Annotated in this window: 58 protein-coding genes (2 of these 58 only partly in view); 27 read left to right on the top strand and 31 right to left on the bottom strand. The window is 68.5% G+C overall.

Features of this window, described 5'->3' with window-relative positions; genetic code table 11:
* The 7 genes in view from L6Q67_RS13525 to napF are tightly spaced (at most 51 nt apart) and all read right to left on the bottom strand, a layout consistent with a single transcriptional unit that may run on beyond the window.
* A protein-coding gene (locus tag L6Q67_RS13525) for a NapC/NirT family cytochrome c (protein ID WP_296570157.1) crosses the window boundary here: on the bottom strand, window positions 1-43 show its beginning. The gene continues 617 nt to the left of window position 1, outside the view; the window shows 43 of its 660 coding nt (coding positions 1-43); its start codon is at window positions 41-43; its stop codon lies beyond the left edge, outside the window.
* A gap of 26 nt (window positions 44-69) precedes the next feature.
* Window positions 70-561 (bottom strand): nitrate reductase cytochrome c-type subunit, encoded by a 492-nt coding sequence (locus tag L6Q67_RS13530; protein ID WP_296570159.1) that lies wholly within the window; start codon window positions 559-561, stop codon window positions 70-72.
* Complete coding sequence (gene napH, locus L6Q67_RS13535; RefSeq protein ID WP_296570161.1) at window positions 561-1,433, bottom strand: quinol dehydrogenase ferredoxin subunit NapH; 873 nt, start codon at window positions 1,431-1,433, stop codon at window positions 561-563. The genes L6Q67_RS13530 and napH overlap by 1 nt, the downstream gene beginning before the upstream one ends.
* 2 nt (window positions 1,434-1,435) lie before the next feature.
* Entirely contained in the window at window positions 1,436-2,362 is a 927-nt protein-coding gene (napG, locus tag L6Q67_RS13540; protein WP_296570162.1) for a ferredoxin-type protein NapG, read from the bottom strand.
* A 51-nt stretch (window positions 2,363-2,413) separates the two neighbouring features.
* Complete coding sequence (napA, locus tag L6Q67_RS13545) at window positions 2,414-4,969, bottom strand: nitrate reductase catalytic subunit NapA (protein ID WP_296570164.1); 2,556 nt, start codon at window positions 4,967-4,969, stop codon at window positions 2,414-2,416.
* Window positions 4,966-5,268 (bottom strand): chaperone NapD, encoded by a 303-nt coding sequence (locus tag L6Q67_RS13550; RefSeq protein WP_296570166.1) that lies wholly within the window; start codon window positions 5,266-5,268, stop codon window positions 4,966-4,968. Before L6Q67_RS13550 ends, napA begins: the two co-directional genes overlap by 4 nt.
* Window positions 5,265-5,765, bottom strand: a complete 501-nt coding sequence (gene napF, locus L6Q67_RS13555) for a ferredoxin-type protein NapF (RefSeq protein WP_296570167.1) — start codon at window positions 5,763-5,765, stop codon at window positions 5,265-5,267. Before napF ends, L6Q67_RS13550 begins: the two co-directional genes overlap by 4 nt.
* A gap of 203 nt (window positions 5,766-5,968) precedes the next feature.
* On the opposite strand from napF, the gene L6Q67_RS13560 reads away from it, so the two are divergent.
* Genes L6Q67_RS13560 through L6Q67_RS13570 form a run of 3 tightly spaced genes read left to right on the top strand, consistent with a single transcriptional unit; the run spans window position 5,969 to window position 8,265 of the window.
* On the top strand, window positions 5,969-6,607 hold the full coding sequence (locus L6Q67_RS13560) for a TetR/AcrR family transcriptional regulator (RefSeq protein WP_296570169.1): 639 nt from the start codon (window positions 5,969-5,971) through the stop codon (window positions 6,605-6,607).
* Window positions 6,608-6,650: 43 nt separating this feature from the next.
* Window positions 6,651-7,634, top strand: a complete 984-nt coding sequence (locus L6Q67_RS13565) for an MDR family oxidoreductase (RefSeq protein WP_296570171.1) — start codon at window positions 6,651-6,653, stop codon at window positions 7,632-7,634.
* Between the two features lie 52 nt (window positions 7,635-7,686).
* Entirely contained in the window at window positions 7,687-8,265 is a 579-nt protein-coding gene (locus L6Q67_RS13570; protein ID WP_296570172.1) for a peroxidase-related enzyme, read from the top strand.
* Here the strand turns inward: L6Q67_RS13570 and L6Q67_RS13575 are convergent.
* On the bottom strand, window positions 8,262-10,562 hold the full coding sequence (locus L6Q67_RS13575) for an ATP-binding protein (RefSeq protein ID WP_296570174.1): 2,301 nt from the start codon (window positions 10,560-10,562) through the stop codon (window positions 8,262-8,264). The two genes, L6Q67_RS13570 and L6Q67_RS13575, sit on opposite strands and share 4 nt — an antisense overlap.
* A gap of 390 nt (window positions 10,563-10,952) precedes the next feature.
* Between L6Q67_RS13575 and L6Q67_RS13580 the strand changes: the two genes are divergently transcribed.
* From L6Q67_RS13580 to L6Q67_RS13615, 8 genes are all read left to right on the top strand, one after another.
* A complete protein-coding gene (locus L6Q67_RS13580; protein WP_296570178.1) occupies window positions 10,953-12,563 on the top strand; it encodes an ABC transporter substrate-binding protein in 1,611 nt (536 codons plus the stop codon).
* Window positions 12,564-12,627: 64 nt separating this feature from the next.
* Entirely contained in the window at window positions 12,628-13,581 is a 954-nt protein-coding gene (locus L6Q67_RS13585) for an ABC transporter permease (protein ID WP_296570180.1), read from the top strand.
* A 13-nt stretch (window positions 13,582-13,594) separates the two neighbouring features.
* Window positions 13,595-14,494 carry an ABC transporter permease gene (locus L6Q67_RS13590; RefSeq protein WP_296570182.1) on the top strand — a complete coding sequence of 300 codons (900 nt, stop codon included), beginning with the start codon at window positions 13,595-13,597 and terminating at the stop codon, window positions 14,492-14,494.
* Complete coding sequence (locus L6Q67_RS13595; RefSeq protein ID WP_296570183.1) at window positions 14,491-15,555, top strand: ABC transporter ATP-binding protein; 1,065 nt, start codon at window positions 14,491-14,493, stop codon at window positions 15,553-15,555. Before L6Q67_RS13590 ends, L6Q67_RS13595 begins: the two co-directional genes overlap by 4 nt.
* Complete coding sequence (locus tag L6Q67_RS13600) at window positions 15,552-16,532, top strand: ABC transporter ATP-binding protein (RefSeq protein WP_296570185.1); 981 nt, start codon at window positions 15,552-15,554, stop codon at window positions 16,530-16,532. Before L6Q67_RS13595 ends, L6Q67_RS13600 begins: the two co-directional genes overlap by 4 nt.
* Window positions 16,532-17,248 carry a GntR family transcriptional regulator gene (locus tag L6Q67_RS13605; protein WP_296570186.1) on the top strand — a complete coding sequence of 239 codons (717 nt, stop codon included), beginning with the start codon at window positions 16,532-16,534 and terminating at the stop codon, window positions 17,246-17,248. The genes L6Q67_RS13600 and L6Q67_RS13605 overlap by 1 nt, the downstream gene beginning before the upstream one ends.
* A complete protein-coding gene (locus L6Q67_RS13610) occupies window positions 17,245-18,834 on the top strand; it encodes a gamma-glutamyltransferase family protein (RefSeq protein ID WP_296570188.1) in 1,590 nt (529 codons plus the stop codon). Before L6Q67_RS13605 ends, L6Q67_RS13610 begins: the two co-directional genes overlap by 4 nt.
* A gap of 30 nt (window positions 18,835-18,864) precedes the next feature.
* Window positions 18,865-19,830, top strand: a complete 966-nt coding sequence (locus L6Q67_RS13615; protein WP_296570190.1) for a bile acid:sodium symporter family protein — start codon at window positions 18,865-18,867, stop codon at window positions 19,828-19,830.
* An 18-nt stretch (window positions 19,831-19,848) separates the two neighbouring features.
* Here the strand turns inward: L6Q67_RS13615 and L6Q67_RS13620 are convergent, their stop codons facing one another.
* Complete coding sequence (locus L6Q67_RS13620; protein ID WP_296570192.1) at window positions 19,849-20,352, bottom strand: MarR family winged helix-turn-helix transcriptional regulator; 504 nt, start codon at window positions 20,350-20,352, stop codon at window positions 19,849-19,851.
* Window positions 20,353-20,538: 186 nt separating this feature from the next.
* Here L6Q67_RS13620 and L6Q67_RS13625 point away from each other — a divergent pair, with 186 nt between their 5' ends.
* The gene (locus L6Q67_RS13625) at window positions 20,539-21,168 is read left to right on the top strand and encodes a cyclopropane-fatty-acyl-phospholipid synthase family protein (RefSeq protein ID WP_296570193.1); all 630 of its coding nucleotides are present in this window, start codon (window positions 20,539-20,541) and stop codon (window positions 21,166-21,168) included.
* A gap of 9 nt (window positions 21,169-21,177) precedes the next feature.
* Here the strand turns inward: L6Q67_RS13625 and L6Q67_RS13630 are convergent, their stop codons facing one another.
* Window positions 21,178-22,521 carry a sigma-54-dependent Fis family transcriptional regulator gene (locus tag L6Q67_RS13630; RefSeq protein ID WP_296570195.1) on the bottom strand — a complete coding sequence of 448 codons (1,344 nt, stop codon included), beginning with the start codon at window positions 22,519-22,521 and terminating at the stop codon, window positions 21,178-21,180.
* A gap of 269 nt (window positions 22,522-22,790) precedes the next feature.
* On the opposite strand from L6Q67_RS13630, the gene cydP reads away from it, so the two are divergent.
* The 7 genes from cydP to L6Q67_RS13665 all read left to right on the top strand — a co-directional run bounded on the left by cydP (window position 22,791) and on the right by L6Q67_RS13665 (window position 27,688).
* Window positions 22,791-22,973 carry a cytochrome oxidase putative small subunit CydP gene (gene cydP, locus L6Q67_RS13635; protein WP_296570197.1) on the top strand — a complete coding sequence of 61 codons (183 nt, stop codon included), beginning with the start codon at window positions 22,791-22,793 and terminating at the stop codon, window positions 22,971-22,973.
* A complete protein-coding gene (locus L6Q67_RS13640; RefSeq protein ID WP_296570199.1) occupies window positions 22,963-24,519 on the top strand; it encodes a cytochrome ubiquinol oxidase subunit I in 1,557 nt (518 codons plus the stop codon). Before cydP ends, L6Q67_RS13640 begins: the two co-directional genes overlap by 11 nt.
* A gap of 24 nt (window positions 24,520-24,543) precedes the next feature.
* Complete coding sequence (gene cydB / locus L6Q67_RS13645; protein WP_296570200.1) at window positions 24,544-25,683, top strand: cytochrome d ubiquinol oxidase subunit II; 1,140 nt, start codon at window positions 24,544-24,546, stop codon at window positions 25,681-25,683.
* Window positions 25,684-25,697: 14 nt separating this feature from the next.
* Window positions 25,698-25,820 (top strand): cytochrome bd-I oxidase subunit CydX, encoded by a 123-nt coding sequence (gene cydX, locus L6Q67_RS13650; protein WP_296570203.1) that lies wholly within the window; start codon window positions 25,698-25,700, stop codon window positions 25,818-25,820.
* 278 nt (window positions 25,821-26,098) lie between these two features.
* Window positions 26,099-26,716, top strand: coding sequence for a ubiquinol-cytochrome c reductase iron-sulfur subunit (gene petA, locus L6Q67_RS13655; protein ID WP_296570205.1), 618 nt, complete (start codon window positions 26,099-26,101; stop codon window positions 26,714-26,716).
* Window positions 26,717-26,728: 12 nt separating this feature from the next.
* Complete coding sequence (locus L6Q67_RS13660; RefSeq protein ID WP_296570207.1) at window positions 26,729-27,040, top strand: cyd operon YbgE family protein; 312 nt, start codon at window positions 26,729-26,731, stop codon at window positions 27,038-27,040.
* A 9-nt stretch (window positions 27,041-27,049) separates the two neighbouring features.
* Entirely contained in the window at window positions 27,050-27,688 is a 639-nt protein-coding gene (locus L6Q67_RS13665; RefSeq protein ID WP_296570209.1) for an MBL fold metallo-hydrolase, read from the top strand.
* Here L6Q67_RS13665 and L6Q67_RS13670 read toward each other — a convergent pair.
* The 11 genes from L6Q67_RS13670 to L6Q67_RS13720 all read right to left on the bottom strand — a co-directional run bounded on the left by L6Q67_RS13670 (window position 27,664) and on the right by L6Q67_RS13720 (window position 39,015).
* Window positions 27,664-28,566 (bottom strand): LysR family transcriptional regulator, encoded by a 903-nt coding sequence (locus L6Q67_RS13670; RefSeq protein WP_296570211.1) that lies wholly within the window; start codon window positions 28,564-28,566, stop codon window positions 27,664-27,666. The genes L6Q67_RS13665 and L6Q67_RS13670 overlap by 25 nt on opposite strands.
* Window positions 28,567-28,601: 35 nt before the next feature.
* Window positions 28,602-30,023 carry a pyruvate kinase gene (gene pyk, locus L6Q67_RS13675; protein WP_296570343.1) on the bottom strand — a complete coding sequence of 474 codons (1,422 nt, stop codon included), beginning with the start codon at window positions 30,021-30,023 and terminating at the stop codon, window positions 28,602-28,604.
* Window positions 30,023-30,445 carry a heme-binding protein gene (locus L6Q67_RS13680; protein WP_296570213.1) on the bottom strand — a complete coding sequence of 141 codons (423 nt, stop codon included), beginning with the start codon at window positions 30,443-30,445 and terminating at the stop codon, window positions 30,023-30,025. Before L6Q67_RS13680 ends, pyk begins: the two co-directional genes overlap by 1 nt.
* 35 nt (window positions 30,446-30,480) lie before the next feature.
* Window positions 30,481-31,746 (bottom strand): glycerate kinase, encoded by a 1,266-nt coding sequence (locus tag L6Q67_RS13685; RefSeq protein ID WP_296570215.1) that lies wholly within the window; start codon window positions 31,744-31,746, stop codon window positions 30,481-30,483.
* A gap of 63 nt (window positions 31,747-31,809) precedes the next feature.
* Window positions 31,810-32,232, bottom strand: coding sequence for a DUF3830 family protein (locus tag L6Q67_RS13690; RefSeq protein ID WP_296570218.1), 423 nt, complete (start codon window positions 32,230-32,232; stop codon window positions 31,810-31,812).
* An 11-nt stretch (window positions 32,233-32,243) separates the two neighbouring features.
* Entirely contained in the window at window positions 32,244-33,137 is an 894-nt protein-coding gene (locus L6Q67_RS13695; protein WP_296570220.1) for a 2-hydroxy-3-oxopropionate reductase, read from the bottom strand.
* Between the two features lie 52 nt (window positions 33,138-33,189).
* Window positions 33,190-33,963 (bottom strand): hydroxypyruvate isomerase, encoded by a 774-nt coding sequence (gene hyi / locus L6Q67_RS13700; protein ID WP_296570222.1) that lies wholly within the window; start codon window positions 33,961-33,963, stop codon window positions 33,190-33,192.
* 50 nt (window positions 33,964-34,013) lie between these two features.
* Complete coding sequence (gcl, locus tag L6Q67_RS13705) at window positions 34,014-35,789, bottom strand: glyoxylate carboligase (RefSeq protein ID WP_296570224.1); 1,776 nt, start codon at window positions 35,787-35,789, stop codon at window positions 34,014-34,016.
* A 207-nt stretch (window positions 35,790-35,996) separates the two neighbouring features.
* The gene (locus L6Q67_RS13710) at window positions 35,997-36,509 is read right to left on the bottom strand and encodes an AmiS/UreI family transporter (RefSeq protein ID WP_296570226.1); all 513 of its coding nucleotides are present in this window, start codon (window positions 36,507-36,509) and stop codon (window positions 35,997-35,999) included.
* A gap of 4 nt (window positions 36,510-36,513) precedes the next feature.
* A complete protein-coding gene (locus L6Q67_RS13715; protein ID WP_296570229.1) occupies window positions 36,514-37,380 on the bottom strand; it encodes a hypothetical protein in 867 nt (288 codons plus the stop codon).
* 111 nt (window positions 37,381-37,491) lie between these two features.
* A complete protein-coding gene (locus L6Q67_RS13720) occupies window positions 37,492-39,015 on the bottom strand; it encodes a nucleobase:cation symporter-2 family protein (RefSeq protein WP_296570230.1) in 1,524 nt (507 codons plus the stop codon).
* A gap of 385 nt (window positions 39,016-39,400) precedes the next feature.
* Between L6Q67_RS13720 and L6Q67_RS13725 the strand changes: the two genes are divergently transcribed.
* Window positions 39,401-40,333, top strand: coding sequence for an EamA family transporter (locus L6Q67_RS13725; protein WP_296570232.1), 933 nt, complete (start codon window positions 39,401-39,403; stop codon window positions 40,331-40,333).
* Window positions 40,330-41,022: a LuxR C-terminal-related transcriptional regulator gene (locus tag L6Q67_RS13730; RefSeq protein WP_296570234.1), complete on the top strand. Its 693-nt coding sequence runs from the start codon at window positions 40,330-40,332 to the stop codon at window positions 41,020-41,022. Before L6Q67_RS13725 ends, L6Q67_RS13730 begins: the two co-directional genes overlap by 4 nt.
* Window positions 41,023-41,251: 229 nt before the next feature.
* On the opposite strand, the gene L6Q67_RS13735 is transcribed toward L6Q67_RS13730, so the two are convergent.
* From L6Q67_RS13735 to uraH, 6 genes are read right to left on the bottom strand one after another with little or no spacing between them, the layout of a single operon-like run.
* The gene (locus tag L6Q67_RS13735; protein ID WP_296570236.1) at window positions 41,252-41,749 is read right to left on the bottom strand and encodes an ureidoglycolate lyase; all 498 of its coding nucleotides are present in this window, start codon (window positions 41,747-41,749) and stop codon (window positions 41,252-41,254) included.
* Window positions 41,749-42,801, bottom strand: coding sequence for an allantoicase (gene alc, locus L6Q67_RS13740; RefSeq protein WP_296570238.1), 1,053 nt, complete (start codon window positions 42,799-42,801; stop codon window positions 41,749-41,751). The genes L6Q67_RS13735 and alc overlap by 1 nt, the downstream gene beginning before the upstream one ends.
* Before the next feature lie 47 nt (window positions 42,802-42,848).
* On the bottom strand, window positions 42,849-43,787 hold the full coding sequence (puuE, locus tag L6Q67_RS13745; RefSeq protein ID WP_296570240.1) for an allantoinase PuuE: 939 nt from the start codon (window positions 43,785-43,787) through the stop codon (window positions 42,849-42,851).
* A gap of 18 nt (window positions 43,788-43,805) precedes the next feature.
* On the bottom strand, window positions 43,806-44,336 hold the full coding sequence (gene uraD, locus L6Q67_RS13750) for a 2-oxo-4-hydroxy-4-carboxy-5-ureidoimidazoline decarboxylase (RefSeq protein ID WP_296570242.1): 531 nt from the start codon (window positions 44,334-44,336) through the stop codon (window positions 43,806-43,808).
* A gap of 23 nt (window positions 44,337-44,359) precedes the next feature.
* The gene (locus L6Q67_RS13755) at window positions 44,360-45,553 is read right to left on the bottom strand and encodes a urate hydroxylase PuuD (protein ID WP_296570243.1); all 1,194 of its coding nucleotides are present in this window, start codon (window positions 45,551-45,553) and stop codon (window positions 44,360-44,362) included.
* Between the two features lie 36 nt (window positions 45,554-45,589).
* A complete protein-coding gene (gene uraH / locus L6Q67_RS13760) occupies window positions 45,590-45,940 on the bottom strand; it encodes a hydroxyisourate hydrolase (RefSeq protein WP_296570245.1) in 351 nt (116 codons plus the stop codon).
* Window positions 45,941-46,061: 121 nt separating this feature from the next.
* On the opposite strand from uraH, the gene L6Q67_RS13765 reads away from it, so the two are divergent.
* From L6Q67_RS13765 to L6Q67_RS13785, 5 genes are all read left to right on the top strand, one after another.
* Window positions 46,062-46,994, top strand: coding sequence for a LysR family transcriptional regulator (locus tag L6Q67_RS13765; protein WP_296570246.1), 933 nt, complete (start codon window positions 46,062-46,064; stop codon window positions 46,992-46,994).
* Window positions 46,995-47,093: 99 nt separating this feature from the next.
* Window positions 47,094-47,639, top strand: coding sequence for an NADPH-dependent FMN reductase (locus L6Q67_RS13770; RefSeq protein WP_296570247.1), 546 nt, complete (start codon window positions 47,094-47,096; stop codon window positions 47,637-47,639).
* 14 nt (window positions 47,640-47,653) lie between these two features.
* The gene (locus tag L6Q67_RS13775) at window positions 47,654-48,580 is read left to right on the top strand and encodes a VTT domain-containing protein (protein WP_296570249.1); all 927 of its coding nucleotides are present in this window, start codon (window positions 47,654-47,656) and stop codon (window positions 48,578-48,580) included.
* Between the two features lie 114 nt (window positions 48,581-48,694).
* Window positions 48,695-49,468, top strand: a complete 774-nt coding sequence (locus tag L6Q67_RS13780) for an SDR family oxidoreductase (RefSeq protein WP_296570251.1) — start codon at window positions 48,695-48,697, stop codon at window positions 49,466-49,468.
* A 71-nt stretch (window positions 49,469-49,539) separates the two neighbouring features.
* Window positions 49,540-50,448: a LysR family transcriptional regulator gene (locus L6Q67_RS13785; RefSeq protein WP_296570253.1), complete on the top strand. Its 909-nt coding sequence runs from the start codon at window positions 49,540-49,542 to the stop codon at window positions 50,446-50,448.
* Window positions 50,449-50,472: 24 nt separating this feature from the next.
* Here the strand turns inward: L6Q67_RS13785 and L6Q67_RS13790 are convergent, their stop codons facing one another.
* From L6Q67_RS13790 to L6Q67_RS13805, 4 genes are all read right to left on the bottom strand, one after another.
* Window positions 50,473-50,940 carry a PaaI family thioesterase gene (locus tag L6Q67_RS13790; RefSeq protein WP_296570255.1) on the bottom strand — a complete coding sequence of 156 codons (468 nt, stop codon included), beginning with the start codon at window positions 50,938-50,940 and terminating at the stop codon, window positions 50,473-50,475.
* Window positions 50,937-51,566, bottom strand: coding sequence for a 2-hydroxychromene-2-carboxylate isomerase (locus L6Q67_RS13795; protein ID WP_296570257.1), 630 nt, complete (start codon window positions 51,564-51,566; stop codon window positions 50,937-50,939). Before L6Q67_RS13795 ends, L6Q67_RS13790 begins: the two co-directional genes overlap by 4 nt.
* 11 nt (window positions 51,567-51,577) lie before the next feature.
* Window positions 51,578-52,486, bottom strand: a complete 909-nt coding sequence (locus L6Q67_RS13800) for a CmcJ/NvfI family oxidoreductase (RefSeq protein WP_296570259.1) — start codon at window positions 52,484-52,486, stop codon at window positions 51,578-51,580.
* Window positions 52,487-52,665: 179 nt separating this feature from the next.
* Window positions 52,666-53,574 carry a LysR substrate-binding domain-containing protein gene (locus L6Q67_RS13805; RefSeq protein WP_296570261.1) on the bottom strand — a complete coding sequence of 303 codons (909 nt, stop codon included), beginning with the start codon at window positions 53,572-53,574 and terminating at the stop codon, window positions 52,666-52,668.
* Window positions 53,575-53,744: 170 nt separating this feature from the next.
* Between L6Q67_RS13805 and L6Q67_RS13810 the strand changes: the two genes are divergently transcribed.
* Window positions 53,745-53,848: the 5' portion of an oxaloacetate decarboxylase gene (locus L6Q67_RS13810; protein ID WP_296570263.1), read on the top strand. Its footprint extends 730 nt past the window's final position; 104 of the gene's 834 nt are visible here — the first part of the coding sequence; its start codon is at window positions 53,745-53,747; its stop codon lies off the right edge, out of view.

A 53,848-nucleotide genomic window follows, 5' to 3' on the forward strand; every position in this document is an offset into this window, starting at 1 on the left:
GTGATCGGATGCGGCCGATGAGGCCCTTGTTGTTGGTTTCCATTTATCCGAACTCCCGTGGTCTGTCGGTCAGCGCATGCCGGTGCCGGGCTTGAAGGTGTTGCCCACCAGCGGCTTGGCGTCGCTCTGGGGCACGTGGCACTGGTTGCAGAAATAGCGGCGGGGCGACACGCTGGACAGCTCCTCGCCTTCCCGGGTCTTGAAGTGGGTCACCGAGATCTTGGTGGCACCGCTCTCCTTGGCGCGAGCCCAGGCGTGGCAGTCCAGACACTTGTTGAAGTTCTTGGTGACGGTGTAGCCCTTGATGGTATGGGGGATCAGCGGCGGTTGCTGCACGAAATCCCGGGGCAGGGGCGCCTGGTCGCGGCCATAGCGGGTGCCGTCGCCTTCCGGATCGGAGGCATCGATCTCGGCCCCGCGCAGGCTCTGCAGCTTGACGGGGGCTTCGGTGACGGCCACGGCGGCAGCGGGGGCGAGGAAGGTCTGCGCCAGGCCCATGGAGAGGGTCAAGGCCAGGGCGGCAGCGCGCAGGCGGGTGGTATTGAAGGTCGGCTTGTTCATCACTCGCTCCTTTGGTCGAACCTATGAGTCATCTTGAAAACCTGTTTGTCGCACACATCGATACAGCGGCCGCAGGTGGTGCAGTCCGGGGCCAGAATGAGGGGGTGGGTCTGCCCCACCTGCTTGAGGGCGGGACGGATCACTTGGGGTTCGGGACAGACTGCAAAGCAATCCATGCAGTCGTCGCAGGCCTTGCGGTTGGGGGCGGCCACGCGCACCAGCGCCGTCTTGCCAAGCAGCCCGTAGAAGGCGCCCATGGGGCACAGGTGGCCGCACCAGCCGCGGCTGGCCACCAGCACGTCGTAGATGAAGATGCCGGCGATGACGAAGAGGCCCCCGCCCATGCCGAAGATCAGCCCCCGGTGCAGCAGGGACACGGGATTGACCCACTCCCAGGCCAGGCTGCCGGTGAGGGCGGCGGCCACCAGCAGGCCGCCGAGCAGCCAGTAACGGGTGGCGGCGTCGGGCACCCGGCCGGTCTTGATGCCCAGGCGGCGGCGCGTCCAGGCGGCGGCGTCGGTGACCACATTGACCGGGCAGGCCCAGCTGCAGAACACCCGCCCGCCCACCAGCAGGTAGAAGCCGAGGACGATGGCGGCGCCGATCAGGGCCGAGGAATAAGGCAGGTGGCCGGTAACGAGGGTCTGCAGCACCAGCAGGGGGTCGGTCAGGGGCAGCACGCCCAGGGTCAGCGACGAGGACAGGTTGCCCTTGGCGATCCACAGGCCGAACCACGGCCCGGTGAGGAAGGCCAGCAGGATCAGCAGCTGGCTGCTGCGCCGCAGGATCAGCCAGCGCTGGTGCTGCCACAGGCTGCGGGCCGGGGCGCAGGCAGCCGGCGCGGGCTTGGAGGGGAGGGTGCTGGTCGCCATGCTCACGGCTTCCATTTGGAGTTGAGGCCGCTGACGCCCTTGGGCGGTGGCACTGGAGGTGCGGCAGGCGCAGCGGGGGCCGGCGGAAGCCCGGCACCGGATGCGCCAGGCGCCACCACGGTCTCGGTGGCCTGGCGGCCGGCGGTGGGGCCGTCGAAGCCACGCACCGGCATCTCGACCTGTTCTCCGATCAGCGAACCACCGTGGCGGGCCTTTTCTTCCCAGCCCTTGCGGTAGTGGGCCGGCAGGGCCCCCTGGGCGAGCTCCCGGGGGAAGACCTTGATGGCCGCCACCGGCAGCACACAGGATTTTTCGCACTTGCCACAGCCCGTGCACGCGTCCGAATGGACGGTGGGCAGCAGCATGGCATGACGGTCGGAGCGGGGGTTGTGCTGGGTCTCGAGGGTGATGGCCTTGTCGATCACCGGGCAGACCCGGTAGCACACGTCACAGCGCAGGCCGAGGAAATTGAGGCAGCTCTCGTGGTCCACGAGGGCCGCAAGCCCCATGCGGGCCTGGTTGATGTCGGTCAGCTCCCGGTCCAGGGCCCCGGTGGGGCAGGCCTTGACGCAGGGGATGTCCTCGCACATCTCGCAGGGCACGCTGCGGGCATGGAAATACGGGGTGCCGGTGGGCACCGGGTCACCCAGATCGGACAGCTTCAGGGTGTCATAGGGGCAGTCGCGCACGCACAGACCACAGCGCACGCAGGCCGCCAGAAAGTCGGATTCGGGCAGGGCACCGGGCGGGCGGATGGCCTGGGCCGGCAGCGCCGCGGCGCTGCGCGAATACAGACCCGCCCCCAGGGCCAGCAGGCAGCCGCCACCGGCAGCGGCAGCCACGCTGTTGATGAACTTCCGCCGGCCCACCGACGCCGGGGTGGTGGCGGCAGGAGCCTTGCTGGCGGGTTTCGTCTGACCGGTGTCCATGATCTTTCTCGTTCAGGGCGCCCCGTCCGGCGGACGGAGCGCCGCCAACGCTCAGGCGCGCACCACCTTGACGGCGCACTTCTTGTAGTCGGTCTCCTTGGAGATCGGGCAGGTGGCGTCGAGGGTGAGCTTGTTGACCAGCTTCGATTCGTCGAAGAAGGGCACGAAGATCAGGCCGACCGGCGGCTTGTTGCGGCCCTTGGTCTCGATGCGGGCGGTCATCTCGCCACGGCGGGACTGGACCTTCACCACCATGCCGCGCTGCAGGCCGCGCTTCTTGGCGTCGTCCGGGTGCATGAAGACCTGGGCCTCGGGCACGGCCTTGTGCAGCTCGGGCACGCGCCGGGTCATGGTGCCGGTGTGCCAGTGTTCGAGCACGCGGCCGGTGCACAGCCACAGATCGAACTCGGCATCGGGCTTCTCGGGAGGATCCTGGTAGGGCAGCGCGAAGATGACGGCCTTGCCGTCCTTGTGGCCGTAGAACTTCACGCCCTCGCCCGCCTTCACGTAGGGGTCATAGCCCTCGCGGAAGCGCCACAGGGTTTCCTTGCCATCGACCACCGGCCAGCGCAGGCCGCGGGCCTTGTGGTAGACGTCGAAGAGGGCCAGGTCATGGCCATGGCCGCGGCCGAACAGGGCGTATTCCTCGAACAGGCCCTTCTGCACGTAGTAACCGAAGGCCTCGGACTCGTCGTTGGTGTAGTTCTTGATGGCGTGCTCGTTGACCTTGACGGTCTCGCTCTTCGGGAACTTGTTCACCACCTTGTTGGCATAGAGCACGTCGTACAGGGTCTTGCCCTTCAGCTCGGGCTTCTTGGCGATCAGCTCGGCCGGCCACACCTCCTCGACCTTGAAGCGCTTGGAGAATTCCATGTATTGCCACAGATCGGACTTGGCCTCGCCGGGGGCCTTGACCTGCTGACGCCACACCTGGGTGCGACGCTCGGCGTTGCCGAAGGCGCCCTCCTTCTCGGTCCACATGGCCGAGGGCAGGATCAGGTCGGCGGCCAGGGCGGACACGGTGGGGTACACATCCGACACCACCACGAAGGCCACGGGGTTGCGCCAGCCCGGGTAGATCTCTTGGTTGACGTTGGGGCCGGCCTGCATGTTGTTGGTGGTGCTGGTCCAGTAGCACTTGATCTTGCCGTCCTTCAGGGCGCGGCTCTGGGCCACGGCGTGGAGGCCGATCTTGTCGGGGATGGTGCCATCGGGCAGTTGCCAGATTTCCTCGGCGTGGTGGCGATGCTCGGGGTTGGTCACCACCATGTCGGCGGGCAGGCGGTGGGCAAAGGTGCCCACTTCCCGGGCGGTACCGCAGGCGGAGGGCTGGCCAGTGAGGGAGAAGGGGCCGGAGCCGGGGGTGGAGATCTTGCCCACCAGCAAGTGGACGTTGTAGATCATGTTGTTCACCCAGGTGCCGCGGGTGTGCTGGTTGAAGCCCATGGTCCAGAAGCTGACGACCTTCTTCTTGGGGTCGGCATAGATTTCGGCGAGCTTCTTGAGGCGGTCCTGCGGCACGCCGGAGAGCTTGGAGACCTTCTCGACGGTGTATTCGGAGACGAACTTCTTGAACTCTTCGAAGGTGCTCGGGCGGGAGTCGTTCGGGTTGTTCTTGGGCTTGCCTTCGGCGCCGGGGTAGCCGTTGAACTTGGCGTCCTTCTCCAGGGCATGGGCCGGGCGCAGGCCAAAGCCGATGTCGGTCTCGCCCATCTTGAAGTTCACGTTCTTCTTGACGAACTCCTGGTTAACCTTGCCGGTCTGGATGATGTAGTTGCAGATGTAGTTGAGGATGGCCAGATCGGTCTGTGGCGTGAAGATCATGCCGTTGTCGGCCAGCTCGAAGCTGCGGTGCTCGAAGGTGGACAGCACGTGCACCTGGGTGTCGGTCTTGGTCAGGCGTCGGTCGGTGATGCGTGTCCACAGGATGGGGTGCATCTCGGCCATGTTGGAACCCCACAGCACGAAGGCGTCGGCCTGCTCGATGTCGTCGTAGCAGCCCATCGGCTCGTCGATGCCGAAGGTGCGCATGAAGCCGGTCACCGCCGAGGCCATGCAGTGCCGGGCGTTGGGATCGAGGTTGTTGGAGCGGAAGCCGGCCTTCATCAGCTTGGAGGCGGCATAGCCTTCCCAGATGGTCCACTGGCCCGAGCCGAACATGGCGATGGAGGTGGGGCCGGTGGTCTTGAGGGCTTCCTTCCACTTCTCGGCCATGATGTCGAAGGCCGCATTCCAGCTGATCGGGGTGAAGTCGCCGTTCTTGTCGTACTTGCCGTTCTTCATGCGCAGCAGCGGGCGGGTCAGGCGGTCCTCGCCGTACATGATCTTGGACAGGAAGTAGCCCTTGATGCAGTTGAGGCCCCGGTTGACCTGGGAATCCGGGTCGCCCTGGGTGGCCACCACGCGGCCGTTCTGCACACCCACCAGCACCGAACAGCCCGTCCCGCAGAAGCGGCAGGCGGCCTTGTCCCAGCGCACGGCGGAACTGTTTTCGGCGGCAGCAGGAGCCGCCTCTTTGGCGGCCAGGGCGGGCAGGGAAACGCCGGCCGTGGCGGCAGCCGTGGCAATGGCCTGGGTCTTGATGAAATCGCGTCGGTTGATGGTCATGATTGAGCCTCCTCGCAGGGGGAATTCACGGAATGCGTGGCTGGGGTTTCGTTAAAGCTCGCCGGCAGCGGTGTGTCGGTGTGTTCGTAGGCCAGGGTGGCGGCCAGCACCTGGGGCACCCGGTGCAGGGCAATGAGGGTGTCGGACATGGACGCCCCTTCGGCATCCTCGACGGTCACCACGAGCTTGCCGTCCTCGGACATGCCATGGCATTCAACGCCGGGAAAGGCAGTCAGGGCGGCCTCGGCCTCGGCACGGGTTTCCGGCTTGATGCGCAGGACAAGACTGACAATGTTCATGAAGGCTCCTGAGCAGGATTGACGGCGACGCGCTGGATCGCGACGACAGGACAGGGCGCGATGCAGGCACCGCAACCGGTGCATGCCGTGTTATCCACATCGGGGAGGGGAACCCCGCCAAGACGGGGACGAAAGCGGATCGCGCCGGCATCACACAGTTCGCCGCAGACGCGGCACTCCACGTTCTGGGCCGCCAGACAGCCTTCGCCAATGGCGATACCGAAAGACCAGGGCGCCTGCTCGACGTCCCGGCCGATGGCCCCGGTGGAACACACCCGCGCACAGTCACCGCACAGGGTGCAGTGGGCATCCGAGAAGTCCGCCTCCGGATAGCCACCCTGCCCTGCCACCAGCAACTGCGTGGGGCAGGCCTTGAGGCAATCGTTGCAGCGGGTGCAGCGATCCAGGAAAAGGGGCTCGGCTGCACTCCAGGGCGGACGGAATGGCGTCGGCCCGGGCGCACGACCACCCAGAAAACGACGACGGGAAACATCCATGACTGGCTCAGGGTTTTTTGCGGTGTGGGGCGATCCTAAGTCTCACCTTAGGAAAAAACCTTGATCCGTGCCAAGAAACACCCCGATGGCGCTACCCATACCGGGGGAGACGTCCCTTCAGGGGGGCGCGCCCCCCGTCAGCCCCGTTGCGGCCCTGCATGAAGGGCTTGCATTTAACTAGACAATCAGTCTAATATTTCCACATGCATACCGATCAGCCCGTCGCCCGTCGGCGTGGCCGCCCCCCCCGGCAACGCAACGAGCTCACCGACACCCGTGAGTTGTTGCTGCGCGCAGGTCTTGAGGTGCTCACCGAGAAGGGTTTCTCGGCCACTGGCATCGACGAGATTCTGGGCCGCGTCGGAGTTCCCAAGGGGTCGTTCTATCACTACTTCAACAGCAAGGAGGCCTTTGGCCTTGCGCTGATCGAGGGCTACGGGCGCTTCTTTGCACGCAAGCTGGACCGTCATCTCGGCAACCGGGCGCTCCCGCCCCTGCTGCGCCTGCATGCTTTTGTGGACGACGCCAGGGACGGCATGGCGCGGCACGCATTCCGCCGCGGCTGCCTGATCGGCAACCTCGGTCAGGAGATGGGGGCGCTGCCCGAGAGTTTTCGCGATCGCCTCCGGGACACTTTCGAGGACTGGCAGGCCCGCTTTTCGGCCTGCCTCGTTGAAGCCCGGGAGGCCGGCGAGATCGCCGCCGATGCCGACACCGACCAGCTCGCGGCTTTCTTCTGGATCGGCTGGGAGGGCGCAGTGCTGCGCGCCAAGCTGGAAAAAAGTGCAAAGCCGCTCGAATTGTTTGCCGGACTGTTTTTTGCCAGCCTGCCCCGGGGCTGATTTTTTCAACCGTTAATAGACGATCAGTCTAAATGGAGGAGACATGTTCAAGGGAATCCTGATCGAGAAGGACGAGTCCGGTTACCGTGCGGCGGTGCAGGACCTCGACGAAGCGCTGCTCCCCGAGGGGGATGTGACCGTCAGGGTGAGCCACTCGACGCTCAACTACAAGGACGGCCTTGCCATCACCGGCCAGGCACCCGTGGTACGACGCTTTCCCATGGTCCCCGGGATCGATTTCGCGGGCGTGGTGGAAAGCAGCACGCATCCAGCCTATCGGCCGGGCGACGCCGTGGTGCTCAACGGCTGGGGAGTGGGCGAGGTGCACTGGGGTGGCCTCGCGCAGACGGCGCGGGTCAACGGCGACTGGCTGGTACCCCTGCCCCAGGCCTTCTCCGCGCAGCAGGCCATGGCCATCGGCACCGCGGGCTACACCGCCATGCTCTGCGTGCTTGCCCTGGAACGCCACGGCGTGACGCCCGGGCAGGGTGAAATCCTGGTCACCGGCGCTGCGGGCGGCGTGGGCAGCGTTGCGGTGGCCGTGCTCGCCAAACTCGGCTACACGGTGGTTGCCGCCACCGGTCGCCCCGGGGACGCCGCCTACCTGAAGACCCTGGGCGTCCGCGAGATCATCGAGCGTTCCGTTCTGGCCTCCCCCGGGAAACCCCTGGGAAAGGAACGCTGGGCCGGTGCCGTGGATGTGGTGGGGAGCCACGTGCTCGCCAACGTCTGCGCCGGCATGAAGTACCGGGGCGTGGTCACGGCCTGCGGCCTGGCAGCCGGCATGGACTTTCCGGCAAGCGTCGCACCTTTCATCCTCCGCGGCGTCACCCTGGCGGGTATCGACAGCGTGATGTGCCCACGGGCCGAGCGTCTGGTGGCCTGGCAACGTCTGGCCAGCGATCTGGATATCGCCCGGCTCGGCACCATCAGCCGGGAGATCGGACTGGCCGAAGCCATCCCCCTTGCGGCCGGGCTGCTCAGGGGCGAAGTACGCGGCCGGGTCGTCGTGGACGTCAATCGCTAACCCCCCATCAACAACAACACCTCAAAACACTCATCAAACGAAGGAGAACAGCATGACCCAAACCCCCCACGCACCCGTGAGCCGCTTTCCGGTCCCCGAACTCAAGGACATGCCCGAGGACATCCGGGCCCGGATCCTCGCCGTCCAGGAGAAATCCGGCTTCATCCCCAATGTGTTCCTGACCCTGGCCCACCGGCCGGACGAGTTCCGGGCCTTCTTTGCCTATCACGACGCCCTGATGGACAAGCCCGGCAACCTCACCAAGGCCGAACGGGAAATGATCGTGGTGGCGACAAGCAACGTGAATCAATGCCAGTACTGCGTGATCGCCCACGGTGCCATCCTGCGCGTTCGCGCCAAGAACCCGCTGATTGCCGACCAGGTCGCCACCAACTACCGCAAGGCCGACATCACCCCGCGCCAGAAGGCCATGCTGGATTTCGCCATGAAGGTCTCCCAGAACGCCCACCTGGCCGGCGAAGCCGATTTCGAAGCCCTCAAGGCCCATGGCTTCAACGATGACGACATCTGGGACATTGCCGGCATCTCGGCCTTCTTCGGCATGTCCAACCGCATCGCCAACGTGACGAACATGCGCCCCAACGCCGAGTTCTACGCCCTCGGCCGCTAGGCAGCCGATCGCCCGAGCCACGTCAGCAAGGCACGGTAAAGTCTGTCGGGATCGACGGGTTTGGAAACAAAGTCGTTCATCCCGGCAGCCATGCACCGCGCCCGGTCGTCGCTGAACGCGTTGGCGGTCATGGCCACGATGGGCACCTCCCGCCCCCCGTCGAGCTGCCGGATGGCGCGGGTCGCCGCCACGCCGTCCATGCGCGGCATCTGCATGTCCATCAGGATCAGGGCGTAGGTCCCCGCCGGCGCCCGCTGAAATTCGGCGACGGCCTCCTCCCCATCCACAGCCCGGCCATACAGCAGGCCAACATCGTCCAGGATCGCCTGGGCAACCAGCATGTTGATCTCGTTGTCCTCGACGACCAGGATTCGGGCGCCGGAGAATCGCTCCCGCACCTGCGCCGCCACCGCCTCTACGTCCCCCAGCGGCGCGGCGTCCTGCAAGGCCTCGGCGGCCTTCCTGAGGCGTACGGTGAACCAGAAGGTGCTGCCCTTGCCGGGGACACTCTCGCCCCCCGCGTCCCCGCCCATCAGCTGCGCCAGACGGCGGGTGATCGCCAGCCCCAGCCCGGTCCCACCAAAACTGCGGACCGTCGAGGAGTCCGCCTGCTCGAAGGGCACAAACAGCCGGTCGACCACCTCAGGAGCAATCCCGATCCCCGTATCCACGACCTCGAAGCGGAGAGCCACGTGATCGTCGGACTCCTCCTCCATGATCGTCCTGACGGTCACCGCGCCCTCCCGGGTGAACTTGACCGCATTGCTCACCAGATTGAGCAGGGCCTGGGTGAGGCGCATGGAATCCCCCTGCAACGCCACAGGCGGGAAATCCAGCTCGGTCCTGAGCTGGAGCCCCTTGGCACTGGCCGTCTCGGCCACCATCGCACACACGTTGACCGGCAGGGCGCGGATATCCACCGTGTCTTCAGCCAGTTGCAGCTTGCCCGCCTCGATCTTGGAGAAATCGAGGATGTCATTGATGATGCCGAGAAGGTGCTTGCCTGAGGACTCGATCCTGACAAGCTTGTCGGCCGTATCAGGCTCGTGCCGCCGTCCGCGCAACACCGCCGAAAGGCCGATGATGGCGTTCAGCGGAGTGCGGATTTCGTGGCTCATGTTGGCCAGAAAGCGACCTTTCGCCAGATTGGCTGCTTCGGCCGCCAACTTCGCATCCGACAGGGCCGCCGTCCGCTCCTCGACCATGGCCTCCAGGTGGCTGCGATGGCGCGCCAGCTCCTCTTCGGCCTCCTTGAGCCGGGTGATATCCACCGCCACCCCAGCCCAGACCGCGCCCCCGCTCAAACGCTCCACCGGCGCCGACCGGACCTGCAGCCAGACCTGCCGGCCGGCCGCCGGGTTGAACATCAGCACCCCCGAGTACTCGCTCAGATCACGCAGGCACACGGCTTCGTCCGCCTGGTACCGGGCAAGGGACTCCGGCGCCATCAGCGCGAACAGGGGCCGGGCGTCCACCAGCAGCCGGGCCGGGTTCAGGCCGAGCATTTTCTCGATGCCAGCGCTGATGTAGCGGAACGACTGGCGGCCGTCCCGCACCTCGAATTGATAGACGAAGCCATCCGGCAGGTTGTCACCGATGGAGCGCAGCTGGGCCTCACTCTCCCGCAAACGCGCCTCGCTCACCGAGTATTCGTGCTCGATGCGCTGGGCGTTCATGCTGACGAAGGTCAGGGTCATCAGCTGCACGGTCAGGATCTGCGCCATGGCGTAATGGCTGCCGAAGCCCTTCAGCGCCTCAAAGGCGGTGCTCGTATCCGGGTGACTGAGCTGATGGACGATACGCACGAAGGAGAGCACGCCGAACACCAGCATCCACAGCGCCAGCATGAGGTCGTTCGATCCGAAGTACGGCGGACGATAGCGCAGGGTCACCGCGGCAGTGCTCAAACTCAGAAGGCCGGCCACGGTGCAGTAAATGGCGATCCGGACATCCAGCTGGGCCGGGTCCAGGCTGAAGTAGCCAAAGATCGCCAGAAATGCCACGCCAAAGAGGGCATCCCAGCGGTAGCTCACCTGCAGGCCGCGAAACACGAGGATCCCGCGCAACAGCAGCAGCCAGCCACCGATCAGCATGCCGTTGCGCATGACGCGCACCCCCCACGTCGATGGCAGGGCCCCCGGCACCAGCATCGCCGCCCCCAGGGCGAGGCAGGCGATCCCCGCCGTCCAGAAGCCGAACCCCCGATAAGTCTTGCGGGTGAGCAGGGTCACCAGCATGACCACCGCGGCTGCCGACGACAGCAGGGCATTGGTACTCAGCAGAACAGCTGTATCCACGTCGGGCACCTGTTTTGGGTTGAGCGTTCGTCCAGAACGCCCATCTTAGCCGACAAGGCTTCATCCCAAGCACCCACCCACACCCCGGCGCCAACTTGATATCCCCTCCCATCAGACCGGCCACGCAACAGCCCATCTTCTGCGCCAATCCACTTTTTCAATGCCCTTCGGTGGGTACCGGATCAGCGCGCAATGCACCTGCCGGGTGCGCCGTGCATGCAATCACATCCGCCTCACTGCTCCGCAACAAACCCCCGCCGGGGACACGCTTTTGAACAATTTTTCGTTTATCCGATAGCAAACATCGATTTAGGAAATACATCCCGAAAATCGCGCGGATTGGCACATTGCATGCAATTCCTGAAGTGCTTTCACCCTTCGGAGATCCCCATGAAGCCCAATTCGATCAAGCTTTCCAGATGGTTTGCCGCCCTCCCCCTGGCCCTCGTGATGCACGGCGGTTTGCATGCAGAGACGGTCGCCCGCTACGGCATCTCGATGGCCGACATCCCGCTCACCACCGGCCAGCCCGACCGGGGTGCCGGGGCCTACCAGTTCACCGGCCACACCCTCTACGACCCGCTGGTGGCCTGGGAAGCCAATGTGGGCAATCGTCCGGGCAAGCTGGTGCCGGGCCTGGCCAGTGAATGGAAGGTGGACGCCAAGGACAGCAAGAAATGGGTGTTCACCCTGCGCAAGGGGGTCAAGTTCCACGATGGCTCCGAGTTCAACGCCGACGCCGTGGTGTGGAACCTGGACAAGGTGCTGGCCGACAAGTCACCCCAGTTCGATGCCAAGCAGAGCGCCCAGGTACGCCCGCGCATTCCGTCCATCGCCTCCTACCGCAAGGTCGGCGACTACGCCGTGGAGATCACCACCAAGGACGTGGACGCCCTCTTTCCCTACCAACTGCCCTGGTTCCTGATTTCCAGCCCGGCCCAGTGGGAAAAGATGGGGAAGGACTGGAACAAGGTGGCCGCCAAGCCCTCCGGCACCGGCCCGTTCAGGCTCGACAAGCTGGTGCCCCGCGAGCGCGCCGACCTGGTCAAGAACACCGCCTACTGGGACAAGGCGCGCATGGCCAAGACCGACCGCATCGTGCTGGTGCCCATCCCCGACGCCATGACCCGCGCCAACGCGCTGCTCAACGGCCAGGTGGACATCATCGAGACGCCGCCGCCCGATGTGCTGCCCCAGCTCAAGGGGGCCGGCTTCAAGCTGGTCCAGAACGTCACGCCCCATGTCTGGCCCTATCACTTCTCGACCCAGCCGGGCTCGCCGTGGACCGACATCCGGGTGCGCAAGGCGGCCAACCTGGCCATCGACCGCAACGCCGTGGTCAGCCTGATGAGCGGCCTGGCCACCCCGGCCAGGGGCCAGCTCGACCCCACCAGCCCGTGGTTCGGCAAACCGGGCTTCAAGATCGGCTACGACCTGCCCGCCGCCCGCGCCCTGATGGCCCAGGCCGGCTACGGCCCGTCCCGGCCGCTCAAGGCCAAGGTGATCATCGCCCAAGGCGGCACCGGCCAGATGCTGTCCCTGCCCATGAACGAGTTCATCCAGCAGAGCCTGGCCGAGATCGGCATCCAGGTGACGTTCGAGGTGGTCGAGCTAGAGAACCTCTACCTGCACTGGCGCAGCGGCGCCAAGGCCGACATGAACGCCGGCAAGGGCATCACCGCGATCAACCTGGGCTACGTCACCGCCGACCCCTTCTATGCCCTGACCCGCTTTGCCGACAGCCGCTACGTGGCGCCGAACGGGGTGAACTGGGGGGGCTACAACAACCCCAAGGTGGACGCCGCCATCGACCAGATCCGCACCACCTTCGACACCAAAAAGCAGGACGGGCTGCTGTCCTTCGTCCATCAGACGATGGTGGACGACGCCCTGATGCTGTGGGTCGTGCATGACGTGAATCCCCACGCCCTGTCGCCCAAGGTCAAGGAGTTCGTCCAGGCCCAGCACTGGTTCCAGGATCTGACCACCCTCCGCATGTGACCCACCGGGCCGGGGGGCACCCCGGCCCTGCCACGATCCCGCCCCGGATCGGAGAAAGCGCGCCATGTTTGCCTACCTCATCAAACGCCTGATCTACGCCATCCCCATCGCCCTGAGCGTGACGGTGGTGTCCTTCGTGCTGGTCTATCTGGCACCGGGCGACCCCCTCAATGCCATCGCCCCGGCCGATGCGCCGGAAGAGGTCATTGTCGCCCTCAAGAGCGCCTACGGCCTCGACAAGCCGGTGCCGGTGCAATACGGCCTGTGGCTGATGCGCGCCGTGCAGGGCGACCTGGGCACCTCGATCGCCTCGGGCCGGGCCGTCACCGCCGAGGTGCTGAGCGCCGTCAGCAACACCCTGCTGCTGGCCGGCATGGCTGCCCTAGGTGGCGTGCTGGTCGGCTGCGTGCTCGGCGCCCTCGCCGGCTACCGCCACGGTACCTGGATCGACCGGGTGGCCACCGTGATCTCGGTGATCGGCGTGAGCATTCCCCACTACTGGCTGGGCCTGGTGCTCACCATCCTGTTCTCCATCTGGCTGCCCTGGTTTCCGGCCATGGGTGCCGGCCCCGGTGGCTCCTCGGAGTGGCTGTGGGACGCCGAACACCTGCGCCACCTGGTGCTGCCGGCGCTGACCCTGTCGGTGATCCCGATGGGCATCATCACCCGCACCGTGCGCGCCCTGGTGGCCGACATGCTGGAGCAGGAGTTCGTTACCGCGCTGCGCGCCCGGGGGCTGTCGGGTATCGCCATCTTCCGCCACATCGCCAAGAACACCGCCCCCACCGTGCTCGCCGTGGCCGGCCTGCAGATCGGCTACCTGATGGGCGGTTCGATCCTGGTCGAGACCGTGTTCGCCTGGCCGGGCACCGGCTTCCTGCTCAACACCGCCATCTTCCAGCGCGACATCCCGCTGCTGCAGGGAACCATCCTGGTGCTGTGCATGTTCTTCGTCGTCCTCAACCTGCTGGTGGACATCCTGCAACCGCTGATCGACCCGCGCATGGGCCGCAGCTGACCGGAGCCAAACCATGTCCACAACCCTCGAACTCTCCCTGCCGACACCGGCCGCCAGCGCCACCCCGGCCCCCAGCCGCAGCTACTGGCGGGTGGTCGGGCGCCAGCTGCGCCGCGACCCCATGGCCCTGGCCGCCGGCCTGGTCCTGCTGCTCATCGTCGGCGCCGCCGTTCTGGCCCCGTGGCTGGCGCCGGCCGACCCCTACAAGGCCAGCATGCTCAAGCGCCTGCTGCCCATCGGCAGCCCGGGTTTCCTGCTCGGCAGCGACGAGCTGGGCCGCGACATGCTCTCTCGCCTGATGCACGGCGGCCGCCTGTCACTGCTGATGGGCGTGGTGCCGGTGCTGGCCGCCTTCGGCATCGGCACCGCCATCGGCCTGCTGGCCGGCTATGTGGGCGGCCGGCTCAACATGGTGATCATGCGGGTGCTCGACGTGTTCTACGCCTTCCCGTCGGTGCTACTGGCGGTGGCCATCTCCGGCGCCCTCGGGCCGGGCATGAGCAACAGCCTGATCGCCCTGACCCTGGTCTTCGTGCCCCAGGTGGTGCGGGTAGCCGAGAGCGTCACCACCCAGGTGCGCCAGCTCGACTACATCGAGGCGGCGCGCATGAGCGGCGCCAGCGCCTTCTCGATCATCCGCGTGCATGTGCTGGGTAACGTGCTCGGGCCGGTCTTCGTGTATGCCACGGGCCTGCTCAGCGTCAGCATGATCCTCGCCTCCGGCCTGTCCTTCCTGGGCCTCGGAGTCAAGCCGCCGGAGCCCGAGTGGGGCCTGATGCTCAACACCCTGCGTTCGGCCATCTACGTCAATCCCTGGATCGCGGCCCTGCCCGGCGCCCTGATCTTCATCACCTCCATCGCATTCAATCTGCTTGCAGACAGCGTGCGCTCCGCCATGGACATCCGTCGATGAACTCCGCTCCCCTTCCCCCCAGCCCGGTCCACGACCGGGGCAGCCCAGCCCAGCCGCTGCTGGTCGTGCGCGACCTGAAGAAGCACTTTCCGGTGCGCGGCGGCCCCCTCGAACGGACGAAGAAGTTCGTCCATGCCGTCGATGGCGTCAGCTTCTCGGTGCCCAAGGGCAAGACCCTGGGCATCGTCGGCGAATCCGGCTGTGGCAAGTCCACCACCGCCCGGCTCATCGCCCGGCTGATGCAGGCCGACTCGGGCAGCATGGTCTTCGACGGCGAGGGCGTCGATGAATTCGGCGGCATCCGCCTGAAGGAATTCCGGCGCAACCTGCAGATGGTCTTCCAGGACTCCTTCGCTTCCCTCAACCCGCGCCTGACCATCGCCGAGACCATCGCCTACGGCCCCCGGGTGCACGGCATGCCGGCCGCCGAAGCCAAACGCCAGGCCCACGACCTGCTGGCCCGCGTCGGCCTGGCGCCGGCGCAGTTCGCCAGCCGCTACCCCCACGAGCTGTCGGGCGGCCAGCGCCAGCGGGTCAACATCGCCCGCGCCCTGGCCTTCGACCCGCGCCTGGTGATCCTCGACGAGGCCGTGGCGGCCCTGGACAAGTCGGTGCAGGCCCAGGTGCTCAACCTGCTGCAGGAGCTCAAGGCCGAGCGCCAGCTCACCTACCTGTTCATCTCCCACGACCTGCACGTGGTCCATTACATCTCCGACTACGTGATGGTGATGTACCTGGGCCAGGTGGTGGAGACGGGCCCGGTGGAGCGCATCTACGGCCAGGCGGCCCACCCCTACACCCGCGCCCTGCTGTCCGCCGTGCCGTCCATGGACCCGGACCGGCGCACCGAATCGTCGCCCCTGGCCGGCGACCCGCCCAACCCCATCAACCCGCCCAGCGGCTGCCGCTTCCGTGACCGCTGCCCCCACGCCCACCCGGTCTGCGAAGCCCGCACGCCGGCCCTGATCGGCATCGCCGGCGAGCCCGCCCACCAGGCCGCCTGCCACCTCAACGACCCCGCCTCGGGCCACCCCGGGGCGCTTCCGGAGACGCAAGCATGAGCGCCCCCCTGGTATCCCTGCAGGATCTGTCCGTCCAGTTCTGCGGCCATCGCAAGGCCAGCGCCCTCAACGCGGTCAACATCGAACTCGGCGCCGGCGAAGTGCTCGGCCTGCTGGGCGAATCCGGCTCGGGCAAGAGCGTCACCCTGCGCACTCTGCTGCGCCTGCACCCCGAACGCACCACCAAAATCCAGGGAAAGATGCAGGTGGACGGCCAGGACGTGCTCGCCCTCAAGGGCCGGGCCCTCGATCTCTACCGCGGCGGCACGGTGTCGATGGTCTTCCAGGAGCCCGGGCTGGCCTTCGACCCGGTGTACACCATCGGCCAGCAGATCACCGAGGCGATCCGCGCCCACGAGGCCGTCGGCGAAGCCGCCGCCCGCGCCCAGGCCCTGCACATGCTGGAGCGGGTGCAGATCCCCCAGGCCCGGCGACGCTTCGATGCCTACCCCCACGAGCTCTCCGGCGGCATGCGCCAGCGCGCCATGATCGCCCTGGCCCTGGCCTGCAAGCCCAAACTGCTGCTGGCCGACGAACCCACCACCGCCCTCGACGCCACCGTGCAGATCCAGGTCCTGCTCCTGCTGCGCGAGCTGCAGCGGGAGACCGGCATGTCGGTGATCTTCGTGACCCACGACATCGGCGCCGCCGTGGAGGTGGCCGACCGCATCGCGGTGATGTACGCCGGGCGCATCGTCGAGCAGGCCGCCGTCGGCGATATCGTGCGCGCACCGCGCCATCCCTACACGGTGGGCCTGCTGGCCGCCACGGTGGGCGCCGAGCACCGGGGCCAGCCCCTGCAGGCGGTGCCCGGCGCCCCACCGGATCTGGCCGCCCTGCCCCCGGGCTGCAGCTTTGCGCCGCGCTGTACTCACGCCAGCGAACGCTGCCGGCGCGAGGTGCCGCCACTGACTTCGCTGGGCAATCGCGCGGTGGCCTGCTGGCACCCGGTCCAGCCTGTCGCGGAGGCCGCGTGATGAGCGTCTTTCCCTTTGAACCCGGCCGTGGCCGGGGCGGCCTGGCCGACGACGTGTGCCGCCGCATCGCCGACGAGATCGTGCTGGGCAACTTCGCCCCCGGCTCGCGCCTCGACGAGGTCAGCCTGGCCGCCCGCTTCAAGGTATCGCGGACCCCCATCCGCGAGGCGCTCAAGCAGCTCGCCATCATGGGCCTGGTGGACACCCGGCCCAACCGGGGCTCGGTAGTGGCCGAGCTGACCGTCGACCAGCTCGACCAGATGTTCGAGGCCATCGGCGAGCTGGAGGCCGCCTGCGCCCGCCACGCCGCCCTGCGCATGACCGAGGCCGACCGGGCACGCATGCTGGAACTCCACGCCGAAGGCCGCGCCGCCATGCAGACCGGCGACATCGACCGCTACGACGCGGCCAACCTCGAGCTCCACGCCACCATCATCCGCGGCTGCTACAACCCGGTGCTCATCGAGATGGCCACCAGCCTGCGCCACCGGGTGTCGCCTTTCCGGCGCACCCAGTTCCGCAACCTGGAGCGGATGGGCGAATCCTTCGAGGAGCACTCGGTGATCGTCGAGGCCATCCTCGCCCACGACGTCGTCACCACCTACCGGGAGATGCGCTCCCACCTGCTCTCGGCCCGCAGCGCCACCAACCGCGTGGCGCCGGCCTGGGGCATCCCGTCGAACAGCCAAGCACAACTGAAGGGCGAATCCGCATGAAACCCATCCTCGGCACCCGGGGCGCCGTCGTCGCCTCCCACTCCCTCGCCGCCCAGGCCGGGCTCGACATCCTGCGCGACGGCGGCAACGCCATCGAGGCGACCATCGCCGTCGCCGCCACCCTGGCGGTGGTCTACCCCCACATGACCGGCATCGGCGGCGACGGCTTCTGGCTGCTCCACGCACCGGGCCAGCCCATGCGCTCCATCGACGCCTGCGGCGCCGCCGGCGCGGCGGTCACGCGGGATCTGTACGGCAGTGTCGACAGCATCCCGTGGCGCGGCCCCCTGGCCGCCAACACCGTGGCCGGCACGCTCTCGGGCTGGGGCCTGGCCTACGCCTACAGCCAGCGCGAATGGGGCGGCCGCCTGCCCTTCGCGCGCCTGCTCGAAAGCGCCATCCACTACGCCCGCGAGGGCTTTCCAGTCACGCACAGCCAGGAGGCCAACACCCGCGCCAAGCTGGGCGAACTGCAGGGCCAGCCGGGCTTCGCCCAGGCCTTTCTGAACGACGGGCAGGTGCCGCTGTATGGCCGGCGCCACCGCTTTCCGGCCCTGGCGGCCACCCTGGAGCAGCTCGCCCGGGCCGGCGCCGACGACTTCTACCGGGGCGAGCTGGCTCGGCAGATCGGCGCCGACCTGGCCGCCGTGGGCAGCCCGGTGAGCACCGCCGACCTGGCCCGCCATCAGGCCGAGCTGAAGGCGCCCCTCGAAGTCCGCCTGTCCTGCGGCACGGTGTACAACATGGCGCCCCCCACCCAGGGCCTGGCCTCGCTGCTCATCCTCGCCATCTACGACCGCATCCGTCAGGCCGGCTGGAGCCCCGACAGCGTGGAAGGCATCCACGCCCTGGTCGAAGCCACCAAGCAGGCCTTCATCGTGCGCGACCGGCACGTCACCGACCCGGCGGCCATGGGCATCGCCCCCGCCAGCCTGCTCGACGACACGCACCTGGCTGCCCTGGCCGCCGCCGTGCCCCTCGACCAGGCCAGCCCCTGGCCGGCCCCCAACTCGGACGGGGACACCACCTGGATGGGCGTGGTGGATGGCGAGGGCCGGGCGGTGAGCATGATCCAGAGCATCTACTTCGAGTTCGGCAGCGGCGTGGTGCTGCCCGAGACCGGCATCTGGTGGCAGAACCGGGGCTGCAGCTTCGACCTGCGCCCGGGCCGACTGCGCAGCCTGGAGCCCGGCCGCAAGCCCTTCCACACCCTCAACCCGGCCATGGCCCGGCTCGACGACGGGCGCCTGCTGGTGTACGGCACCATGGGCGGCGAGGGGCAGCCGCAGACCCAGGCCGCCGTGTTCTCGCGCTACGTATGGGGCGGCCACGACGTCCGCTCGGCAGTGGCTGCGCCGCGCTGGCTGCTGGGCCGCACCTGGGCCGAGCAGAGCACCAGCCTCAAGCTGGAATCGCGCTATGCACCGGACGTGCTGGAGCGCCTGCGCGCGCTGGGGCACCCGGTAGAGGTGGTGGGCGACTACGACGAACGCATGGGCCACGCCGGTGCCCTGGTGCGGCACCCCGAGGGCTGGATCGAGGGCGGTGAAGACCCGCGCAGCGACGGCTGCGTGGCCGCCTGGTAAACCGCCCCCGATCAGAAAAGGTCACTCACCATGAAATTCAAGTTCGACTGGTTCATGAAGGGCATGCTGGTCGCCGTCGCCCTGGCCTTCCTCTGGCCGGCCCCCGGCGCCCAGGGCGGCTTCCTGCACCCGGAGCTGCTCAACAAGGCCGGCATTGCGCTGGTCTTCTTCCTCACCGGCCTGGGCCTGCCCCTGGCCGCGCTGAAGGACGGCGCCCTGCGCTGGAAGGTGCATCTGCTGATCCAGACCTGCACCTTCCTGATCTGCCCCGCGCTGGGCTGGCTGCTGCTCAAGGCCAGCGGCGGCTGGATGTCGGCCGACCTGCAGACCGGCTTCTTCTACCTGTGCGCCCTGCCGTCCACGGTGTCGTCGTCGGTGGCCCTCACCGTGGCGGCCCGGGGCAACGTGCCGGTGGCGGTCTTCAACGCCACCCTGTCGAGCCTGCTCGGAGTGGTGCTGACGCCCTTCTGGATGGCCTGGATGCTGGACAGCAGCGGCAGCAGCTTTGCCGTTGGGCCGGTCATCATCGACCTGCTGATCTGGCTGGTCCTGCCCCTGGTGCTGGGGCAGCTGTCACGCCCGCTGCTGGGCGCCTGGGCCAGGCGCCACAAGGCCCGCCTCCAGATCGTGGACCGGCTGACCATCCTGACCCTGGTCTACACCTCCTTCGCCGACACGGTGCAACAAGGAGTGTGGTCCCGCCACGGGCCGCTGATCCTGGTCGAGACCGTGGTCGGCAGCGCCCTGCTCTTCATCATCCTGCTGGCCTTCACCCGGCTGGCGGGGCGCTGGCTGGGGCTGAACACCGAAGACCGGATCGCCGCCGTGTTCTGCGGCTCCAAGAAGACCCTGGCCTCGGGCGTGCCCATGGCGCACCTGATCTTCGGTGCCCACCCGGCGCTGGGGCTGATCCTGATGCCGATCATGATCTACCACCCCCTGCAGCTCGCCGTGGGCGGCGTGCTGGCCCAGCGCTGGGGGGCGCGCAGCAACTAGGCCTGTGCGGCGCCCCGGTCAGAGGTCGGCCAAGGGCCGACCGATGCTGGGGTCGTCGCGCTTCGAGAGCTGGGCGATGACTTCGGCCAGCCCGGCGTGGAGTTGCAGCAGCGTCTCGTCGGGCAAGCCGTGGAGCGCCTGGGGCAGGATGCCCTCCACGGGGCCCGGCGCGCTGGCCAGCACCGCGACGGCGGGGTCTCCCAGCTGCAGGCCAACCCGGCGCTGGTCGTCGGCCCGCCGCGCCTTGACCAGCATGCCCCGCCCCTCCAGCTTGTCCACCAGCTGACTGCAGGTGGACTGGTGGATGGACAGGCGGGCGGCCAGATCCGACACGCCGATGCCCGGGTGGCGCGCCACCTCGTGCAGGATCCACAGCTGCGAGCCACTCACGCCGCAGCGCTGCTCCACCTCCCGGAAATGGCTGCGCACCGACCCGAAGATCAGGCGGAACTGCTTGAGAACGGAGATCGACAGGGTCTCGTCGGCGGTCGGCGTGGCGGCGAGCGGGCTAATGGCGTTCATGGCGGAATTATATGGCGACCCACGGCAGGATGAAGCCGCACCGACGGCTGGGCTGCACGCGTCGACTGCACCACTGCGGAACTCGCCGGCAGACATGCTGCCGTAACGAAGTCCGTCAGCCGATCGCTGGCCCTGCCGCTCGTGCTTTTTCCCGCAACACATCGCCCACCACGCAAGGAGACGCCCATGAATCAGGAATCGATCTGGACCACCCGCTACAAGGATGCCGGCGAGGACTACCTCTTCGGCACCGAGCCCAACCGCTTCCTGGCCCACCGCAGCACCCTGCTTCAGGACGGGCGCACGGCCCTGTCGGTGGCGGATGGCGAAGGCCGCAACTCGGTGTGGCTGGCCGAGCAGGGCCTCGAGGTCACCGCCATCGAGATCTCTGCCGTCGCCATCGAGAAAGCCCGCCGCCTGGCCGCGGGCCGGCACGTTCAGGTGGATTTCCGCCAGGCCGACATGCTGGCACCGGGCTGGCCGCCGGCCGAACTGAAAGCGCAGTTCGACTGGGTGGTGGGCATCTTCATCCAGTTCGTGGGGCCGGAATGGCGGGAGCGCCAGTTTGAGGTGATGAAGGAGCTGACCCGCCCCGGCGGCCGCATCCTGCTCCAGGGCTACACCCCCAAACAGCTCGAATACCGCACCGGCGGCCCCTCCGCCGTGGAGAACCTGTACACCCCCGAGATCCTGCAGGAGGCCTTTGCCGGCTGGGAGATCGAGGAGCTGGTGGAGTACGAGGAGGACATCAGCGAGGGCAGCGGCCACCGGGGCCGCTCGGCGCTGATCGGGCTCATCGCCCGCAAGCCCGGCTGAAGGCGGGGCTCAGCCCTCGCCCGTGGCGGCGAGGGCCTTGATGCGGCGGTAGAGCGTCCGCTCGCTCAAGCCCAGGCGGGCCGCCAGCGCCCGCCGTGACCCACGATGATCCCGCAGGGCCTCGGCCAGGGCCAGGTCGTCGATGGGTGCATCCAGCCCCGGCGGCGTCAGCGCCGGCGCGACGCCCGGCAACAGGGGCGCTGCCCGGGGTCTCCCCGGGTCGCGGAGTTCTTCGGGCAGATGGCGGCGCAGCAGGGTATCGCCGTCGCACATCAGGCTGGAACGCTCCAGGATGTTGCGCAGCTCGCGCACATTGCCCGGGTAGTCATAGCCAATCAGGCAGGCCAGGGTGTCGGGGGCGATGCGCAGGCTGCGCCCCGGCGCCACCCGGGCCAGCAGCGCCTCGGCCAGCAGGGCGATGTCCTCCCGCCGCGCCCGCAGGGGCGGCAAGCCAATGGGGAAGGTGTTGACCCGGTAGTACAGATCCTGGCGGAACTGCCCCTGAGCCACCAGGGCCTGCAGCGGCCGGTGGGTGGCCGAGACCAGGCGGATGTCGGCGCGTACCAGTTCGGTGCTCCCCACCCGACGGTAGGTACCGGTCTCCAGCAGGCGCAGCAGCTTGACCTGCATGGACAGGGGGATGTCCCCCAGCTCGTCGAGAAACAGGGTGCCGCCGCTGGCCGCCTCGATGAGCCCCTGCTTGCGCCCGGTGGCGCCGGTGAAGGCGCCTTTCTCGTGCCCGAAGAGTTCGCTCTCGAAGAGGTTCTCGGTGAGGCCCGAGCAGTCCACCGCCACGAAGGGGCCGCTGGCGCGCCGGCTGGCGTCGTGGATGGCCTGGGCCACCAGCTCCTTGCCGGTGCCCGACTCCCCCTGCAGCAGCACCGCAGCCTCCGACGGCGCCACCCGGGCCACCAGCTCCAGCATGGCCCGGAAGGCCGGCGCCCGGCCCACCAGCCCCTGGCTTCCCGCCAGGCCCCGGGCCACCGGCAGGGGCTCCAGGCGCTCGATGAAGTAGGTGATTTCGCCACCGGCGTCCCGCACCGGGGAGAGCTCGATGTTCTCGTAACGCTCGCCGGCCGGGGTGTGATGGAGGTGCACCACCCGCTCCCGCTGGCCCGAGGCCAGACTCTGGGCCAGCGGGCAGGACTCGCCCGCCTGATCGCAGGGCACCGGGTAGCGGTGGGAGACCTCGTAGCAACGGCGGCCGATCAGGTCGTCCGGCTCGCCACAGTTGGCCCGATAGGCGGCGTTGGCCGCGACGATGCGGTAGTGCCGGTCGCACAGGATGTGGGGCTCGGGCAGGCTCTCCAGAAAGGAGATGAGCTCGGGCAGGGGGCGGAGGGGCGTGTTCATGGACGCGTCAGGGGCTTCAAGGCCCGTTCAGCCCGGGACGGCGCTCCCGGAATAGCCGGGCGGCAGGCGCCATGGCCTGACCGCAGGCGCTGCCACACACGCCAGAAGTACGCCAGACCACTGCCAACCGCGCACGGATACTGCCACAGATCTCCTTCCGTGGCAGAGCCCCACGCCCGCCCCCTTGAAAACACAGGCTTTTCTGGCACCCCATGGCCTGGCACGGCTCTTGATATGTCTGAGACACATTCCGGATTTCTGCCAGCGCCATGCCAAGCACCGACCACCGCCTCCGCCGCCACCTCGCCTGGGTCATCGTGCTCAAGCTCGTACTCCTCACTGCCCTGTGGTGGGGCTTCATCCGGGATGCACGGGTCAGCGTGTCCCCCCAGGACATGTCCCGGCAGTTCGCCCCCCACCCCATCGCCCAAGGAGCCCCCCATGGTCAGTGAACAACTGGTCGACCTTTCACGGCTGCAGTTCGCCGCCACTGCCCTGTATCACTTCCTGTTCGTGCCGCTCACCATCGGCATGGTCTGGATGCTGGTGATCATGGAGTCGGTATATGTGATGACCGGCAAGCCTCTCTACAAGGACATGACCCGCTTCTGGGGCAAGCTCTTCGGCATCAACTTCGCCCTGGGCGTCACCACCGGCATCACCCTGGAGTTCCAGTTCGGCACCAACTGGGCCTATTACAGCCACTACGTCGGCGACATCTTCGGCGCGCCCCTGGCCATCGAGGGGCTGATGGCCTTCTTTCTCGAGTCCACGATGATCGGCCTGTTCTTCTTCGGCTGGGACCGCCTCTCCCGCCGCCAGCACCTGCTGGTGACGCTGCTGATGGCGGTGGGCACCAACCTGTCGGCCCTGTGGATCCTGATCGCCAACGGCTGGATGCAGAACCCGGTGGGCGCCGAGTTCAGCTACGTGACCATGCGCATGGAGATGACCGACTTCTGGGCCCTGGTCTTCAACCCGGATGCCCAGGCCAAGTTCGTGCACACCGTCTCGGCGGGCTACGTGACGGGCGCCATGTTCGTGCTCTCCATCTCGTCCTGGTATCTGCTGCGGGGGCGGGACGTGGAGTTTGCCCGGCGCAGCTTTGGCATTGCGGCGGCCTTCGGCTTCGCGTCGGTCTGTTCGGTGATCGTGCTGGGCGACGAATCCGGCTACACCGTGGGCGAAGCCCAGCAGACCAAGCTGGCCGCCATGGAGGCCATGTGGGAGACCGAGCCCGCCCCGGCGCCCTTCAACCTCATCGCCATCCCCAACGAGGCGGAGATGAAGAACGACTTCGCCATCGAGATCCCCTGGGTGATGGGGATCATCGGCACCCGCTCCCTGGACACGCAGATCCCCGGCATCAAGGAGATCAAGGTACGCAACCGGGCGCGCATCGTGTCGGGGATCGAGGCTGTCACTGCCCTGGATGCCCTGCGCCGTAGCCCCGGGGATGAAGCCGCCCGGGCGGCGTTTGAAGCGCACAAGGCCGACCTGGGCTTCGGGCTGCTCCTCAAGAAGTACGTGACCGACTTCCGGCAGGTGACGCCGGAGATCATCGGGAAGGCCGTCAATGACACCGTCCCCCGGGTGGCACCCCTGTTCTGGAGCTTCCGCCTGATGGTGGCGCTGGGCTTTGCCATGCTGCTGCTCTTCGGGTTGGCCCTGTGGCATTCGGTGAAGGGCGATTTTGCCGACAGGCCGTACCTGCTGCGCGCGGCGCTGTATGCCCTGCCACTGCCCTGGGTTGCCTGCGAGGTGGGCTGGTTCGTGGCCGAATACGGCCGCCAGCCGTGGACGATCTACGGTGTGCTGCCCACCCATCTGTCGGTGTCCACCCTCAGCGTGAACAGCCTGTACGGATCGCTGGCCGGCTTCGTCGGCTTCTACACCCTGCTGCTGATCGTCGAGATGTACCTGATGGTGCGCTTTGCCCGGCAGGGCCCCGGCAGCCTGGGCACCGGCCGCTATGCCAACGAAGCCGCCCACGCCTGAGCCCTTTTCGCGGAGACCGAAACGATGTTCGACTATGAAACCCTCAAGATCGTCTGGTGGCTGCTGGTCGGCGTGCTGCTGGTGGGCTTTGCCATCATGGACGGCCACGACATGGGCGTGGGCACCCTGCTGCCCTTCGTCGGCAAGGACGACACCGAGCGGCGGGTGGTGATCAACACCGTGGGCCCCCACTGGGACGGCAACCAGGTGTGGTTCATCACCGGTGGCGGCGCCATCTTTGCCGCCTGGCCGCTGGTCTATGCCACCGCCTTCTCGGGCTTCTACTGGGCCATGCTGGCCGTGCTGTGGGCCCTGTTCTTCCGCCCGGTGGGTTTTGACTACCGCAGCAAGATCCACCACCCCACTTGGCGCAAGACCTGGGACTGGGGCCTGTTCGTGGGGGGCGCGGTGCCCCCGCTGATCTTCGGGGTGGCCTTCGGCAACCTCTTCCTGGGCGTGCCCTTCCAATTCGACGACCACCTGGTGTCCACCTACACCGGCAGCTTCTGGGCCCTGCTCAACCCCTTTGCGCTGCTGTGCGGCGTGGTGTCGTCGGCCATGATCACCTTCCACGGTGCGATCTACCTGGCCCACCGCACCCAGGGCGAGCTCCAGTGGCGGGCCCTGCGGGCCGCCGGCTTCTTTGGCGGGCTGATGCTGCTGGCCTTTGCCGCAGCCGGCCTGTGGCTGTGGATGGGCGTGCCGGGTTACGTGATCCAGTCCGCCGTCGATACGGCCGCCCTGCCCAACCCCCTGGGCAAGACGGTGGTCCGGGAGGCCGGTGCCTGGTTCGCCAATTACCAGCGCCAGCCGGCCACCATCGCGCTGCCGGCGCTCGCCTTTGCCGGCGTGCTGGGCGCCCAGGCGCTGGCCCGCTCGGGTCGCAGCATGGCGGCCTTCTGGGCCTCGTCCCTGGCCATCGTCGGGGTGATCGGCACGGCCGGCGCCGCGCTCTTCCCCTTCATCATGCCCTCGTCCCTGGACCCGAACGCCAGCCTCACCGTGTGGGACAGCGTGTCGAGCCGGCTCACCCTCAACATCATGCTGTGGGCCACCCTGATCTTCATGCCCATCATCATCCTTTACACCGGCTGGGCCTACCGGGTGATGGGGGGCAAGGTCACCGCCGCCTACGTCCGCGAAAACAACCACTCGGCCTACTGAACGGAGACAACATCATGTGGTACTTCACCTGGATTCTCGGCATCGGCTTTGCGGTGCTCCTGGCCATCCTCAACGCCCTGTGGGCCGAACACGCCGAGGCCCGCGCGGCAAGCAAGGGGCCGGGCAAGGTTACGTAAGCCCCGCCGCCCGGGCCGGACGTAAAAAGCCCGCCCCCCTATCGCCCTCTTCTGTCTCGGCCTGCACCGAGCCCCCCGGCGGAAGACTGCCAGCCGCGCTGCCACTGCCACCAGCACTGCCACACAGCCTCACGTGGCAGCGCCAAAAATCTCCGTCCTGGCAAACCAAGCCCATGATTAAAAAGAAAAATATCTGCAACCACTCCTCTGGCATGGATGTTGATACGGACAGGACGCACCCCATACCCCAACACCCTTGCCCCACGGAGAACACAACAATGGCCCAGAACCCTTCCGCCACCTGCAACACCCTCCCGTGCCAGCCCTCGCGTCGCCAGCTCCTGCTGGCCACCGCCGGCGCGGGCGGGGTGGCCGCCATCGCCACCGCCATCCCCTTCGTCTCCAGCCTCACCCCCTCCGAGCGGGCGCTGGCGGCCGGCGCCCCGGTGGAGGTGGACATCGACAAGCTCAAACCCGGCGAGATGATGGTGGTGGAATGGCGCGGCAAGCCCGTGTGGATCCTCCACCGCAGCCCCGAGATGCTGGCCAGCCTGGCAAAGCTTGACCCTCAGCCCGCCGACCCGGGCTCCGAAGTCCTCAGCCAGCAACCCGAATACGCCCACAACCCCCACCGCTCGCTGAAGCCCGAATACCTGGTGGCAGTGGGCATCTGCACCCACCTGGGCTGCTCGCCCTCCAGCGCCTTCACCCCCGGCAACCCGGCCCTGGGCGCCGACTGGCCCGGCGGCTTCCTGTGCCCCTGCCACGGCTCCACCTTCGATCTGGCCGGCCGCGTCTTCAAGAACAAGCCGGCTCCCACCAACCTGGAAGTGCCGCCCCACCAATACCTCTCCGACAGCCGCCTGCGCATCGGTGACGACGGCAGCCCCGCCTGAAGCCACAGCATCATGGATCTCTCCTCCCGTCATTCCCCCCAGAGGCACCCCGACCCCGGCTATCGCCACCTGTCGCTCCTCACCGGCGTCGTGGTGGCCCTGCTGCTGACCTTCTTCCCCGACGTGGCCCGAACCACCCGGGGCGCCGCCGACCCCATCGCCGCCACCCTGCTGCTGTGGGCCATGACTGCCGGCTTCGTGGCCGGTGGCGTGCTCCCCCTGCCCCTGCCGGTGCGCCTGCGCCCCCTGGCCTGCCGCATCCTGTCGAGCAGCACCTGCCTGGGCAGCCTGGTGCTGGCCGTGGTGCAGGTCGCCACCCACTGAGCCCGGGCCATGTACTTCCGCCAGTTTCTCGACCCGGACAGCGGCATCCTCAGCTACCTCGTCGCCGACGAGGCCAGCCGCCAGGCCTTCATCATCGACCCCGGCCCCGACACCTGCCAGTCGGTGGTGCTGCGCGCCCTGCTGGACGAACGCCGGCTGCAGCTCACGGCCATCCTGCTCACCCACATCCACGGCGACAGCGCCGACATGCTGGGCTGCCTCTACCCCGGCGTCCCCCTGCATGCCGGCGCCGCCAGCCACGGGCGCTACCCCTGGGCCGCCCTCCAGGACGAAGACCGCATCCCCTTTGCCGGCAGCACCCTCCGCGTCATCGCCACGCCGGGCCACACCCCCTGCAGCATGAGCTACCTGTGGCAGGACCGCCTCTTCTGCGGCCACGCCCTGCTGCCCGGCACCTGCAGCCGCGCCGAAGACGGTGACTGCGACCCCGGCACCCTCTTCGACTCGGTGATCCGCCGCCTCTTCCTGCTCCCCGACGAAACCCTGGTCTTCCCCGGCCAGGACGCCGGTGGCCGCAGCGTCTCCACCATCGGCGAAGAACGCCGCCACAACCCTGCCTTCCTCGCCCGCTCACGGGATGTGTTCGTGACGGCGTTCCGCCCCTACCCCCAATACCCCTCCCCCTGATAAATCCCCCTCAAATAGTCCATGAAGTGCCGCACCTTGGCCGGCAGGTAGCGTTGTTGGGGGTACACCGCCTGGATGTCGTAGGCACTCAGCGCGAAGTCGTCCAGCACGGTCACCAGCTCGCCGCGTTTGAGTTCGCCTTCAATCTCCCAGGTGGAGCGCCAGCCGATGCCGAGGCCTTGTTTGACCCAGTCGTAGAGCAGTTCGCCGTCGTTGCAGTCCAGGTTGCCGCTGACGCGCAGGGCGACGGGCTTGCCGTCCTTGCGGAAGGACCAGCCGCGCTGCTGGCCGCCTTGCAGGTTGAAGGCCAGGCAGTTGTGATCGGCCAGGTCTTCCAGGCTGCGGGGGGTGCCGTGGCGGGCGAAATAGGCGGGGGTGCCGCAGACCACGCGGCGGTTGGGGTAGAGGCGCACGGCCACGTAGTTGGGGTCGGTGACTTCGCCGATGCGGATGCCCATGTCGTAGCCTTCGCGCACCAGGTCCACGACGCTGTCGGTGAGGTTGAAGGACAGCTTGATGTCCGGGTGCAGGGCCCGGAAGCCGGGGCCGTGGGGGGCCACGTGGCGGCGGCCGAAGGCGGCGGGGGCGGACACCACCAGGTGCCCGCGCACGGTGTGGCGGCCGGCGCTGATGCTGGCGTCCACCTCGTCAAAGTCGCGTAGCAGCTGGCGGGCCTGCTCCAGGTACTGCTCGCCCAGGTCGGTAAGGTGCAGGCCGCGGGTGGAGCGGTGCATCAGGCGTACGCCGAGGCGCGCCTCCAGGGCATCGAGGCGGCGCCCCATGACCACCGGGGTGACCTGTTCCACCAGGGCGGCGGCGGCGAAGCTGCCCTTTTCGGCCACCAGGACGAAGCTGCGCAGTTCGGTGTAGCGGTCCATGGCGGTCTCCGGATGGGACGTTGATGGGGCGTGCCTTATTCGGCAGGCACTTTGGCCACGTGCAGCAGGTTGGTGCTGCCCTGCTGGCCGAAGGGCAGGCCGGCGATGACGACTACGGTGTCGCCGGGGCGGGCCACGCCGGCCTGGCGGGCGGCGGTGGTGGCGTGGGTGATCATCTCGCCCACGTCATGGACTTCGTCAAAGGGCACCGGCACCACGCCCCAGGCCAGGGCCAGGCGGCGGGCGGTGGTCTGGCGCGGGGTGAGGGCCAGGATGGGGGCCGGCGGGCGCTCGCGGCTGGCGCGCAGGGCGCTGAAGCCGGAGCTGGTGAAGGCCACGGTGGCTGCGGGTTGCAGCAGTTCGGCCACGCGGCGCAGGGCGCAGCAGATGGCGTCGGGGGTGTTGGCCTCGGCCGGGGTGTGGCTGGCTTCCAGTTCGGCGCGCCAGGCGGGGTCGCGCTCCACCTCGCCGATGATGCGGTCCATGATGCTCACCGCCTCCAGCGGGTACTGGCCGGAGGCGGACTCGGCGGACAGCATCACCGCGTCGGCGCCTTCATACACCGCGGTGGCCACGTCGGAGGCTTCGGCCCGGGTGGGCACGGGGGCGGTGATCATGGATTCGAGCATCTGGGTGGCCACCACCACCGGGCGGCCGGCCCTGCGGGCGGCGCGCACGATGCGCCGCTGCAGCACCGGCACCTGCTGGGGCGGCAGCTCGACGCCCAGGTCGCCGCGGGCCACCATCACCCCGTCGGCCAGGGCCACGATGGCGTCCAGGTGCTCGATGGCGGCGGGCTTCTCGAGCTTGGCCATGATCCAGGCCTGATCACCGATCAGCTCGCGGGCCTCGCGAATATCCTCGGGGCGTTGCACGAAGGACAGGGCCACCCAGTCCACCCCCAGCTCCAGACCAAAGGCCAGGTCGGCCCGATCCTTGGCGGTGAGGGGGGAGATGGGCAGCACCACGCCGGGGACATTGACGCCCTTGCGGTCCGACAGGGGGCCGCCCACCAGCACGGTGGTGTCGGCAAAGTCGGCGCCGAAGCGCTCGACCCGCAGGCGCAGCTTGCCGTCGTCGAGCAGCAGCTCGGTGCCGGCTTCCAGCGCGGCGAAGATCTCCGGGTGGGGCAGGCTGGCGCGGGTAGCGTCGCCCTCGGCGCTGCCCAGATCGAGGCGGAAGGCCTGCCCGGCGGTGAGCGTCACCTTGCCGCCGGCCATGCGGCCGACCCGCAGCTTGGGGCCCTGCAGGTCCATCAGCACGCCGATGGGGCGGCCCAGCTCGGCCTCCACCTGGCGGATCTGGCGGTAGCGCTCGGCGTGATCGGCGTGGGCGCCGTGGCTGAAGTTGAGGCGGAACACGTCGGCACCGGCCTGGGCCAGCTCGCGGATGCGTTCGAGGGTGGCGCTGGCCGGCCCGAGGGTGGCCAGGATGCGGGAGCGGCGGCTGCGGTGCATCATGCCACCTGCCTTTCCATGCCACGCACCAGGGCGGCCACGCCGGCCCGGGCCACCTGGGCGTCCTCACCGGCCTTGACGCCGGAGACCCCCACCGCACCGATCACCCGCCCGTCGATGAGGATGGGCTCGCCCCCTTCAAGGGGCACCACCGGCATGGCCAGGGCGGCGATGCGGCCGTTGTTGACCATGTCCTCGAAGGCCTTGCTGGGCTTGCCGGAGAGCACGCAGGTGCGGGCCTTCTCGGGGGCCACGGCGGCGCTCATCAGGGGGGCGTCGTCCATGCGCTGCAGCCACAGGGGGTGGCCGCCGGCATCGCACACGGCAATGCTCACCGCCCAGCCGCAGGCCCGGGCCTCGGACTCGGCCGCCGCGGCGATGTGTTTGACGTCGTCCAGGGTCAGGGCCTGGGTGGGTTTCATGGCTGTCTCCTTTTTATATGTACGTGTGGGGTATGTCAGCGGATCAGAATGGCGCGGAAATCGTTCACATTGGTCAGGGTCGGCCCGGTCACCAGGCTGTCGCCCAGGGCCTCGAAGAAGCCGTGGCCATCGTTGTTGTCCAGGCTGTCGCGGGGGCGGATGCCCCGGGCCCAGGCGCGGGACAGGGTGTCGGGGGTGGCCAGGGCGCCGGCGATCTCCTCCAGGCCGTCCACCCCGTCGGTGTCACCGGCCACGGCGTGGATGCCGGCAGCGCCGTCGAGGGCCACGGCCAGGGCCAGCAGGAACTCCACGTTGCGCCCGCCACGGCCGTTGCCGCGCACGGTCACGGTGGTCTCGCCGCCGGACAGCAGCACGCAGGGCGCCGCCACCGGCTGGCCGTGGCGCTTGACCTGCAGGGCGATGGCGGCCATCACCTTGCCCACGTCGCGGGCCTCGCCTTCGATGCTGTCGCCCAGCAGCACGGGGGTGACGCCCGCCGCCCGGGCCACCTCGGCGGCGGCCTCCAGGGCCATCTGCGGGGTGGCGATCAGGTGGGTCTCGACCCCGGCCAGGCGCGGGTCGCCCGGCTTCACCGTCTCGCCCCGGCCGCTTTCCAGCAGGGCCCGGGCGCCGGCCGGCAGGTCGATGGCGTAGCGGCGCACGATGGCCAGGGCGTCGGCGCAGGTGGTGGGGTCGGCCACGGTGGGGCCGGAGGCGATGTCCATGGGGTTGTCGCCGGGCACGTCGGAGATCAGCAGGTTGAGCACCCGGGCCGGGTGGCAGGCCGCCGCCAGGCGCCCGCCCTTGATGGCGGAGAGGTGGCGGCGCACGCAGTTCATCTCCGCGATGGTGGCGCCGGATTTGAGCAGGGCCCGGTTGATGGCCTGCTTGTCCTCCAGGCTCACGCCCTCGCCGGGCAGGGGCAGCAGGGCCGAGCCGCCGCCGGAGATCAGGCAGATCACCAGATCGTCGGGGCCGAGGCCCTGCGCCAGGGCCAGCATGCGCCCGGCGGCTTCGCGGCCGGCGGCGTCGGGCACCGGGTGGGCGGCCTCGACGATCTCGATACGCTCACAGGGCACGGCGTAGCCGTAGCGGGTGACGACCAGGCCCGACAGCTCACCCGGCCAGTGCTGCTCCAGCACCCGGGCCATGGCCGCCGAGGCCTTGCCGGCGCCGATGACCAGGGTGCGCCCCTTGGGCGGCGCCGGCAGGAAGCGGGGGATGCAGTGCTCGGGCTGGGCGGCGTTCACCGCCGCGGCAAAGAGGGCCTGGAGCAGATCGCGGGGGTTGGCTTGGGTCATGGTCGGTCCTGGTGTTGGAGTGGGGGGGGGCCGGATGAATCCGACCCCACGGGTGCGGCGCCTTCAGCGCTTGCCCAGATCGGTGAAGCGCACCCACTGGGCGCCCTTCCACAGCACTTCGCGGCCCATGTCCATGAGCTGCTCGGTGCCTTCTACCACGGTCAGGAAGTGATTGCCCGCCAGTTGCCCCATCTTGCTGGCAAAGCGGCTGCTGCCGTAGGCAAACAGGATCTCCGTTTCCGAAAAGCCCCCCGGGTAGAGCAGCACGTCGCCCCGGGAGGGGTGGCTGGTGTGGTTCTCGAAATCCAGGCCGGTGTCGAAGTCGGCCAGGGGCACCCACACCGCCTCGCCGCTCCAGCGGGAATGGATGACCTGGTTCGAGAAGGGCAGCATCTTGAGGAAGGCGGCGCAGGTGCGCGGCGCGGCCTCCTCTTCCAGGCGGGCGACGAAACGCCGGGAGCCCACTTCGATAGCGAGATGGCGCATGGCGGTGTCCCTCAGGCGGCCTGCTGGCCGATCTCGAAGTTGGCCATGATTTCCAGGGCACGCACCAGGGCCGAGTGATCCCAGCCGGCGCCGCCATGGGCCGCGCAGGCATTGAACAGCTCCTGGGCGGTGGCGGTGTTGGGCAGGGGCACGCCCAGCTGGCGGCCGGTGGTGAGGGCCAGGTTGAGGTCCTTCTGGTGCAGCTCGATGCGGAAGCCCGGGTTGAAAGTACGCTTGACCATGCGCTCGCCGTGCACCTCAAGGATGCGCGAGTTGGCAAAGCCGCCCATCAGGGCCTCGCGCACCCGGGCCGGGTTGGCACCGGCCTTGGCGGCCAGCAGCAAGGCCTCGCCCACGGCCTCGATGGTCAGGGCGACGATGATCTGGTTGGCCACCTTGGTGATCTGGCCGTCGCCGTTGCCGCCCACCAGGGTGATGTTCTTGCCCATCTTCTCGAACAGGGGCTTCACCTTGTCGAAAGCGGCGTCGCTGCCCCCCACCATGATGGTCAGGCTGGCGGCCCTGGCGCCCACCTCGCCACCGGACACGGGGGCGTCCAGGTAGTCGCAGCCCAGGGCGTTGATGCGGCGGGCGAAGTCCTTGGTGGCCACGGGGGAGATGGAGCTCATGTCCACCACGATCTTGCCCGGGGTCAGGCCAGCGGCGACGCCTTCGGGGTTGAACAGGGCGTCCTCCACGTGGGGGGTGTCGGGCACCATGGTGATGATGATGTCGGCCTGGCGGGCCACGTCGGCGCCGCTGCTGCAGGGGCGGGCGCCGGCTTCGATCAGTGCGGCCGGGGTGGCGCCGTGGGTGAAGGTATGAACCGTATGGCCGGCGGCGATGAGGTGGCCGGCCATGGGGGCGCCCATGATGCCGAGGCCGATGAATCCGATGTGTGCCATGGTGGTGTCTCCTGTCTTGTCGTTATGGGTGGCGTTGGGGTGGGGGTGGGCGTCAGAAGGCGTCGAGCCAGCCCAGGCCTTCGGCGGTGGTGGTGGCGGGCTTGTATTCGCAGCCGACCCAGCCGCTGTAGCCCAGGCCGTCGATGTGGCGCAGCAGCCAGGGGTAGTTGATCTCGCCGCTGCCGGGCTCGTGGCGGCCCGGGTTGTCGGCCAGCTGGATGTGGGCGATGCGCGGCAGGTACTTGGCCACGGTGGCGGCCAGCTCGCCCTCCATGCGCTGGGCGTGGTAGAGGTCGTACTGGATGAAGAGGTTGTCGGAACCCACCTCGTCCAGGATGTCCGCCGCCTGGGCGGTGCGGCTGAGGTAGAAGCCCGGGATGTCGAAGGTGTTGATGGGCTCGATGAGCAGGCGGATGCCCGCCTCCCGGAGCTGGCCGGCGGCAAAGCGCAGGTTGCCCACCAGGGTGTGGCGCAGCAGCTCGGGGGTCACGCCCGTCGGGGCGATGCCGGCCAGGCAGTTGATGCGGGTGCAGCCCAGGGTGGTGGCGTAGTCGATGGCCCGCCCCACCCCGTCGCGAAACTCGGCCACCCGATCGGGGTGGCAGGCGATGCCGCGCTCGCCGGCCTCCCAGTTGCCGGCGGGCAGGTTGTGCAGCACCTGGACGAGGCGGTGGCGCTCAAGCTGTTCGGCCAGCTCGTCCTTGTTGAAGGCGTAGGGGAAGAGGTATTCCACCCCCTGAAAGCCGGCCCGGGCCGCGGCACCGAAACGCTCCAGGAAGGGCTGCTCGGTGAACAGCATGGACAGGTTGGCAGCAAATCTCGGCATGGTCTGTGTACTCCATGTAGGGGCGGCTTCAGCCGCCCGGGGCAAATCGTTCAATCCAGCAGGGCGATGGCAGTGGGGGCGTCGGCGCCGCTCTCGGCCAGGGCCTCGAACTCGTTCACCGCGTTGATCTCGGTGCCCATGGAGATGTTGGTGACCCGTTCGAGGATGATCTCGACGACCACCGGTACACGGAACTCCTCCATCCAGGCGCGGGCCTGGGCAAAGGCGGGCTGGATCTCGTCGGGCAGGCGCACGCGGATGGCCTTGCAGCCCAGGCCTTCCACCACCGTCACGTGATCCACGCCGTAGCCTTCGGTCTCCGGGGCGTTGATGTTCTCGAAGGCCAGCTGCACGCAGTAGTCCATGTCGAAGCCGCGCTGGGACTGGCGGATCAGGCCCAGATAGGCGTTGTTCACCACCACGTGGATGTAGGGCAGCTTGAACTGGGCGCCCACCGCCAGCTCTTCGATCATGAACTGGAAGTCGTAGTCGCCCGAGATGGCCACCACCGGGCGGGACGGGTCGGCCGCGCACACCCCCAGGGTGGCCGGGATGGTCCAGCCCAGGGGGCCGGCCTGGCCGCAGTTGATCCAGTGGCGGGGCTTGTACACGTGCAGGAACTGGGCCGCGGCGATCTGTGACAGGCCAATGGTGCTGACGTAGCAGGTGTCCTGGCCGAAGGCCTTGTTCATCTCCTCGTACACCCGCTGGGGCTTCATGGGGGTGACGTTGAAGTGGGTCTTGCGCAGCAGGGTGCGCTTGCGCTCCTGGCAGTCGGCAGCCCAGGCCTGGCGGCAGGGCAACTGGCCGGCGGCCTTCAGCTCGCGGGCCACGGCGATGAGCTGGTCGAGGGCTGCGCCGGCGTCGGAGACGATGCCGTAGTCGGGGCCGAAGACCCGGCCGATCTGGGTGGGCTCGATGTCGATGTGCACGAACTTGCGCCCCTCGGTGTACACCTCCACCGAGCCGGTATGGCGGTTGGCCCAGCGGTTGCCGATGCCGATCACGAAGTCGGAGGCCAGCATCGTCGCGTTGCCATAGCGATGGGAGGTCTGCAGGCCAACCATGCCGGCCATCAGGGGGTGATCGTCGGGGATGCAGCCCCAGCCCATCAGGGTCGGGATCACCGGCACGCCAGTGAGCTCAGCAAACTCCTGCAGGCGGGCAGCCGCGTCGGCATTGATCACGCCGCCACCGGCCACGATCAGCGGGCGCTCGGCGGCGTTGAGCATGGCCAGGGCCTTCTCGGCCTGGGCCCGGGTGGCGGCTGGCTTGTGCAGGGGCAGCGGCTCGTAGGTGTCGATGTCGAACTCGATCTCGGCCATCTGCACGTCGAAGGGCAGGTCGATGAGCACCGGGCCGGGGCGGCCGGAACGCATGACGTGGAAGGCCTGCTGGAAGACGCGGGGCACCAGGGCCGGCTCGCGCACCGTCACCGCCCACTTGGTCACCGGCTTGGCGATGGATTCGATATCCACGGCCTGGAAGTCTTCCTTGTAGAGGCGGGCGCGGGGCGCCTGGCCGGTGATGCACAGGATGGGAATGGAGTCGGCCGAGGCGGAATACAGCCCGGTGATCATGTCGGTACCGGCCGGGCCGGAGGTGCCGATGCACACCCCCAGGTTGCCGGCACAGGCGCGGGTGAAGCCCTCGGCCATGTGCGAGGCGCCCTCCACGTGGCGGGCGAGGATGTGCTTGATGCCGCCATCCTTGCGCATCGCCGAGTAAAGGGGGTTGATCGCCGCGCCCGGCACGCCGAACACCGTCTCCACGCCTTCCTTGCGCAACACCGCCACTGCGGCATCCACTGCTCTCATTCGGGCCATCTTGTTCTCCTTTGGGGTCTGTCCGTTTGGGTTGATGGAGACAGCTTAGGGATTCGGCACGGCGCTTTGAATTGCCGGCGGAGTCGGTTCTTTCGGTACTTCTGGTATTGAGTGGGTGCCGTTCTTTGGGGCGGCAGAGCCCCTGTAGGGGCGGCTGAAGCCGCCCGCAAGGGGTTGATCGAAGTCCGAGGGCGGCTGAAGCCGCCCCTACAAACCCCCGGTCAGCAGCAGGTAGCCCGGCAGCCAGCCCGTCAGCACGCCCTGGCCGATGGCCATGCAGGCGGTCGGGCGGGCCAGGGGGCGGCCGAGGGCGAGCATCAGGAAGAACATCAACCAGAGTATCGACCAGGCCACCCACGACAGCCCCAGCCACCACTCACCGGGCGTTCCGGCGCGGCCCAGTACGTCGACGGCCACCGGCACCGCGGTGATGGCCACAAACAGGCTGAACCAGCCCAGGCCGCGGCCATCGGCGCCGCTGAAGCGGTTGATGGCCACCCACAGGTAGGTGAAGGAAAAGAGCAGCGACAGGGCCGCCGCCTTCACCGAGGCCAGGTCGGCCCCCTCCCCGAAGGCCAGCTTGAGGGCCACCAGCAGGCTCAGCCCGCCGGCAAACAGGTTGATGACCGGGATCTCCCGGTCGCCGATGCGGCCGAGCATCCACAGGCCATTGAGGATGAGCACGGCCCCCACGTAGAACAGGGCCAGTCCGAGCAGCATGGGCTCAGAAATGCCATTCGAGCTGCAGGGTGGGCGCGTAGGTGTTGATGCCCGGCTTGGTCACGCCAGCGGCGTTGGCATGGTTGCCGAACTTGTTCAGCCACATCTCGTAGCCCACGCCCATCAGCAGGGTGTTCTTCCGGCTGCCCGTCATCTGGCCCACGTCCGCCATCAGCGAGGTGCGCATCAGGGTCTCGGGTTCGGTCTTGACCCCGGCGTAGTCCCGCCCCTTGGCGGTGTTGTAGTTGATGAATCCCTGGAACTTGAGGGGCAGCGGCCCGGCCTGGAAGGGGATGCCCCAGGCGGCGCTGAGGATCAGCTGCGGATCGAAGCCGATGCTGGCCTCGGGGCAGGCCGGCGCGCCCAGGCCGCAGTGGTTCCACTCCTTGCCCGCCAGCAGGCTCACATCCAGAAAGCCGGGCACGTCGAACTTGATGGTCGGGCCCACCACCAGCAGGCGCTTGCGTGGGGCGAAGCGGGTGTTCTTGGTGTTCAGGTCGAAGCCGGCCGTAAAGGCCAGGTCGCGGATCGGGCCGCTGGCAAAGCTGCGCTCGAAGAGCTTGCTCATGTGCAGCTGGTGGCGGTAGGTGAGGTAGAACTCGGTGGCACCCGAATCGCCGCCGCTGATGGGGTCGTTCTTGTCGGACTGGAGCACGTCCAGATTGACGAAGTTCTGCCCCAGGCCGTAGCCGCTGGCGTGGGTGAACTGGAGCACGTGCTTGCGCACGTCCTTGGTGTTGTTGGGTTCGTGGAACTGGGTGCCGTAGCGGTAGCCCAGGAAGGTGTCGGACCAGGTGGCGGCCACGGCCGGGGTGGCCAGGGGGGCGCTCAGGGCCAGGGCGGCGGCGATGCAGCGGGCGTTGGCGATCATGGTTTTTGTCTCCTCGTTTGTTTTTTTGAGACGGCCGCCCCCTGCCACCGCGCCGGTGAAGGCGGGCGGACGGGAGAACAGGCCGGGGTGCTGCGGGGGTGCCGGGGCGCCTCAGTGGGCTTCGGCGGTCTTGGCGGCTTCGATGGCGGCAGACTCGTCGGCCTTGCCTCCGTTGAAGTAGAGGTTGAGGGCCACGGCCGAGAGGGAGGTCAGCAGGATGCCGGACTCGAGCAGGGGGTGCAGGCTGTGGGCCATCTGCTGGGTCCAGCGCGGGGCCACCAGGGGGATCATGCCGGCGCCGATGGAGATGGCGACGATGTAGAGGTTGTTGCGGTTGGTCTTGAAATCCACGTTGGCGAGGATGCGGATGCCGGTGGCGGCCACCATGCCGAACATCACCAGGCCCGCACCGCCCAGCACGAAGGTGGGCACCGACTCCACCAGGGCCGCCATCTTGGGCAGCATGCCCAGCACCAGCATGATGATGCCGGCGGCCACGCAGACCCAGCGGCTCTTGACGCCGGTGACGCCCACCAGGCCCACGTTCTGGGAGAAGCTGGTGTAGGGGAAGGTGTTGAACAGGCCACCGATCAGGGTGCCCAGGCCGTCGGTGCGCAGGCCGTTCGAGAGGTCATGCTGGCTGATCTTGCGGCCGGTGATCTCGGACAGGGCCAGGAACATACCGGTGGACTCGATCATCACCACGATCATCACCAGAGTCATGGTGAGCACCATCACCACATCGAAGGTGGGCATGCCGAAGGCGAAGGGGGTGACGATGTCCACCCAGTGGGCCTGGGCCACCTTGTCGAAGTGCATCTTGCCCATGCCCACGGCCACGAAACAGCCCAGCACGATGCCCAGCAGCACCGCGATGTTGGCCACGAAGCCCCGGCCATAACGCACCAGCAGCAGGATGGCGGCGAGCACGAAGGCGGCCACGCCCATGTTGTCGAGGGCGCCGTAGTTGGGGTTGTCCTTCATGGGCACGGGGCCGGGCAGCTTCATCTCGGGGGCGCTGGCGCCGGGGGGCAGGGTGGCGGCGGCTTCGGCGGCCTTGGCCTTGGCGGCATCCACCATGGCCACCAGCTTGGGCACGTCCACGCTCTGGGCGGTGGGAGCCGGGCCGCCCATGGCCCAGCCAATGCCCACCCGCATCAGGCTGATGCCGATGATGGCGATGATGGTGCCGGTGACCACCGGCGGAAAAAAACGCAGCAGCCGGCTCATCAGCGGGGCGATGGCCATGGAGATGAGGCCGGCGCCGATGATGGCGCCGAAGATCGCCCGGGCCCCTTCCGGCCCGCCCTGCACATTGGCCATGGCCACCATGGGGCCGACGGCGGCAAAGGTAACGCCCATCATCACCGGCAGCTTGATGCCGAAGTGGCGGCCGAAGCCGAGGGACTGGATCAGGGTGACCAGCCCGCAGCAGAACAGGTCGGCCGAGATCAGCATGGCCACCTGCTCGGGGCTGAGCTTGAGGGCCCGCCCGACGATCAGCGGGACGGCCACGGCCCCCGCATACATGACCAGCACGTGCTGCAGGCCGAGGGTGAACAAGCGACCGGTGGGCAGGCGCTCATCCACCGCATCGACTTCTTGGACATGGACTGCCTTTGAATGCTCCGACATGGGAGTCTCCTCTTTCGTGGGTTCCAGGCGCCTCTGCGGGCGCTCTCGGGGGAAGGGATTGAATGGACCAGCGGCGATCTGGACTTGATCGAAGTGTAGGGGGGCCCCAATCGGATGGCTGCCCCCAGTTCTGATAACCGGAATAAGCAGATCGATATAGTGGCGACGCAACATGGGGACTACTCTGCGTGCTGGCGGCTTGCCGGCCGCCGGCAGGTCAGTTTCGCGGCGGCGCACCATGGGAGTTCGGGGTGTCCAGACCCCACGGCCTCTTCCCCGGCAGGCCTGGCTGCGTATTGTTGACCCCGAACCCCGCCCGCGCGGCGACGCAACCCGGCAGCCGGGCACCGGTCTGACCATCCATTATTCGAAATCACATAAGTCCATGCCCGCACCCTCCCCCACCGCCCCCGGCCGCCACCGCGCCGCCCTGGCCCTGCTGCTGATGAGCCTGATCTGGGGCTACAACTGGGTGGTGATGAAGCAGGTCGTGCCCCTGGCCGACCCCCTCGACTTCTCCGCCATCCGCACCCTGCTGGGCGCCCTGGCGCTGTTTGCCGCCATGGCGGTGCTCCGCCGGCCGATGGGGCTGGTTGCCCCCGGCGAGACCCTGCTGCTGGGCCTGCTCCAGACCGGCGCCTTCACCCTGCTGATCCAGTGGGCCCTGGTCCACGGCGGGGCGGGCAAGACGGCGGTGCTGGTCTACACCATGCCCTTCTGGCTGGCGCCCCTGGCAGCCTGGGTGCTGAAGGAGCACATCGGCCGCGTCCAGTGGCTGGCCACGGCCGTGGCCGCGGGTGGCCTGCTGCTGATCATCGGGCCCGTATCGGCTGGCGGCAGGATCCTGGGCAACCTGCTGGCGGTGGGCGGCGGTCTCAGCTGGGCCCTGGCCACCCTGGTGGCCAAGCGCCTGCGCCAGCGCCATCAGGTGGATCTGCTGGCCCTCACCGCCTGGCAGATGCTCTTTGGTGCCCTCGCCCTGGTGGTCACCGCCCTGCTCCACGACTCGCGCCCCATCAACCCCACGCCTTTCTTCTTTGCCGCCCTGGCCTTCAACGCCCTGTTTGCCACGGCCCTGGCCTGGCTGCTGTGGCTGTACGTGCTGCAGCACCTGCCCGCCGCCATTGCCGGGCTGTCGGCCCTGGGCATTCCGGCCATCGGCGTGCTGGCCGGCTGGCTTCAGCTGGGCGAACGCCCCAGCCCCGGCGAGCTGGGCGGCATGGCGCTGATCGGACTCGCCCTGGCCCTGGTCAGCCTGCACGCCCTGCGCCGCCCCCCTCCCCCTGCCCCCCAATCGCTCCAAGGGAAAGCCCCATGACCCGCTCCACGCCCCTGCCCTGCATCCATCTCGTCACCCCCGACACCGCCCTGTGCCGCAGCCTCGCCCACGTGGCAGCGGGCCTGGGCTTCGGCTTCCAGGCCTGGCGCGACGCCGAACGCTGCCTGGCCGAGCTGGACCCGGACGCCACCGGCGCCCTGCTCGTGGACACTGACGCCACCGGCCCGGACCTGCGCCTGCTGGAGCGCCTCGCCCCCGGCGGCATCGATCTGCCGGTGATCGTGCTGGCCCGGGCGGCCACCGTGGACCTGTGCCGCCAGGCCTTCAAGGCCGGCGCCCGGGAGTTCCTGCCCCTGGCCCGGGTGGAACACGACCTCCCCGACGCCCTGCGCCAGGCGGTGGGCCAGCACGTGCTCGAACGCCAGCGCCAGCAGCGCAGCCGCCACGCCCGCAACCTGTACACCCGCCTCTCCGAGCGGGAGCGTGAGGTGCTGGGCATGGTGGTGGAGGGCCTGACCAACAAGGAGATCGCCCGCGCCCTGGCCGTGTCGCCCCGCACCGTGGAAGTCCACCGCGCCCGCCTCGCCGGCAAGCTGGAAACCGACTCCCTGGCCCAGCTGGTGCGGCAGTACGCCGGGCTGGTGGACGAAGACGACGGCCGCCCCGGGCTGGTCTGCGGCCAGGCCTGGGGAGCGCCGCTGACGGTGGCGGCACAGCGGCCGGCGTGAGGGAGCAGGTCTCCCCGCAGGGGCGACTTCAGTCGCCCACCGCGCGTCGATCACAGGCAGGCCTCCTGATCCCAGCCCGCGGGCGACTGAAGTCGCCCCCACAGTTTCTCCATCCACCTGCAGGGATGCCCCGGCCCGTATCAACATCGTTGACCACCTGCCAAAAAAACAACCGCCGGGCGGGGCCACGGCGGTTGAAGGGTGCTGCGAGGGAGAAAGCGGAAAGGGGTCAGAGCACGATGAGCCCCGGCGGGTCGATGGTCACCTCGTCGCAGTTGGGCGCGCTGCCGCTACGATCGACCACCAGGAAGTCGCACACCGCCTCCAGGGCCAGCAGGGGGTGGTGCCAGACGCCGGTGGCGTAATTGACGCCCTGGTCGCCCCGGGCCAGAAAGACCCGCAGCTCATCCACCCCGGGCGGGGGGCCGGGCGGGGCCACCACCACCAGGTAGGGCTTGCCGGCCAGGGGCACGAAGGCCTGGCTGCCCAGGGGGTGGCGCTCCATCATCTCCACCGCAAAGGGCAGCGTGCGGGGCTGGCCGCGGAAGATGGACAGGATGACCTTGCCGTCCGGGCCCGGCTCCACCTCGGCCAGGTCGTGGTAGCGCTCGGTGTTGCCGGCGTTGATGGTGAAGTGGCGCACCGCGTCGCTGGCCTCGATGACCTGCCCGAAGGGGGCGAAGGCCTCGGCGCTGAGCGGCTCCGGGGTGAGGGTGACGGTGCTCATCACGCGCCCTTCTTGTGCACCTTGCCCCACAGGCGCAGGCGCGACACGCCGCCGTCCGGGAAGATGTTGAAGCGCACGTGGGTGATGGGGCCGAGCCGGGCGATCTCGTCGCTGAAGCTGTGCACGGCGTCCATCTGCAGCTTCTGCTCGGGCAGCAGGGTCTGCCAGAACATGCTCTGGGTGGTGATGGAGCGGTCGGTGCCGCCGGTGACATAGGCGGCCTGGATGGCGCAGCGGTCGGGGTAGTTGCCCTTGAAGAAGGCGGTGTCCACTTCGATGCGCTCGACGGTGCCGGGGGCGCCCAGTTCGAGCACGCACCAGTCGTTGCCCGGTTCGCGGCGGCGGCGGGTTTCCCAGCCGTCACCCATGTTCTGGCCGCGGCCGGGGAGCATCAGGGCCGATACGGTGGAGCCGAAGCTGGCGTCGTTCCACGACACGGCGCGGCCGCCGTTCTCCATGGCCACCAGGTCGATGGTCTCGTCGCCACTGAGGGTTTCGAGGGCGCCCACCGGGCGGCCATACACCCGCAGGCGGGCGATGCCGCCGTCGGGGTAGATGTTGACCCGCAGGTGGGTCCAGGCCTCGGCGCTGGCGCATTCGATGAGGTGGTGGCTGTTGGGGCCGAGGGGCGTGGCGGGCAGGATCTCGGTCCAGCTTGCGCCCTTGAGGTGGTCCACGTCGTCGCTGGCCGACACGGTGGCCTCGATGGATACGGCGGGCGGGTAGTTGCCGGTGAAGTGGCTGGTGTCCACGTCGAAGCCGCGGATGATGCCCTTCACGCCCAGCTTGACGAGCGCCCAGTCGTGGCCGGCGACGCGCTTGCGGCGCGACTCCCAGCCGTCCATCCACTTGCCGTTAGTGTCGAACTTGCCCGGCACGAACTGGGCCGGCTCGGGGTTGAGCATGCGCGCCACTTCGGCGAAGAAGTCGTCCGAGGCGTACAGCGCCTGGGCGCCCAGGCGCGGGTTGGCGAGATCCACCGCACGCTGCGCCCACTCGGGCAGGTCGGCGGGCGGGGCAAAGACGGGGGCGCCGGGGGTATGGCTGGCCATGGGTGTGTCTCCTTGTGTTCTGTCGGGCGTTGGGGGCGTCGGGGACGTCAGGGGGCGTCGGGGCGGAAGGGGTGGGTGTCGATCCAGTGGCGGGCGATGTCCACCCGCCGGCACACCCACACCCGGTCGTGCTTCTCGATGTGGTCGAGGAAGCGCTGCAGGGCGCGGAAGCGGCCGGGTCGGCCAAGCAGGCGGCAGTGCATGCCCACGCTCAGCATGGCCGGGCGCTCGTCACCTTCGGCGTACATCACGTCGAAGGCGTCGCACAGGTATTCAAAGAACTCGTCGCCATGGGAGAAGCCCTGGGGCAGCGAGAAGCGCATGTCGTTGGTGTCCAGGGTGTAGGGCACCACCAGGTGGGGCACGTGACTGCCGTCGGTCTTCTGCACCTGGGTCCAGAAGGGCAGGTCGTCCCCGTAATAGTCGGAGTCGTACAGAAAACCGCCGTAGTCGGCCACCAGGCGCCGGGTGTTGGGGGAGTCGCGGCCGGTGTACCAGCCCAGGGCGCGCTCGCCGGTGAGCTGTTCGATGATCTCCATGCCGATGCGCAGGTGCTCGCGCTCGGTGGCTTCGTCCATGCCCTGATAGTGGATCCAGCGCCAGCCGTGGCAGGCGATCTCGTGGCCCAGCTCCTTGAAGGCGGCGGTGAGCTCCGGGTGACGCTGCAGGGCCATGGACACGCCGAAGATGGTCATGGGCAGGCCACGGCGCTCGAACTCGCGCAGGAAACGCCACACGCCGACGCGGGAGCCGTATTCGTAGACGCCCTCCATGGACAGGTGGCGGTCGGGGTAGCTGGCCGGGTTGAAGAGTTCGGACAGGAACTGCTCGCTGCCGGCGTCGCCGTGGAGCACGCAGTTCTCGCCGCCCTCTTCATAGTTGAGGACGAACTGCACGGCCACGCGGGCCCGCCCGGGCCAATTGGCGTGGGGCGGGTTGCGGCCGTAGCCGATGAGGTCGCGGGGGTAAGGGGCGTCAGGCTTCATGACGGTTTGACTCCGGATTCAGGCGCCCAGCAGGGCGTCGAGGCGAAAACGGGCGATGCGGCCGATCTGGGTCAGGCAGGCGGCAAACTCGGTGTCCCGGTCGTTGGCCAGGCGGGCCTCCACGGCGTCCATGATCTGGTAGCGGGACAGGCCCTTGACGGCGATGACGAAGGGAAAGCCGAAGCGCTCCCGATAGGCGGCGTTGAGCCGGCGCAGACGCTGCAGCTCGTCGGCGCTGCACTGGTCGAGGCCGGCCCCGCGCTGCTCGCCGGTGGAGGCCACGGTGAGGGTGCCGGCGCTGGCCTCCTTGCCGGCCAGCTCCGGGTGGGCGCAGATGAGGCCCAGCTTCTCGGCGTCGCTGGCAGCCTCCAGCACGGCCAGCATGGCGGTGTGCAAGGCGTCGATGCTGGCGAAGGGCCGCCCTGGCCAGGCCCGCTCGGGGATCCACGGGGAGTGCTCGAAGATGTCGGCCAGGCGGGCCACGAAGTCGGCCTGGGGCAGGGCACTCAGGGCGGCCAGGGACGGGCTCGGGGTGGAAGTCGCGTTCATGATCTGTCCTTGAAAGAGTCGGGTCAGTCGCTCACCCGGGCGCCCTGGGCATGCCAGCGGGCGATCAGCGTGCGCTCGGCGTCGGTGATGCCGGTGAGGTTGCCGAGGGGCATGTAGCCGCTGGCCACGGTCTCGGCGATCTTGGCGGCGTGCTGGCCGACCTGTTCGGCGCTCTGCAGCACCACGCCCTTGGGCGGCTGGGCAAAACCGGCCTGGGTGGGGGTGTCGGCGTGGCAGGCAGTGCAGCGCTGGGCCAGCACCTGGCGGACGGCGGCAAAGCTCACCTTGTCACCGCCGGCATCCACGGGCCTGGGGGCCATCAGCACCATCAGGGTGGCGATCAGGGCAACACCGGCGGCGGGCAGCCACCACTTCACCTGGCCCCGGTGGCGCAGCACGAAGAACTGACGGATCAGCACCCCGGCCAGCATCATCACCACCAGCACCAGCCAGCCATTGGGGTGGGAGTAGGTCATGGGGTAGTGGTTGCTGATCATGATGAACAGCACCGGCAGGGTGAAGTAGGTGTTGTGCACCGAACGCTGCTTGCCGATCAGACCCGGGCGGGAATCCACCGGCAGGCCGGCGCGGATCTGCTCCACCATGCGCTTCTGGCCGGGGATGATGTGGAAGAACACGTTGGCCGCCATCATGGTGCCGAGCATGGCCCCCACGTGGATGTAGGCGCCGCGTGCCGAGAACAGCTGGTGCAGGGCCCAGTCACAGCCCACCACGAAGATGAAGAGCAGCGCCGACATCAGGCCCTCCTGGCCCATCAGGCGGCGGCACAGGAAGTCATACACCACCCAGCCGGCGGCCAGGAAGGCCACGGAGATGCCCACCGCAGCGGCGGGGGTGAGGGCCATCACCTTGGGGTCGATGAGGTAGCTCGAGGCGCCGATCCAGTACACCACCGCCAGCAGGCTCATGCCCGACAGCCAGGTGGAGTAGGCCTCCCACTTGGACCAGTGCAGGTCGTCGCTGAGGGGCTCGCCCTTGGGGCCGGTGGGGAACTTCTGGCTGCAGTAGAAGCCGCCGCCATGCACCGCCCACAGCTCGCCAAACACGCCGCGGGTGCCATCAGCAGCCTTCTTGGGCGGCTTGAGGGAGTTGTCGAGCATCACGAAGTAGAAGGACGCGCCGATCCAGGCGATGCCGGTGATCAGGTGGAGCCAGCGCAGGAGCAGGTTGGCCCAGTCGAGGAGATAGGTTTCCATGGTACTTCCGTCTCTGAAGGGGTGAGGGAAGCCGGCTCAGCTGCCGCGATAGGTGGAGTAGCTCCAGGGGGACACCAGCAGCGGCACGTGATAGTGCTGGCTGGCGTCGGCGATGCCGAAGCGCAGCACCACCTCGTCCACGAACAGGGGCTCGGGCAGGCTCTTGCCCAGGCGCCGGAAGTAGTCGCCGGCGCCGAAGACGATCTCGTAGGTGCCGGCTTCCAGCGCGGCGCCTTCGAGCAGCGGCGCGTCACAGCGGCCGTCGTGGTTGGTGAGGGTGCGCAGCAGCTCGCGGCGCCCACCGTCGAGGCGAAAGACGGTGACGGCGATGCCCTGGCCCGGGCAGCCATTGGCGGTGTCGAGTACGTGTGTGGTGAGGCGTCCCATGCTGGTGTCTCCAGTCGATGTTCGTTATGCGATGAAGCGAGTTTAGGACGGACAGCCTTTAAGAAAACAGATATAGCGTTATAAGCTATATATAGATTTCGATATTGTCCCCGGACCCTCCATGAGCAGCCGACGAAGCGACGACCAGCTCGACACCTATCTGCTGCGCATGCTGTGCCTGCTCATCTCGGAGCGCAGCGTGTCGCGCACCGCCCTCAAGCTCAACCAGTCCCAGCCGGCGGTGAGCCTGGCCCTCAAGCGCCTGCGCCAGATCCTGGGCGACCCGCTGCTGGTACGCGAGAAGAGCGGCATGGTGCCCACCGAGCGGGCCCTCACCCTGCTGTCCCACGCCAAGGGGGCACTGGCCGAGATCGACCGGATGACTTTCTCGCCGGAGTCCTTCGAGCCCCAGAGCAGCCGCTACGAGTTCCGCATCGGCGCCCCCGACTACCTCGCCCCCCTGTTCATGGCCAGCGTGGTGGAACGCATCCGCAAGGAGGCGCCCCAGGTGCGCCTGAGCCTGCAGTCCCTGGGGCCGAGCTTCGACTTCGAGCGCTCCCTGGCCGAGGGCGACCTGGACGTGGTGATCGGCAACTGGCCGGAGCCGCCCCACCGCATGCACCTGTCCATGCTGCTCGAAGACGAGGTGGTGCTGCTGGTCTCGAACAATCACCCCCTGGCCCGCAAGGGCCTCGGCGCCGAGGACTACCAGCGGGCCGTGCACATCGTGCCCATGCCCTACTCCATCACCCAACGCGGGGTGGTGGACACCATGCTCGCCACCCACCGCATCAACCGGGACGAGCGGGTGGTGGTGCAGTCCTTCACCTCGGCCCCCTACCTGCTCATCAACAGCGACCTGGTGTTTACCACCACCCGGCACTTCGCCCGCTTCTATGCCGACCTGCTGCCCCTCACCATCCTGCCCTCCCCCATCCCCTTTCCGGCCATGCGCTTCTATCTGCTGTGGCACGAGCGCAATCACCTCACCCCGGCCCACCGCTGGATCCGCCGCCTGCTGAGCGAGTGCGGGCGCCTGATCAAGGCCAGCTGAGCGGCGGCCTTGCGGCTCGTCGGCCGCCGCCCTAGGATGGGCGCTGCGCCCCGCGGGGCGCCCCCACCCAAGATTCACCCATCCGAGAAGGAAATCCGCATGTCGATCAAACTTTTGGGAATCGCCGGCAGCCTGCGTCAGAAATCCACCAACAAGGGCCTGCTGCGGGCCGCCCGGGCCAACCTGCCAGAGGGCGTGAGCCTGGAGATCGCCGAACTTGGCGACATCCCCTTCTACAACGCCGACATCACCGACAAACCCGCCGCGGTCAGCCGCGTGCTGGCCCAGATCGCCGCGGCCGACGCCCTGGTGCTGGCCTGCAACGAGTACAACTACTCCCTGGCCCCGGCCCTCAAGAACATCATCGACTGGGCCTCCCGGGAGCCGGACAACGCGCTGCTGGCCGGCAAGGCCGTGGCCATCATGGGCGCTGCCGGCGGCATGGGCAGCTCCCGCGCCCAGTACCACCTGCGCCAGGTCTGCGTGTGCCTCGACATGCAGCCCCTCAACAAGCCCGAGGTCTTCGCCAATGCCTTCACCAGCAGCTTCGATGCCGACGGCAACCTCACCGACGAGCGCCTGACCAAGCTGGTCAAGGACCAGATGCAGGCCCTTGCCGACAAGGTGACGCGCCTGAAGGCCTGAGCGTCCGGCCGCCGATGGACATCGCCGAACTCGGCCACACCCTGCAGCGGGACGCCGTTGCCGTGGTCTTCGTGAACGTCCTGCTGCAGCAGGTCGGGCTGCCGGTACCCGCCGTCCCGACCCTGCTGCTGGCCGGCAGCCTGGCGGCCCTGCCCGGGCAGCTGGGCAAGGTGCTGGCGGCGGCCGTGCTAGCCTCGGTGCTGGCCGATCTGCTGTGGTACGCCTTGGGCCGGCGCTTCGGCTACCGGGTGCTGGCGGGCCTGTGCAAGCTGTCCATCAACCCGGCCTCCTGCGTGAGCCAGACCGAGGCCCGCTTCATCCGCTGGGGCCTCTCGTCCCTGGTGGTGGCCAAGTTCGTGCCGGGCTTCTCCACCGTTGCCCCGCCCATCGCCGGCGCCCTGCGCATGTCCCTGGGCGGCTTCGTCGTGGCGGCGGCGGTCGGTGCGGCCCTGTGGGCCGGCCTGGCCCTCGGCGCCGGGTGGGTGCTGCGGGACACCGTGCAGGCCGCCATCCTGGCCCTCGACCGGCACGCCGGCCGTGCCGCCCTGGTCGCCGTACTGCTTGCCGGGGCCTGGCTGGGCTGGAAACTGTGGCAGAAACACCGCTTCCGGCGAGCCGGCGACCTGCCCCACATCACCCCCGCCGAGCTCATCGACGCCCTGGCCGGCGAACCCCGCCCCCTCGTCCTCGACCTGCGCGGCGCCACCCTGATCGCCGAAACCGGCCCCATCGTGGGGGCGCGGGTGGCCGAACACGACGCCCTTGACCACGCCGTGGGCGACTGGCCCCGGCACCAGCCCATCGTCACCCTGTGCGCCTGCCCCGAGGACGCCGGCGCCATCCAGGCCGCCCGCCAGCTGATGGAGCAGGGCTACACCTCGGTCCGGCCCCTGCGCGGTGGCTACGCAGCGTGGCTGGCGGCCCTGGGCGAGCGGCCCTGAGGGCGCTACGCGATTGGGTGGTATTTCTGGATTATCCATCCAGGCGCAGCGCATTTATCGGCCTGCCGCAGCACCCTAAGCTGGGACCCCCAATCATCCTGAAGGAGACTTTCCATGGCAGATCATTCCATCAAGGGCAAGATCGTTCTGATTGCCGGCGGGGCCAAGAACCTCGGCGGCCTCCTGGCCCGTGACCTGGCCCGGCAAGGCGCCCGGGCGGTGGTGATCCATTACAACAGCGCAGCCTCCGAGGCCGACGCCGAAGCCACCGTGGCCGCCGTCCAGGCGGCGGGCGCCCACGCCCTGGCCCTGCAGGCCGACCTGACTACGGCAGGTGCCGTGGAGAAGCTGTTTACCGATACCGTCGCCGCCTTCGGCCGACCGGACATTGCCATCAACACCGTGGGCAAGGTGCTCAAGAAGCCCATCAGCGACATCACCGAGGCCGAGTACGACGAGCTGTCTGCGGTCAACAGCAAGTCGGCATTCTTCTTCCTCAAGGAGGCCGGCAAGTACGTTAACGACAACGGCAAGGTGGTGACGCTGGTGAGCTCCCTGCTGGGGGCCTTCACGCCGTTCTACGCGGGCTATGCCGGTACCAAGGCCCCGGTGGAACACTTCACCCGGGCGGCGGCCAAGGAGTTCGGGGCGCGGGGCATCTCGGTGACCGCGGTCGGCCCGGGCCCGATGGACACGCCTTTCTTCTACCCGGCCGAAGGCGCCGATGCCGTGGCCTATCACAAGACCGCCGCGGCCCTCTCGCCGTTCAGCAAGACCGGCCTCACCGACATCGAGGACGTGGTGCCCTTCATCCGCCATCTGGTCAGCGACGGTTGGTGGATCACCGGGCAGACCATCCTCATCAATGGTGGTTACACCACCAAGTGAGGGCATTTCCCGGGCAGGGCAGCCAGGCCGGCTGAAGCCCCGCATCACGCAAGGAGAGACAGGCCTCCCGCATGGACAGGTTCGACCAGTACCGCCTATTCGCCCAGGTCGCGGAGATGGGCAGCTTCATCAAGGCCGCCCACGCCCTGGAGGTACCCAGGGCCTCCGTGTCCGCCGCCATCCAGCAACTCGAGGTGGCCCTCGGGGTGCGCCTGCTGCACCGGACGACACGGCGCGTGGGCCTGACGCCCGATGGGGAACTCCTGCTGGATCGTGTGCGGGCCCTGCTCACCGAGGTGGACGACATCGACCAGCTGTTCCAGGCCAGCCAGCGCCAGGTCTCCGGCCGACTCATCGTCGACGCCCCCAGCCGCATCGCCCGCCGCCTGATTGCCCCCGCCCTGCCTGGCCTGCTGGGCCGCCACCCTCAGCTGCAGCTGACCGTCTCGTCCACCGACCGCAGCATCGATCTGGTGCGGGAGGGCGTGGACTGCGTGGTGCGCATCGGGGCCCTGCAGGACAGCAGCCTCGTCGTACGCTCCCTGGGCCGTATCGCACTGATCAACTGTGCGAGCCCGGGTTATCTGCGCGAGCACGGCGAACCACGTCACCCCGCGGATCTCCCTGGCGCTCATTGGGTGGTGGGCTATGCATCCCCCAGGACCGGCAAGGCGCACCCCTGGGAATCATCGGCAGCTGACGGCAGCCCGCAGCAGATCGAGGTACCCAGCCGGGTACTCGTGAACAATGCGGAGAACTACATCGCCTGCTGTCTGGTCGGCCTTGGCCTGATCCAGGTCCCGCGCTTCGATGTGCAGCACCTGCTGAATGCCGGAACGCTGGTGGAAGTGATGCCGGAGCACCGCGCCGCGCCGATGCCGGTATCGCTGCTCTACCCCCACCGGCGCCAGCGCTCCCGACGCCTGCAGGTCTTCCTGGAATGGTTCGAAGCCCTCATGCGGCCGAACCTCGAGGAATAGCGACGCCCCGGCCGCCCCTGTCAGTCACCAGCAATCCGTCTGGCGATCGCCCACCGTCACCCGCACGAAGCTCCCCCGCATGGCCGTGACCAGCCTCCCGTCACCGGCCCGGATACGCCCGGCAGCGTGGCACAGCCGGCCGCCCACCCGCACCCAGTCCATCTCGCTCTCCAGCCAGTCGCCGGCGGCGGCTGCGCCCAGGTAGTCCACCTGCAGGCTGGCGGTGACGAAGCCGGCCTCGGGGGGCAGGCGCCGGGCCAGGTTGCCGGCCAGCCAGACGTCCGCCAGGGTGGCGATGAGGCCGCCATGCACCCGGCCATGGCCGTTGCAGTGGGCCGGGCCCAGCTCCACGCGAAAGCGCAGGTGGGCGCCATCCTCCCGCTGGAAGAGGCGGACGATGACCGGCAGGAAACCTCCGGCAGCCGGCCAGGGGCGGTAGCCCTGCTCGAGCCACGCCGCCTCCCGCGGGCCGGGGGCAGGCAGGGCGCTCATCCGCCCACGCCCTGCGCCGCCGCCCAGGCCAGGGCATCGTCGAGGCGGTCGTTGCCCCAGAACATCTCCTCGCCCACGAAGAAGGTGGGCGCGCCGAAGACGCCCCGGGCGCGGGCCTCGGCGGTCTGCTCGCGCAGGCGCGCCTTGACCTCCTCCGAGCCGGCCCGGGCCAGCAGCGCCGCGGCGGGCAGGCCGAGGTCGGTGAGGATGGCGGCCAAGGGCTCGGGGCTGTTGATGTCCTGGTCGTGCACGAAGTTGAGCTGCATGACCCGCTGGCAGAAGGCCTCCATCCACGGCATGCCGGCACCCTGGATGGCGATCCGCAGGGGCAGCACGCCGAGGCGCGGAAAGTGGCTCGGGCGGGTCCATGGCAGGCCGTACTTGCGGCATTCCCGGGCGATGTCCTGCCACATGTAGGCGCCCTTCTCCTTCTGCAGCACGAAGGGGGAGTTGTCCATGCCCAGCTCGCGGAAGATCGGGCCGAGCATGAAGGGCCTCCAGGCAACCGTTACACCGTGCCGGGCGGCGGCAGCCTCGATGCGCATCACGCTGGGGTAGCTGTAGTTGCTGCCGAACTCGAACCAGAACTCGACGACGGGCGCGGCAAGGCAGGGGGATTCGCTCATGGGGGGCTCCTTCACTCAAAAACAACCAGGCAGCGCACCTCGATGCTCTGGCGCAGGGGGGCGTCGGCGGGGACGTCGGGCAGATCGAAGGCGGAATGGGGCGTGAAGCGCGCCGTACCGTTGATCTGCGAGTCGTATTGCTTGAAGACCAGGGCCTCGTGGCGATCCATGCCCGGAAAGTAGGCCCATTGATGGCGGGCGGCGTGGCGCACCAGGTAGATCTCGCCACTGCGCTCCGGGTAGCGGATCTCGGTGGGCACCAGGTCGCGGGACGACACCGAGCGGGCATCGCAGACGGCCACGGGCGTATCCACCACCGGGCCGGCGATGGAGCGCCAGATGTTGACGATGGCGAAGCGCTCGACCCGGGCCCGCTCGGCCGCGTCGGTCAGCACCAGGTCGAGGCGCCGCCGCCCGGAGGCTTCGCTGTAGTCGTTATGCACCCGCCCCACCGCCGCCGGGTTGCTGCCATCGCCCTGGCGGCCGAAGCCCAGGGCCGGGCGCCCGGCCTCCCGGCGGCGTACCAGGTGATCGAAGACCCAGGCCTGGCGGGCCCCGGTGACCCAGCGCGCCAGCTCGGCGGCCTCGGCGTAGTAGTAGCGCAGGATCGCCGCCTCGTCGGCAAAGTCCGCCACGGCGCTGGGGGCATCCCACAGCTCGTAACCCTCCCGGTCGATGGAGGGGCGGGCGGCGGTGGCCCGGGCATCCACCACATGCATGGGGTGCAGGGCGTACTCGCAGTTCTGCCAGGGCGTACCCGCCGGCGGCTGGAACATGTAGTTGAAGGGCCGCTCGGGCGCCGCCCCGAGGTAGCCGAAGTTGCCCTTCACCCCCGGCAGCCGGGGCGTGGCCGGGGCAAACGGGGCGGACTGGGGAAGGGGTTGCCGGGGCGACGGACTGGGGGGTGCCTGGAATCGCATGAGACCTCCTTGGCTGGGCTGGCGCGAAAACCTCTGAAATTCGCTACCAGCATGGGTGGGTGGCCCCGAGCGCTCTTCGCGAGGGCTCAGGATGGCCCCATTGAAAGCCATCCCAAGGCTGCACTCAAACGACAAATCCCGGCCATTGCCATTCCAAAATGAAATGCGAGAGCACTCACCTACCCGGCCACCCCCGCCTCGGCGAGTATCCAGCGCACCACTTCCTCCACCTCGGCCCGGGGCGCCGCCTCGCTGCGCAGCAGCCAGTAGGCGTTGGCCGACGCCGGCCCCGGGCGGGGCAGGTCGCAGCGGAGCAGCCGCCCTTCGGCCAGGGGCAGACCGATCAGCTCCAGCCGCCCAAGGGCCACACCCTGGCCGGCAATGGCGGCCTGAATCATCTGGTCGTACTGGTTGAAGCGCAGCACGCCGCGGGGCTTGAGCTCGCCCCAGCCCTGGCTGGCCAGCCATTCGCTCCACTGCAGCCAGGGCCGGTACTCCCCGTCGAACTCGAGCAGAACCTGGTCGGCCAGTTGCGCCGGCTCCCGCAAGGCCGTCAGGCCCAGGGAGGGGTGGGCCACCGGCGCCACGGTTTCGCCGAACAGCCGGACCGCGCCCTCCGGGGCGGCCTCGGGCGTGCAATAGCGGATGGCCAGGTCCAGCCCGTCGAAGCGCAGGTCACTGAGGCTGTTGCTGGCCGACAGGCGCACATCGATGCCCGGATGGCGGCGCAGGAAATCCCCCAGCCTGGGCAGCAGCCACAGGCCGGCCACGCCGATGCTGGTGGTCACGGTAACGGGCTTCGACGCCGCACTCACCCGGATCGCACCGATCACGTCCTGCAACTGCTGGACGACCCCGTCGGCGCTGCGGAACAGGCGCTCACCCTCCGGCGTGAAGGCGATGGAGCGATGCCCGCGCACCAGCAGGCGCACCCCCAGCATGTCTTCCAGAGCGAGCACCTGGCGGCTCACCGCCGACTGGGTGAGGCACAGGTCATGGGCTGCCAGGGTGATGCTCATGCGGCGCCCCACCGCCACGAAGCCCCGGACAAGATCCAGGGAGGGAAGCCGGACAAGTGCGATTGACATTCACCAACCTCATGCAAAGGGATCAAAGAAGTGATTTGAAGCGCGGCCCGCAAGCCAGTCTAATGAGCCCATCGACGGCCACGCAAGAAGCACGATGGCTGATCTTTTTGAATGTGGGCATGCCACCCGCGCATGCCACACTGTCTTTCCGCCCACCCAGGAGCACTGCCATGGACACCTCTCTCGCCGCCCGCGCCCTTGCCTTCCGCCAGCTCCACGCCGACCCGGGCTGCTTCGTCATCCCCAACCCCTGGGATGTCGGCTCGGCCCGGCT

It is taken from the genome of Zoogloea sp. (genome assembly GCF_023150065.1).
Taxonomy (GTDB): domain Bacteria; phylum Pseudomonadota; class Gammaproteobacteria; order Burkholderiales; family Rhodocyclaceae; genus Zoogloea.

Bases quoted from the DNA above. Each gene is read 5' to 3' on its own strand.
- L6Q67_RS13530 (WP_296570159.1), bottom strand. From the start codon at position 561: ATGAACAAGCCGACCTTCAATACCACCCGCCTGCGCGCTGCCGCCCTG.
- napH (WP_296570161.1), bottom strand. From the start codon at position 1,433: ATGGCGACCAGCACCCTCCCCTCCAAGCCCGCGCCGGCTGCCTGCGCC.
- napG (WP_296570162.1), bottom strand. From the start codon at position 2,362: ATGGACACCGGTCAGACGAAACCCGCCAGCAAGGCTCCTGCCGCCACC.
- napA (WP_296570164.1), bottom strand. From the start codon at position 4,969: ATGACCATCAACCGACGCGATTTCATCAAGACCCAGGCCATTGCCACG.
- L6Q67_RS13550 (WP_296570166.1), bottom strand. From the start codon at position 5,268: ATGAACATTGTCAGTCTTGTCCTGCGCATCAAGCCGGAAACCCGTGCC.
- napF (WP_296570167.1), bottom strand. From the start codon at position 5,765: ATGGATGTTTCCCGTCGTCGTTTTCTGGGTGGTCGTGCGCCCGGGCCG.
- L6Q67_RS13560 (WP_296570169.1), top strand. From the start codon at position 5,969: ATGCATACCGATCAGCCCGTCGCCCGTCGGCGTGGCCGCCCCCCCCGG.
- L6Q67_RS13565 (WP_296570171.1), top strand. From the start codon at position 6,651: ATGTTCAAGGGAATCCTGATCGAGAAGGACGAGTCCGGTTACCGTGCG.
- L6Q67_RS13570 (WP_296570172.1), top strand. From the start codon at position 7,687: ATGACCCAAACCCCCCACGCACCCGTGAGCCGCTTTCCGGTCCCCGAA.
- L6Q67_RS13580 (WP_296570178.1), top strand. From the start codon at position 10,953: ATGAAGCCCAATTCGATCAAGCTTTCCAGATGGTTTGCCGCCCTCCCC.
- L6Q67_RS13585 (WP_296570180.1), top strand. From the start codon at position 12,628: ATGTTTGCCTACCTCATCAAACGCCTGATCTACGCCATCCCCATCGCC.
- L6Q67_RS13590 (WP_296570182.1), top strand. From the start codon at position 13,595: ATGTCCACAACCCTCGAACTCTCCCTGCCGACACCGGCCGCCAGCGCC.
- L6Q67_RS13595 (WP_296570183.1), top strand. From the start codon at position 14,491: ATGAACTCCGCTCCCCTTCCCCCCAGCCCGGTCCACGACCGGGGCAGC.
- L6Q67_RS13600 (WP_296570185.1), top strand. From the start codon at position 15,552: ATGAGCGCCCCCCTGGTATCCCTGCAGGATCTGTCCGTCCAGTTCTGC.
- L6Q67_RS13605 (WP_296570186.1), top strand. From the start codon at position 16,532: ATGAGCGTCTTTCCCTTTGAACCCGGCCGTGGCCGGGGCGGCCTGGCC.
- L6Q67_RS13610 (WP_296570188.1), top strand. From the start codon at position 17,245: ATGAAACCCATCCTCGGCACCCGGGGCGCCGTCGTCGCCTCCCACTCC.
- L6Q67_RS13615 (WP_296570190.1), top strand. From the start codon at position 18,865: ATGAAATTCAAGTTCGACTGGTTCATGAAGGGCATGCTGGTCGCCGTC.
- L6Q67_RS13620 (WP_296570192.1), bottom strand. From the start codon at position 20,352: ATGAACGCCATTAGCCCGCTCGCCGCCACGCCGACCGCCGACGAGACC.
- L6Q67_RS13625 (WP_296570193.1), top strand. From the start codon at position 20,539: ATGAATCAGGAATCGATCTGGACCACCCGCTACAAGGATGCCGGCGAG.
- L6Q67_RS13630 (WP_296570195.1), bottom strand. From the start codon at position 22,521: ATGAACACGCCCCTCCGCCCCCTGCCCGAGCTCATCTCCTTTCTGGAG.
- cydP (WP_296570197.1), top strand. From the start codon at position 22,791: ATGCCAAGCACCGACCACCGCCTCCGCCGCCACCTCGCCTGGGTCATC.
- L6Q67_RS13640 (WP_296570199.1), top strand. From the start codon at position 22,963: ATGGTCAGTGAACAACTGGTCGACCTTTCACGGCTGCAGTTCGCCGCC.
- cydB (WP_296570200.1), top strand. From the start codon at position 24,544: ATGTTCGACTATGAAACCCTCAAGATCGTCTGGTGGCTGCTGGTCGGC.
- cydX (WP_296570203.1), top strand. From the start codon at position 25,698: ATGTGGTACTTCACCTGGATTCTCGGCATCGGCTTTGCGGTGCTCCTG.
- petA (WP_296570205.1), top strand. From the start codon at position 26,099: ATGGCCCAGAACCCTTCCGCCACCTGCAACACCCTCCCGTGCCAGCCC.
- L6Q67_RS13660 (WP_296570207.1), top strand. From the start codon at position 26,729: ATGGATCTCTCCTCCCGTCATTCCCCCCAGAGGCACCCCGACCCCGGC.
- L6Q67_RS13665 (WP_296570209.1), top strand. From the start codon at position 27,050: ATGTACTTCCGCCAGTTTCTCGACCCGGACAGCGGCATCCTCAGCTAC.
- L6Q67_RS13670 (WP_296570211.1), bottom strand. From the start codon at position 28,566: ATGGACCGCTACACCGAACTGCGCAGCTTCGTCCTGGTGGCCGAAAAG.
- pyk (WP_296570343.1), bottom strand. From the start codon at position 30,023: ATGCACCGCAGCCGCCGCTCCCGCATCCTGGCCACCCTCGGGCCGGCC.
- L6Q67_RS13680 (WP_296570213.1), bottom strand. From the start codon at position 30,445: ATGAAACCCACCCAGGCCCTGACCCTGGACGACGTCAAACACATCGCC.
- L6Q67_RS13685 (WP_296570215.1), bottom strand. From the start codon at position 31,746: ATGACCCAAGCCAACCCCCGCGATCTGCTCCAGGCCCTCTTTGCCGCG.
- L6Q67_RS13690 (WP_296570218.1), bottom strand. From the start codon at position 32,232: ATGCGCCATCTCGCTATCGAAGTGGGCTCCCGGCGTTTCGTCGCCCGC.
- L6Q67_RS13695 (WP_296570220.1), bottom strand. From the start codon at position 33,137: ATGGCACACATCGGATTCATCGGCCTCGGCATCATGGGCGCCCCCATG.
- hyi (WP_296570222.1), bottom strand. From the start codon at position 33,963: ATGCCGAGATTTGCTGCCAACCTGTCCATGCTGTTCACCGAGCAGCCC.
- gcl (WP_296570224.1), bottom strand. From the start codon at position 35,789: ATGGCCCGAATGAGAGCAGTGGATGCCGCAGTGGCGGTGTTGCGCAAG.
- L6Q67_RS13710 (WP_296570226.1), bottom strand. From the start codon at position 36,509: ATGCTGCTCGGACTGGCCCTGTTCTACGTGGGGGCCGTGCTCATCCTC.
- L6Q67_RS13715 (WP_296570229.1), bottom strand. From the start codon at position 37,380: ATGATCGCCAACGCCCGCTGCATCGCCGCCGCCCTGGCCCTGAGCGCC.
- L6Q67_RS13720 (WP_296570230.1), bottom strand. From the start codon at position 39,015: ATGTCGGAGCATTCAAAGGCAGTCCATGTCCAAGAAGTCGATGCGGTG.
- L6Q67_RS13725 (WP_296570232.1), top strand. From the start codon at position 39,401: ATGCCCGCACCCTCCCCCACCGCCCCCGGCCGCCACCGCGCCGCCCTG.
- L6Q67_RS13730 (WP_296570234.1), top strand. From the start codon at position 40,330: ATGACCCGCTCCACGCCCCTGCCCTGCATCCATCTCGTCACCCCCGAC.
- L6Q67_RS13735 (WP_296570236.1), bottom strand. From the start codon at position 41,749: ATGAGCACCGTCACCCTCACCCCGGAGCCGCTCAGCGCCGAGGCCTTC.
- alc (WP_296570238.1), bottom strand. From the start codon at position 42,801: ATGGCCAGCCATACCCCCGGCGCCCCCGTCTTTGCCCCGCCCGCCGAC.
- puuE (WP_296570240.1), bottom strand. From the start codon at position 43,787: ATGAAGCCTGACGCCCCTTACCCCCGCGACCTCATCGGCTACGGCCGC.
- uraD (WP_296570242.1), bottom strand. From the start codon at position 44,336: ATGAACGCGACTTCCACCCCGAGCCCGTCCCTGGCCGCCCTGAGTGCC.
- L6Q67_RS13755 (WP_296570243.1), bottom strand. From the start codon at position 45,553: ATGGAAACCTATCTCCTCGACTGGGCCAACCTGCTCCTGCGCTGGCTC.
- uraH (WP_296570245.1), bottom strand. From the start codon at position 45,940: ATGGGACGCCTCACCACACACGTACTCGACACCGCCAATGGCTGCCCG.
- L6Q67_RS13765 (WP_296570246.1), top strand. From the start codon at position 46,062: ATGAGCAGCCGACGAAGCGACGACCAGCTCGACACCTATCTGCTGCGC.
- L6Q67_RS13770 (WP_296570247.1), top strand. From the start codon at position 47,094: ATGTCGATCAAACTTTTGGGAATCGCCGGCAGCCTGCGTCAGAAATCC.
- L6Q67_RS13775 (WP_296570249.1), top strand. From the start codon at position 47,654: ATGGACATCGCCGAACTCGGCCACACCCTGCAGCGGGACGCCGTTGCC.
- L6Q67_RS13780 (WP_296570251.1), top strand. From the start codon at position 48,695: ATGGCAGATCATTCCATCAAGGGCAAGATCGTTCTGATTGCCGGCGGG.
- L6Q67_RS13785 (WP_296570253.1), top strand. From the start codon at position 49,540: ATGGACAGGTTCGACCAGTACCGCCTATTCGCCCAGGTCGCGGAGATG.
- L6Q67_RS13790 (WP_296570255.1), bottom strand. From the start codon at position 50,940: ATGAGCGCCCTGCCTGCCCCCGGCCCGCGGGAGGCGGCGTGGCTCGAG.
- L6Q67_RS13795 (WP_296570257.1), bottom strand. From the start codon at position 51,566: ATGAGCGAATCCCCCTGCCTTGCCGCGCCCGTCGTCGAGTTCTGGTTC.
- L6Q67_RS13800 (WP_296570259.1), bottom strand. From the start codon at position 52,486: ATGCGATTCCAGGCACCCCCCAGTCCGTCGCCCCGGCAACCCCTTCCC.
- L6Q67_RS13805 (WP_296570261.1), bottom strand. From the start codon at position 53,574: ATGTCAATCGCACTTGTCCGGCTTCCCTCCCTGGATCTTGTCCGGGGC.